Here is a 57671-nt window from a genome sequence, read left to right on the forward strand (position 1 = left end):
GTCGAGCTGCTGTGTCTGGAGGACCGCTCGCCCGCCGTGCGCGAGCGTCTGGCGCAGGTCTGCAGCGAAGGCGGCGTGATCGTCCAGGCCATCGGCTACCAGCCCTGCCTGCCGGCGCTGCGCCGCGCCAATGGCGAGCCGCTGCAGGTGCGCGAGAGCAAGGGCGGACTGGATTCGGACGCCGCCGGCTGCCTGCGCGATCTCAATGGCCGGCCGATCCCCGGCCTCTACAGCTTCGGCCTCGGCTCGGGCCTCGCGGCCAATCCGATGCTGGGCAGCGAGCGCTCCTTCGACAGCCGCATCTATGGCGTCTGGCAGTTCCACCATGACGCCAGCGGCCGGGTCATCGAGGCCCTGCAGGAGCACCTGGCCAGCCGCGCGACGTCAGCCGTGCAACCCATGGAAAGCGGCATCGACGACGCGCCTTTCGCGCTGTCGGCGCTGGGCTGAGCGGCGCGCACGCCGGCTGCGAGCTAACGGATTTTCCATCCAACAGAGGGATGCGACCGTGATCAATGTGACCAAGACCTACCTGGGCAACCTGGACAAGTTCAAGGCCTATGTGGAACAGATCTACGCCTCCGGCTGGATCACCAACCACGGCCCCTTCGTCACGGAGTTGGAAGAGCGCCTGCAGGATTACTTCGGCGTTCGCCATGTGATTCTCACCAACAACGGCACCATCGCCCTGCAGGTGGCCTATCGTGCCCTGGGCGTGACCGGCAGTGCCGTCACCACCCCCTTCAGCTTCGTTGCCACCAGCAGCACGCTGCAGTGGGAGAGCATCCGTCCGCGCTTCGCCGATATCGATGCGCGGACCTGGAACCTCGACCCTGCGCGCATCGAAGCCAGCCTTGCGCCGGATACCACCGCCATCGTCGCCACCCACGTGTTCGGTAATCCCTGTGCGGTGGAGGAGATTCAGGCGGTGGCCCAGCGCAACCGGTTGAAGGTGATCTACGACGGCGCCCACGCCTTCGGTTCGCGCTACCGCGACCGCTCGGTCCTGGCCTGGGGCGACGCGACCACCCTGAGCTTCCACGCCACCAAGCTGTTCCACACCATCGAGGGCGGCGCCATCGTCACCTCCGATGACGAGCTGGCGAAGCAGATTCGCCTGATGTGCAACTTCGGCATTGCCGGCGTCGACCAGATCGTCGGCCTGGGGATCAACGCCAAGCTCAACGAGTTCTCCGCGGCCATGGGCTTGTGCGTGCTCGACGAGATCGACGACATCCTCGCCCAGCGCGAGGAAATTGCCGCCCGCTACACCGCGTCGCTCAGTGGCTACTACGACCTGCAGGCCAGCGAGAGTTATGCCCGGCTGAACAACAGCTACTACCCCATCGGGCTGCGTGACGAAGCCCAGGTGCTGCGCGTGCGTACTGCGCTGAACGAGATCGGCGTCAACCCGCGGCGCTACTTCTACCCGTCGCTGGACACCCTCGATTACCTCGCCCCGCAGGTGCCGCAGGTGCAGTCCCGCGAACTGAGCCAGCGCATCCTCTGCCTGCCCCTGTACCCGGGCCTGCCGCAGGAAATCCAGCGCGCCGTGATCGAAGTGCTGCTGCTGGAAAGCGGCCGCGTCGCGGTCGCGGTGTAAGGGGACGATGATGCGCACCGCACGCTCGCTGTCGATGGTCCGCAACACGCTGCTCAACTATGCAGGGCAGGCGTACGCCATCGTCATCGGCATCCTGATTCAGCCGTTCTACCTCGGCCACCTGGGCGCCGAGGCCTACGGCCTGATCGGCTTCTTCGCGGTGTTGCAGACCTGGTTGCTGCTGCTCGATGTCGGCTTGTCGCCGGCGCTGGTGCGCCAGGTGGCCCACGGCCGTGGCGCCCGTGGTCGTAACGTGAGCGGCGAAGGTCAGGACCAGGCGCGCCTGCTGCGTTCGTTCGAGCTGATCCTGCTGCCGCTGACGGCCGCCAGCACCCTGGCCGTGTTCGGCGGCAGCGGCTGGATCGCCGGGCAGTGGCTGAACGTGCAGCAGTTGTCGCCGGAACTGGTGGCGCAGTGCATCAGCCTGATGGGGCTGCTGGTCGCCCTGCGTCTGTACGCCACGCTTTACCGCAGTGCACTGCAGGGCCAGGAACTGCACGCCTACATCAATGGCGTGAACGTGTTCATCACCACCCTGCGTTACTTCGGCGGCCTGCTGCTGGTGGCGCACATCAGCCAGGACCCGCTGGTGTTCTTCCAGTTCCAGGTTGCGGTATCGCTGATCGAGGCGCTGCTGCTGGGTGGCAAGGCCTACCTGTGGATGGACGTGCGCCTGCTGACCCGCTTCTGCTGGGAAACGGTGCGCCCGGTGCTGCCCTTCGCCCTGGGCATGTCGCTCACCTCCTGTCTGTGGATCGTGCTCACCCAGCTGGACAAGGTCCTGCTGTCGAACCTGCTGCCCCTGCAGCAGTACGGTTATTTCTCCCTGGTGGCGCTGATTTCCGGCGGCATTCTCAGCCTGGTCAACCCGCTGGCGCAGTCGCTGCTGCCGCGCATGACCATGCTGGTCGCCGAAGGACGCCACGACGACATGCAGCAGCTCTATCTCAAGGCGAACCGCTTCGTCTGTGTGCTGCTGTTCCCGATGGTCGCGGTGATCGCCGCTCATGGTCATGACCTGGTCCTGGCCTGGAGCGGCGATGCCGTGGCCGCCAGTTGGTGCCGGCCGATCCTCGTCTGGTACGTGCTGGGCGCAGGCCTGCTGGCAGTCGCCAGCTTCCAGTTCTACCTGCAGTACGCCCATGGCCAGCTGCGCATGCACGTCTGGTACAGCGTCGTTTCCACCCTGGTGAGCGTGCCGCTGGTGATCGCCAGCGCCTACCTGTACGGCGTCGTTGGCGTGGCGCTGTGCTGGTTCGGCCTGCGCCTGGTGTCGTTCCTGATCTGGCCGCTGATCGTGCACCGCACCTTCGCTCCGGAACTGCACGGCACCTGGCTGCGCGACACCCTGCAGATCGCCGCGCTCAGCGCCGCCGGCCTGCTGCTCAGCGAGCCCTTCTACGCGCTGCTGGCCCGCTCGGGTGAGCGCCTGTGGCTGCTGGCGGCGCTCGCCGCGTGCGGCCTGATCACCCTGTTCCTCGTTGGCGCGGGCTCTGCCCCGACTCTGCTGCGCCTGTTCAAACCGTCCCACAAGCCGAGTGTCTAGACATGGATATCCGCTCCGAGCTGCAGATCCTCTCCAACTGGCCGGAAGACCCGAAGCCTCTATTGAGCGTCGTTTGCCTGGCCTACAACCAGGTCAACTACATCGGCCGCACGCTGGACAGCTTCCTGGAGCAGGTCACCGACTTCCGCATCGAAGTGCTGGTCAACGATGACGCCTCCACCGACGGCACCAGCGAAGTGATCGCCGACTACGCGGCGCGCTATCCGCACATCATCAAGCCGATCTTCCACAAGGAAAACCAGTACTCCAAGGGCCTGTCCCACGGCCTGCCGGTGTTCCGCAAGGCGCGCGGCCGCTACATCGCCTACTGCGAGGGCGACGACTACTGGACCGACCCGCGCAAGCTGCAGATCCAGGTCGATTTCCTCGAGAAGAATCCCGACTACGTCATCACCTACCACGACGCCTACACCTTCAACGAGGACGGCGTGATCAAGCCGATGCAGCTCACCGGCAAGTTCCGCCGTGACGCCAGCCGCCTGGAGCTGCAGCAGGCGCGGGCGATCTCCACGCTGACCACGGTGTTCCGCAACGTGCTTACCGAGATGCCCGAGGAGCTGCTCACCACGCGCATGGTCGACCTCTGCTGGTGGTCGCTGCTGGGTGCCTACGGCAAGGGGCGCTTCATGGAGGAAATTCGTCCCGCCGCCTACCGCGTGCACAAGGGCGGGATCTTCTCCATGCAGGCCGACCGCGTGCAGCAGCACATGACCCTGCACACCTACTACTGCCTGTCGCGCTACTACCAGCGCCTGGGGAACCAGGAGCTCAACGAGTATTTCCTGATGCAGGTCTGCCGGATGTCCATGGCCGCCATTTCGCCCATGCGCAAGGTGCAGGCGTTCCTGATGTTGATCGGCAACCACGGCGTCAACCTGCTCAAGCGGCTGAACCCGATTCAGGCGCGCTGAGCCGCGCTACCTCAATGGAGGATGGAAGTCCATGAGTGTCATGCCCCGCTCGTCCCTGGAAACGCTCCAGGACACCCGCATCGATGTCGCCGGCCTGCTGCGCCTGCTGTTCGATCACAAGAAGATGATCCTCGCCGTCACTGGCCTGTTCGCCGTACTCGGGCTCTTCTATGCAGTGGTCGCCACGCCCATCTATGTCTCCGGCGCGATGATCCAGATCGAGCAGAAGAAGAACGGCCTCAACGGTACGCCCGAGGTGATCAATCGCCCCGACTCGGTGTCGATCGCCTCCACCGAGATCGAGCTGCTGAAATCCCGCGCGGTGCTCGGCAAGGCGGTCGAACTGCTGAAGCTGGACATCGTCGCCAAGCCCAAGCGCCTGCCGCTGATTGGTGACTACCTGGCGCGGCGCTACCAGCCGGAAGCCGGCCAGACCCTCGCTGCACCCTGGCTGGGCATGGGCGCCTACGGTTGGGGCGGCGAGCAGATCAAGGTGTTCTCCCTCGACGTGCCGGAGGAATACCTGGGTGAGCCGCTGACCCTGGTGGCCGACGGCGGCGACGCCTATCACCTGCTCAACGCCGATGGCCAGCTGCTGCTGCGCGGCGAGCTGAAGAAACCGGTGCTGGAGAAAGGCTTCAGCATCGAGGTGGACGAACTGGTGGCACGCCCCGGTACCGAGTTCATCGTGGCGAAGAACCGCCTGCTGACCACCACCCTGAACTACCAGAAGCTGCTCAAGGTGGCCGAGGCGGGCAAGGACTCGGGGATCATCTACATGACCCTGGAGGACCCGAACCCGCTGCAGGCTGACCGCATCCTCGACAAGATCAGCCAGCTCTATGTGCTGCAGAACGTCGAGCGCAGTTCCGCCGAAGCCTCCCAGCGCCTGCAGTTCCTGCGCTCGCAGCTGCCGGTGGTGCGCATGGACCTGGAAAAGGCCGAAGCCGCCTACAACGCCTACCAGACCACGGCTAAATCTGCCGACATCAGCGTCGAGACCCGTGGCGTGCTGGACCAGGTGGTGGGCATCGACAACCAGCTCTCCGAGCTCAAGCTCAAGCGCGCCGAGTACGACCGCCTGTACACCCCGACCCACCCGACCTACCAGGCCCTGCTCAAGCAGATGAGCAGCCTGGAAGACCGCAAGGCGCAACTGCAGAAACGCATCCAGACCCTGCCGGCGACCCAGCAGGAGCTGCTGCGCCTGTCCCGTGACATGCAGGTCACCCGGCAGACCTACACCACCCTGCTGAACAAGGCCCAGGAGCAGGACATCATCCGCGCCGGGACCATCGGCAACGTGCGGGTGATCGACACCGCCCAGGCCAACGTCGAGCAGCCGGCCAAGCCCATGCGCAAGGTCATCGTGTTGCTCGCCACCCTGCTCGGCTTCTGTGTCGCCCTGGGCATCCTGTTCCTGCGCCAGGCCTTCTACCGTGGCGTGGAGAATCCCGAGGCGATCGAACAGCTCGGCCTTTCCGTGCTCGCCGCGATTCCCTACTCGCGGCAGCAGGAGCGCCTGGAGAAGGAGCGCAAGGGCGACATCCTCGGCCATACGCCGAAACTGCTGGCCGCCTCCACCCCCGGCGACCTGGCCAACGAGGCCATCCGCAGCCTGCGCACCAACCTGCACTTCGCCCTGCTCGAAGCGCGCAACAACGTCGTGATGCTCACCAGCCCCGCGCCGGGAGCCGGCAAGTCGTTCGTCTCCAGCAACCTGGCCGCCATCGTCGCGCAATCGGGCCTGCGCACCCTGCTGATCGATGCCGACATGCGCAAGGGCTACCTGCACCGGGTGTTCGGCCTGACCCCGCGCCACGGCCTGTCCGACGCGCTGAGCGCGCACCGCCCATTGAGCGAGGTGATCCTGCCCACCGAGGTGCCGGAGCTGGACTTCATTTCCTGTGGCTTCGCCGCACCGAACCCGTCCGAGCTGCTGATGCACGACAACTTCGCCCAGCTGCTGCGCGATGCCTCGTCGATGTATGACCTGGTGATAGTCGACACCCCGCCGGTGCTGGCGGTGACCGATGCCGCGCTGGTCGGCCGGCTGTGCGGCATCTGCCTGCTGGTGACCCGCTTCGGCCAGAGCCCGGCCAGCGAGATCGACACCGCGCGCCGCCGCCTGGGGCAGAGCGGCATCCACCTGCAGGGCGCGATCCTCAATGGCGTGAAGCGCAAGGCCTCCACCGCAGCCTACGACTACGGTGCCTACGCCTATCGCTACGACGCCAAGGACTGAAGCCGCAGGCAGGGAAGGAGTACCGACATGGTCCATATCGTCAGCCTGATGCAGCCATACCTGTTCCCCTACCTGGGGTACTTCCAGCTGATCGCCGCGAGCAGTCTGTTCATTCTCGGCGACAGCCTGCAGTACACCCGACGCGGCTGGATCAACCGCAATCGGGTGCTGGTCGGCGGCAAGATCTGGCAGTTCAGTTTTCCCCTGGAACAGGGCTCGCAGACCCAGGCGATCAACGAACGACGCCTGAGTGACGAGATGCGGCTGACCAACCAGCGCTTGCTGCACACGATCCGCCATGCCTACCACCGTGCGCCGTGCTACGAGCAGGTGATGCCGCTGCTGGAGGAAATCCTCGAACACCCCGAGCGCAACCTGTCGCACTTCGCCGAGCACTCGATCCGCCGCATCTGCCAGTACATGGAGATCGACACGCCGATGACGCGTGTCTCCGAGTTGGACCTGGCCGACGACATCGGCCGCGACCAGCGCCTGATCGAAGCGGTGAAGCAGACCGGTGGCGACGTCTACCTCAATCCCGAAGGTGGCCGCCACCTGTACTCGCCGGACGTGTTCAACGCCCACGGCCTGGAGTTGCAGTTCCTGCGCATGGAGCCGGTGAGCTACCCGCAGTTCAGCCCGGATTTCGTCCCCAGCCTGTCGATCATCGACGTGCTGATGTTCAACCCGCCAGACGAACTGCAGCGCCTGCTGGGCCGCTACACCGTGGAGCGGCCCGCGCCCTCCTCGGACATCCTCGGAGAGTACGAATCATGAGCGCCGTCGCCATCTCCACTGCCGGGCAATACCGCTGGTACCTGATCCAGACCAAGCCGCACCAGGAGCTGCGCGCCGAGGAGAACCTCGGCCGCCAGGGCTTTTCCTGCTATCGCCCGGTGGTGGGGCAGGGCGGCCGGGCGCAGCCGCTGTTCCCCGGCTACCTGTTCATCCGCCTCGATCAGCAGCACGACAACTGGTTCCCGATCCGCTCCACCCGTGGCGTGGCGCGCCTCGTCAGCTTTGGCGCGCAGCCGCTGGCAGTGGCCGACGACCTGGTGGAAGGCATCCGCCAGCGCCTGGCCGCCATGCCGGAGCGCCGTGCCAGCGGCTTCCACGAAGGGCAGATGGTGCGCGTGAAGTGCGCAGGCGATTGCGAAGTGGATGCGATCTTCCTCTGCGAGGACGGCACCGAGCGCGGGTTGATCCTGCTCAACCTGCTGCAACGCGAACAACGCATCCGGGTCCCGCTCAGCCAGCTCTCGGCGGTCGTTGGCAACGACGGCTGGCGCGCCTGAGGCGCTCGACTCTCACAGGATCAACTGCAAGGAGGTGTGGCGAGATGAATGGATCGACCGTGCTGGTGACGCTGACCTATGGCGACCGTCTCGAGTACTTGGAAGAGCTGCTGGCCCGCGCCTTCCGCGAGAAGGACATCACCCGCGCCATCGTCGTCAGCAATGCCTCGGTGGCTGAACTGGACCAGTTGTTCATGCTCTGGCCCAACCGCGTGCAGGTGATCGAGCTGGACAGCAACACCGGCTCGGCCAATGGCTATGCCGTGGGCATCGAGGCCGCGCTGAAGAGCGGCTGCGACTTCATCTGGCTGATGGATGACGACAACGCGCCGACGCCGGGCTCGTTCCCGCTGCTCAAGCAGCGCCTGATCGATTGCGCGCTGCGCCATGGCACCGACAACACGGCCGTGCTGGGCTTCCGCCCGACCCACCAGGCCGACGTCGCTTCCGGAGTGCCGACCCGTTTCATCACGCCGCCGCGCTCCAGCTACTTCGGTTTCCATGTTCGCCAGCTGCCCTACAAACTCTGGCGCCGCACGCCCTGGGGCAAGCCGAAGCCGCGCCCGGCGCAGCCGCTGCTGGAGCTGCCGTTCGCCTACTACGGCGGCCTGCTCGGGCATGCCGATCTGTTCCGCCGCATCGGCCTGCCGCGCCGCGACCTGGTGCTCTACGCCGACGACACCGAATACACCTTCCGTATCGGCAACCTGGGTGGCCACCTCTACCTGGTGCCCGAGGCGGGCCTGGATGACCTGGAGAACTCCTGGAACATCAAGGCGCGCACCTCGAACATCTACGAGACCTACCTGCTGGGCAGCTCCGACCTGCGCGCCTACTACGCCGCGCGCAACCAGGCGTGGTTCGACAAGAACCTGTGGGTGACCTCGCCGCTGATGTACCGCTTCAACCGCTGGGTGTTCATCCGCCTGCTGCACTTCTTCGCCCGCCGCCACCAGCGCGAAAGCCGCCTGGCCCTGCTGCTGCAGGCGATCCGCGATGGCGAAGCCGGTGCGCTCGGCATGAACCGGGCCTACCCGCTATGAGACTGCTGCTGCTCAACACCCTCTACGCCCCGCACATCGGCGGCGGGGCGGAGGTCATGCTGCAGCACATGGCCGAGGGCCTGCGCGCACGCGGCCATGAGGTGCAGGTGCTCTGCACCGGGCCGGACGCCGGCCTGCAACGCGAGACGGTGAACGGCGTGCCGGTGCTGCGAGCCGGCCTGCGCAACCTTTACTGGCCCTTCGACGACAAGAGCCAAGGCGCGCTGAAACGCCTCGCGTGGCACGGGCTGGACCGCTACAACCGCGGCATGCGCAGTCTGCTGGCGAAGGTGCTCGAAGAGGTCGAGCCGGACGTGGTGATCTGCCACAACCTGTCGGGCTGGTCGATCTCCGCCTGGGATGCGATCCGTGCCGCCGGCCTGCCCATCGTGCAGGTCCTGCACGACCAGTACCTGACCTGCCCGCGTGGTGTGCGCTTCAACAAGGGCCGCCATTGCGAGCAGCAATGCGCCCCCTGTGCGTTGTTGCGGCGCTCCCATGCTGCGGCTTCGAGCGATGTCGACGCGGTGGTCGGTGTCAGTCGCTACCAGCTCAATACGCTGCTCGACGCCGGTTACTTCTCCGGCAGCCAGACCCACGTGGTCTACAACGGCTCGCCGATGGCAGAAGTGCCTGTCGCGCCGCCGGCTTCCGGGCGCCGCCCGTTGCGCTTCGGCTTCATCGGTGCGCTGACGCCGAACAAGGGCGTGGAGTGGTTGATCGAGCAGTTCCAGGCGCGCGGCGACGATGCCTCGCTGCTGATCGCCGGACGCGGCGACGCGGCCTACGTGAACCAGCTGAAGTCCGCCGCCGACCCCCAGCGCGTGCACTTCGTCGGCTACCGCAAGGCCTCCGAGTTCTTTGCCGAGATCGACGTCGCCGTGGTCCCCAGCCTGTCGCCGGAGTCCTTCGGCCTGGTGGCGCTGGAGGCCTGCGCGCATCACCTGCCGGTAATCGCCTCGCGCATGGGCGGGCTGGTGGAAGTCGTCCAGGACGAGATCAACGGCCTGCTCTGCTCGCCCGACCAGCCCGACTCGCTCGGTGATTCCATCCAGCGCCTGGCCCGGGACCCGGCGCTGCGCCAGCGCCTCGCCTCGCGAGCCCATGAATACGTGGCGCCGATGCTCAGCCTGGAGCGGATGCTCGACGAGTACGAAACCATCCTGCGCCACACCCTGCTTACCCGCGGAGTCCAGCATGGAACTGCAATCCCCGTATCCACGCTTTGAGCTCGACCGTCGTGTGACCTTCGACCGCTCGTTGCTGGCGCTCGGGGTGCTGGTGGCATTGCTGCTGGTGGAGACCTTCAACGGCGCGCTGCGCTTCTATACCGACCAGGCCGGACTGTCGGCGATCGTCTACCTGCCCAAGGTGGCCTGCATCATCGCCGTGGCCTGGGAGTTGATCACCCGCCCGCAGCAGCGCGGGCTGTGGCTGTTGCTGATCCTCGCCGCGGCTTCGCTGCTGCTCGGGCGGCTGCATGGCGCCGAGTTCAAGAGCGGCTTCTTCGCCGTTTTCATTTACGCGCCGCTGCTGTTCGGCCTGCTCTGCGGCCCCTACCTGGAAATGCATCGCAAGGCGGTAGGCTGGATCATCGCCTTCTGCCTGGTCGCCTCCCTCATCGGCATCGCGCTGGACCTGCTGATCAATGTGCCGTGGAAGGGCTACACATACTCCATGGGCGGCGTCGAGGTCAGCGCCAACCGCTCCTGGAGCGCCTACGGCCTGGATCGCATCGCCGGGTTCTCGCGGATGTCCTCCAGCCTGGCGATGATGCTGGCGGTGTTCAGCCTCTACCTGGGGTCGTTCCGCCTGCCGCTGTTGGCACGCGGTCTGCTCTACGCGGTGGCGCTGGTGGGCATCGTGCTCACCACCAACAAGTCCTCCGCCGGCGCCTTCTTCCTCGCCCTGATGGTGATGAGCATTGCCCGCCAGCGCCTGCTGTTTCTGTTCGCCGCGCTGCTGGTGGTGCTCGGCGCGCTGCTGCTGCCGCTGTACGGCCTGTATGCGCAGGTCGACCCCTACCTGGCCAGCGCCACTGGCGACAACCTGATGGGGTCGATGGTGGATCGCCTGGTCAACACCTGGCCGAACCTGATCAAGGTGATGGACTACAACGGCTGGATCTACACCGGCGCCGGGCTGGGCATGACCGGCAGCGCCTATGCCGCCTTCCCGATCTTCGGTGTCGAGCAACTGGCAGTGGCCGATAATTCGCTGCTCTACCTCTGGTGCCTGTTCGGCGTGGCCGGCGTCGCCCTCTACCTGCTCGGGGTGCCGATGCTGATGCGCCTGCAGCGCCAGCCCGGCCAGGAAGCCCGCGCGCTGCTGGGGATCGCCTATTGCATCCTGCTGATCGGCTGGACCAGCGACGTACTCGAATCGCCCATACCCAGCCTGTTCCTCGGCCTGGCCATCGGTCGCGCCCTGCGCCTGCCGGGTGAGGCCGCGCCGCAACCGGCGCCGCGCACCCTGCGCCTGCAGGGCGGCATGCTCAGCCTGCTGGCCTGCGCGCTGCTGATCGGCGGCCTGCTGCAATCGCCGCGCACCCTGGCCAACCAGGCGCCGGTGGAAAACCCCGGTGCAGCGGAATTCATCGTCGGCGCCAGCACCCACCAGAACATCCGCGCCGGCAACCGTGATGGCATCAATCGCCTCGGGCGCGAGGCCGGCATCACCTCGTTCCGCGACGACGCCTACTGGTCCAGCGTCGAGCGCGAGCGCGGCAAGCTGGCCATCGATGCCGCGTGGCGCGCACAGCTGCGCAGCACGCGCAGCCTGGGTATCAGCACGCTGCTGATCCTGGGCAACGAGAACCAGTTCTACGGCAATGCCAAGCCGCGCGACGACGCCTCCCGCGAGGGCTACCTGCGCTACGTGCGCTACGTGGTCCGCAGCTTCAAGGGGCAGGTCGCCTTCTACGAAGTGTGGAACGAGTGGGACTCGGAAAACGCCACCGACAAGGACTTCAGCGACGATTACCTGACCCTGGTGCGCGCCGCCGCCAAGGTGATCCGCGAGGAAGACCCGCAAGCCAAGGTGCTCGCTGGCGCCGTCACCCTCAAGGGCATCCGCCAGGGCTTCGCCGAACGCATCGCCGGTGGTGGCGTGCTCGATGTGGCCGATGGCATCTCACTGCACCCGTCGGTGTATTGCGAGGGCGAGATGTCCACGCCCGAGGCCTGGCTCAACTGGTTCCAGGGCGTCAACCAGAAGCTGGAAAACGCCGCCGGCAAGCCGGTACCGCTGTACTTCACCGAATTCAGCTGGCCGGCCCACGAAGGCGATTGCGGCATCAGCCGCGAACGCCAGGCCGCATACCTGGCCCGCGCCTATGTGCTGGTGCGCAGCCTGCCCAATGTGAAGGGCGCCTGGTGGTATGACCTGGTGGACGACGGCATCGACCGCACGGACATGGAACACAACTTCGGCCTGCTCACCGCCAGCGGCCAACCCAAGCCGGCCTACCACGCCATGGCCAGCGTCGCCGACATCATCGGCCGCTACCGCTTCGTCGGCCGCGTGCCCAACCAGGACCCGAACGTCTACCTGCTGCGCTTCGCCAAGGCCAGCGAGGAAATCCTGGTGGCCTGGACCCTGGGCCACGAACAGACCCTGAACATCACCAGCAAGCCCGGCAGCAGCGACACCCTCTGGCGCCTCGACACCGTGGAGGGCATCGCCCGCCGCGAGGGCCGGCCGGTGCCCTGGCAATGCCCCGCAGGCGGCGGCGATTGCCAGGCCAGCATCCGCATCGACGAGTCGCCCACCCTGGTGCGCAGCGCGTCGGCCCCGCAACTGTCGCTGCGCTGACGCCTCGCGGAGAACCCTTCATGATCGTGATCAACGCGCGTTTCCTCACCCAGCAGTTGAGCGGTGTGCAGCGCTTCGCCGAGCAGATATCGCTGTCGCTGGCACGCCTGCGCAGCGACCTGCACTTCGTGGCGCCGCCAGGGGAAATCCTCCGCCCGGAGATCGCCCGGCAACTGAACGTCGAGCAGGTCGGGCGCAACGGCGGGCACCTCTGGGAGCAGGTCGACCTGCCGCTATGGCTGGCGCGCCACGGCCGGCCGCTGCTGGTCTCGCTGTGCAGCACGGCGCCACTGGCGTACTCGCGGCAGGTGATGACGCACCACGACATTACCTACGTGCGCCACCCGGAAAGCTTTTCCTGGAAGTTCCGCGCCCTGTACCGCGTGATGATTCCCCTGCTGCTGCGCCGCTCGCTGGCGCAGGTCACGGTCAGCGAATTCTCCCGCCAGGAGATCGCCACGCACTATGGCGTCGACCCCAAGGGCATCCATGTGATCGCCAACGCGGTGTCCGCCGAGTTCTGTACCGGCCTGGAACCGGCGACGCCCGAGCGGCCCTATGTACTGGCGGTGTCCTCGCCGGCCACGCACAAGAACTTCCAGCGGCTGATCGAAGCCTTCCGCCTGCTGGGTGAGCTGGACGTGGAGTTGCGCATCGTCGGCGCTGCCAACCGCAGCTTCGTCGACGCGCAGCTGCAGCAGAGCGGGCAGGGCGATCGCGTGCGCTGGCTGGGACGGCTGGACGACGACCAACTGATTGAGCAGTACCGTCACGCGGCCGTCTTCGCCTTTCCGTCGCTGTATGAAGGTTTCGGCATTCCGCCGCTGGAGGCGCAGGCCTGCGGCTGCCCGGTAGTGGCGGCCAGCAGTGCCTCGATTCCCGAAGTGCTGGGCAACTCGGTGCTGTATTTCGACCCCCTCGACCCGCCCGGCATCGCTGCCGCCCTGCGCCGCGTGCTGCTCGACCACCAGCTGCGCGCCGACCTTTGCCGGCTGGGGCAGGAGAATGTCCTGCGCTACTCCTGGGACATCTCCGCCCTGCGCCTGTCGAGCTTGATCGACACCTTTCTGATGGAGCGCTCGGGCTACCCGGCGCGCTTCGACGCCAAACAGATCGCCAAGCAAGGAGGCAGATCATGAAGGGCATCATCCTCGCCGGCGGCTCCGGCACCCGCCTGCACCCGATCACCCTGGGCGTGTCCAAGCAGCTGCTGCCGATCTACGACAAGCCGATGGTGTACTACCCGCTCTCGGTACTGATGCTCGCCGGCATCGACGACATCCTGCTGATCTGCACGCCCACCGACCTGCCGAACTTCCGCGCCCTGCTGGGTGACGGCGAGCAGTTCGGCGTGCAGCTGCAGTACGCCGTGCAGCCTTCGCCGGATGGCCTGGCCCAGGCCTTCCTGATCGGCGCCGAGTTCATCGGCGATGACTCGGTATGCCTGGTGCTGGGCGACAACATCTTCTACGGCCAGGGCTTCACCGAAACCCTGCGTGAAGCGGCGGCGCGCACCCAGGGCGCCACCGTGTTCGGCTACCAGGTGGCGGACCCGGCGCGCTTCGGCGTGGTCGAGTTCGACGACCAGGGACGCGTGCTCTCCATCGAAGAGAAACCGCGCGTGCCGCGTTCGAACTACGCCGTCACCGGCCTGTATTTCTACGACAACCGTGTGGTGGAGATGGCCCGCCAGATTCGCCCTTCGGCCCGTGGCGAGCTGGAAATCACCGACATCAACAACCTCTACCTGGAGCGGGGCGAACTGCACGTGAGCCTGCTCGGTCGCGGGTTCGCCTGGCTGGACACCGGCACCCACGAATCGCTGATGGAAGCCGGCCATTTCGTGCAGACCATCGAGCAGCGCCAGGGACTGAAGGTGGCCTGCCTTGAGGAGATCGCCTTCCAGCAGGGCTGGCTCAGCGAAACGTACCTGGCCCTGCAGGCCGAGCGGCTGAGCAAGACCGGCTATGGCCGTTACCTGCAGCAGTTGCTGCTGGACAAGCGACAGTGAATTCGCACCCGGCGAACCCGAGGCGGGTTCGCCGGCCCTGCGCCCGTTAACGGACTGCGATAACGAAGCAGCGGCACAAGGAGCGATGCCGGACATCGCGAGGTCATCATGCCCAACAAGACAAAAGGAATTCTGCGTGCGCACCAGTCACTGATCTCGCTGGCGCACCGCCTGAGCGATATCCTGGTGATCGTGCTCAGCGGGGTGATTCTGCTCAGCGCCGGCAATGGCGTTCTGGACGCACAGATCTGGGTCTCGGTGCTGCTCTGCGTCATGCTGTTCCACTGGCTCGGCGAGCTGAACCAGCTCTACGGCTCCTGGCGGGGCGAGTCGCTGCTGCGCGAGTCGCTGAGTGTCACCCTGTACTGGTCGCTGGCGTTCTTCGCCGTGCTGCTGCTGGACATCTCGCTGCGCCACGTGGAGCTGGAGGAGCCGCGCCGGCTGGGGTGGTTCGCCGCCGCGCTGCTGATCATGTGCGGCTATCGCCTGGCCATCCGCATGTTGCTGCGCGTCGCCCGGCGCCATGGCTTCAACAGCCGCAACGTGGCCATCTACGGCACCGGAGAGGTCGGTGCTCGGCTCGCCGAAACCATCCTCAATGCCCCGTGGATGGGGCTGCGCCTGATCGGCTTCTACGACGACCGCCCGCAGCAGATGGAGCTGGGCGAGCGGGTGCCGGTAAAGGGGGATCGCCTGGCGCTGATCGAAGCCGCGCGCTCGGGGCAGATCGACAAGGTCTACCTGACCCTGCCCCTGTCCCGCGAGCCGCTGCTCAACGAGCTGATCCGCGAGCTGTCCGATACCACGGTGTCGGTGTACCTGATCCCCGACCTGTTCATGTTCGACCTGCTGCACGCGCGCAGCGAAAGCATCAACGGCCTGGCCACCATCAGCATCTTCGACACGCCCATGGATGGCCCCAACGCCGTGCTCAAGCGTATCGAGGACGTGGTGCTGGCCTCGCTGATCCTGCTGCTGATCGCCGTGCCCATGCTCTTCATCGCGGTGGCCGTGAAGCTCAGCTCGCGCGGCCCGGTGCTGTTCCGCCAGACCCGCTACGGCATGGATGGCCGGCCGATCCGCGTCTGGAAATTCCGCAGCATGACGGTGATGGAAGACGGCGCCGCCGTCACCCAGGCCTCGCGCAACGATTGCCGCATCACCCCGCTGGGCGCCTTCCTGCGGCGCACCTCGCTGGATGAACTGCCACAATTCTTCAACGTCTTGCTCGGCGACATGTCCGTGGTCGGCCCACGCCCCCACGCCGTGGCGCACAACGAGCAATACCGGCGTCAGGTCAGCCGCTACATGCTGCGTCACAAGGTCAAGCCGGGCATCACCGGCTGGGCCCAGGTGAACGGCTGGCGCGGCGAAACCGACACCCTGGAGAAGATGCAGAAACGCATCGAGTTCGATCTGGACTACATCGAGAACTGGTCCGTCTGGTGGGACCTGAAGATCGTCCTGCTGACCCTGTTCAAGGGTTTCGTACACCGCAACGCCTACTGAGTTTTCACACTCGTTTCAAGGAAGGATTGCCATGAAAAACCTGCTCGCTTTCAGCTTTGTAGTCGGCAGTCTGGCGCTACAAGGCTGCGTGTTCTCCCCCGGTCAGTACATGACGGATTCCGATGTCCAGCGCGAGGCGCAGAAGCAGGGGATGAACATTACCCTCGTGCCTATCACGCCACAGGTGCTGCAGCGCCAGGAGGCCTCGTTCGCCGCCAGGCCCGGTGTGCCCGCGGAGCTGCTGAACTACCGCCCGCCGCAACAGGACTACGTGATCGGCGGCGGCGACGTACTGCTGGTGACCGTCTGGGACCACCCGGAACTGACCAGCCCCGGCTCGACCCAACAGATGGAAGCCAACGGCCGCGTGGTCGGCGCCGACGGCAACATCTTCTTCCCCTACGCCGGCGTGGTGCGAGCCGAAGGGCAGACCCCGGCACAATTGCGTTCGAGCCTGGCTCGCCGGCTGGCGAACAAGGGCATCGTCGACCCGCAGGTGGATGTCACCGTGCTGCGCTATGCCAGCCAGCACGTGGTGTTCTCCGGCGCCTTCCAGAACGGCGGCCAGGTCGAGCTGAACAACACGCCCACGACTCTGGTGCAGGCGGTCAGCAAAGCGGGAGTGATTGCCGGCGAGGCGGACCTGTCCGGACTGACGCTCAAGCGTGACGGCCGCGAATACGTGATCGACGTCGACGCGCTGAACCGCTCCGGCTCGACGCTCAGCGGCATCTACCTGAAGAACGGCGACCAGGTTCACCTGCCCTACAACGACCGCAAGAAAGTCTATGTGGTCGGCGAGGTGGAACGCCCGCAGGTCGTGACCTACCGCACCACCGGCCTGTCACTGCTGGAAGTGCTGGGCAACGCAGGCGGCCTGGCCCCGGAAACCTCCGATGGTGACTCCGTGTACGTGATCCGCGGCAACCCGCAGCAGGCCGATGGCAAGGGGCAGGGTACCTTCCAGGCGCAGGTCTTCCACCTGGAAGCCAAGCGTCCGACCGCCTACGCCCTGGCCAAGGACTTCGCCATGCAGCCGCAGGACGTAGTGTTCATCGGCCCGGCCAACATCACTCGCTGGAACCGCTTCATCAGCCAGCTGCTGCCGTCGGCCTCGATCGTCGCCACCAGTGCGGCAGTGGGCAACTGACGCCCAGGCCTGATACCGGCGGGAATGCCAGGCTTCCGCCCACAGCAGTCGCGAATATTCCTACGGCTGTGGGCGGTTCTTTGGAATCGACTCTTCATCACCGACTGGCCATCATCGCCGCCATCCGGTGCCGAGCAGCACCACTCCTACTGGCGGAAGCGATTCCGCCGCTCTCCTTTGGGGTCTTCCCCTAGCACAAGGCCCCGAACCCGCCCGCGTTGCAGCGCCGGCGGGTTTTTTTTGCCTGGCGTTCCACCGTGTATGGATTCCTACGCCGGAGTTGCCTTTGGAGGTACCTCCAGCGATGAGCAGTCGAACGCCGCTGAGAGGCGTATCATATATTCCATAAAGAAATTACATATTAATAATTAATTCTTTTTGGATTTATGACGGTTCTTTTATCGTTGCCCTGCGCTGCCGCGAGCTGTTTCGGACAGAGCGGAAGAGGGTGGCGGTTTACCGCCAGCCAGAGTTGGTGGGATGGCGGTTTTCCGCTGATCCGGCCCTGGGGAGTGGCTCGACGAACGAGCCGGAGGCCGGAAAGACGGGAGTGTCGGACAGGGTAGGCCGGTTGGCCTGGGGATTGCCTTGTCAGGTGGCGAATGCCCAGCGCATCGCCACAACAACAAGACACGAGAATCGATCCATGCCCTTCCCATCTTCTGCCGTATCCCTGTCCGCCTGCCTGCGCTTCGCTCCCGCCTAGCGGGGCGTCGAAACAACCAACGAATCCTGCATGCCCGTCGTGCTCGTCACGCCGCGGCCGCTGCCTGCCATTCGGTCGGACTCCCGGGGGAGCCAGTCGTTGTTGCGAATGGCGTGTTTCCAAGATCAATAAAATGGGGAAATTCCAATGAAAAGCCGCACTCTCACGCAATCGGGCCTCGCGCTCGCCATCGCTGCCGCAGGCCTCGCGCAATCCGCCGTCGCCGCTGGGTTCATCGAAGACAGCAAGGCCAGCCTGACCCTGCGCAACTTCTACATCAACACCGACAACCGCAACGGCGACGTCACGGGGACCCAGCCGAACAAGTCTGAAGAGTGGGGCCAGGGCTTCCTGCTCAACTACGCCTCCGGTTTCACCGAGGGCACCGTGGGCTTTGGCATCGACGCGCTGGGCCTGCTGGGCGTGCGACTGGACAGCGGCAAGGGTACCCACTACAACCCGAGCAGCTCCGCCTATGCGGGCTCCGTGTTTCCTACCGACGGTGATGGCCGCGCCGTGGATGACTTCTCCCACCTGGGCGCCACCGGCAAGCTGAAGGTCTCCAGCACCGAGTTGCGCTACGGCACGCTGCTGCCCAAGCTGCCGGTGGTGACCTACAACGACGGTCGCCTGCTGCCGCAGACCTTTGAAGGTGGCCAGGTCACCTCCAACGAATTCAAGGACCTGACCCTCATCGGCGGCCAGCTGGAACATGCCAAGGGCCGTAACTCGAGCAACAACGAAGGCCTGTCGATTGCCGGCGCGAACAACGCCCAGACCGGCCAGTTCGTCAACAAGTTCTACTACGGCGGCGGCGACTACAAGGTCACCAAGGACCTGACGCTGCAGTACTACTACGGCAACCTGCAGGACTTCTACAAGCAGCACTTCCTGGGTCTGCAACACAACTGGGCGATCGGCCCGGGCGTGCTGAAGAGCGACCTGCGCTACTTCCACAGCAGCGACGATGGCAAGAACGGTCACGACAAGACCTATTACACCAACGGCTACTACGGCAACGGCGTGACCAAGGGCGAGGTCGACAACCGCGCCTGGAGCGGCCTGTTCACCTATACCGTCAGCGGCCACAGCTTCGGCGCGGGCTACCAGCAACTCAGCGGCGACAGCGACTTCCCGTTCATCAATAACGGCGATGGCGCTACCGCCTACCTGATCACCGACGTGCAGATCGGCAAGTTCCTGCGCGCCGGCGAGCGTACCTGGCAGGTTCGCTACGGCTACGATTTCGCTCAGGCCGGACTGCCGGGCCTGACCTTCCAGACCCTGTACCTGCATGGTGACAACATCGACACCCGTTACGGCGACAAAAGCGAGTGGGAGCGTGACATCTCCCTCGCCTACGTGATCCCGGACGGCACCTTCAAGGGCCTGGGCTTTACCTGGAAGAACGCCGCGCTGCGCAGCGGCCTGCCGGCGGACTCCCGCAGCGGTACTGCCGGCCAGCGCGACCAGGACGAAAACCGCCTGATCGTCAGCTACACCATCCCGCTGCTGTAATTCTCGCGGGATACGAAAAAGCCGCCGACCTCGCAAGAGGCCGGCGGCTTTTTCATGGGTGCGCACGAGGGCTCTTCGCAGGAGCGAGCTTGCTCGCGAACAAGTCCCGTCGCGAAGTCGTTCGCGCGCAAGCTCGTTCCTACAGAGGCATTCCTCTGCCAATGAAAAAGGCCGTCGTTCCGGTGGGAGCGACGGCCCTTTTCTTCAGCAAATCAGCTTCAGCGAATCAGCGCTTCTGCGGCGCCGGCTGCTGCTGGGTGATGCAGTGGATGTTGCCGCCGCCCAGGAGAATCTCGCGGCCCGGCACCATCACCACTTCGTGTTCGGGGAAGATGCGCTTCAAGGTGGCTTCGGCCTCTGCGTCCGCCGGATCGTCGAAGCGCGGCGCGATGATGCCGCCGTTGACGATCAGGAAGTTGACGTAGGAGCCGGCCAGGCGGATCGACGGATCGCGCGGCTGGGTGCCGATCACCAGGTCGATGCCTTCGCACTCGGCTTCGGTCGCGTGGATCGGGCCGGGGATGACCATCTTGTGCACGGTGAGCTGGCGGCCCTTGGCGTCGCGGGCGGTTTCCAGCACGCGCATGGCGGCCTGGCAGCGCTCGTAGTTCGGGTCGTTCTGATCGTCGGTCCAGGCCAGCAGGACTTCGGCGGGGCGCACGTAGCAGCAGAAGTTGTCGACGTGGCCGTCGGTCTCGTCGTTGAACAGGCCGTCCGGCAGCCAGATCACGCTGTCGATGGCCAGGTGCTCGCGCAGCACGGCCTCTATCTCTTCGCGGCTCATGTGCGGGTTGCGGTTGTGGTTGAGCAGGCATTCCTCGGTGGTGATCACCGTGCCTTCGCCGTCCACATGGATCGAGCCGCCTTCCAGCACGAAGCCTTCGGTGCGGTAGCCGTCGCAACGCTCGATGCCGAGGATCTTGCTCGCCACCTGGTCGTCGCGGTGCCACGGGAAGTACAGGCCGCCTTCCAGGCCGCCCCAGGCATTGAAGGTCCAGTCCACGCCGCGTACTTCGCCGTCGTTATTGGTGACGAAGGTCGGGCCGGTGTCGCGCACCCAGGCGTCGTCGTTGCTGATTTCCACCACGCGGATGTTGGCCGCGTCGGCCAGCTGGGCGCGGGCGTTTTCGTACTGGCCGGCGGAAACGCCGATGGTCACCGGCTCGAAGCGGGCGATGGCGCGGGCCACGGCGCTGAAGGCGGCCTGCGCCGGCTTGCCGCCCAGGCGCCAGTTGTCCGGCCGCTCGGGCCAGACCATCCAGGTCTGGGTGTGGGGTTCCCATTCCGCCGGCATGCGGAAGCCATCGGCGCGGGGAGTGCTGGTCAACGTAGTCATGGGGCGATCCTGGGGGCTGCTCAGTTGGGGACGTACGGCGCTATGCGCGTCGCCCCATCCTGCGCTTTGGGTTGTGTCATTCGAGAGTGCGTCACGAGCGGCCAGTATAGGTCGCCGCGGGCAGTTTCTGATTTTATATCCGATAAAAATCGATTTATGAAGTGAATTATTCTCAGGAAATGCCCGTATATCCGGATTTTAATCGGATATAAATCGATTTATTTAAGGGGTGAGGGGCGCTTCGGCAGGCAGGGCGGCAGGTACAGCGAGAGGTAGGCATCGATCACCCGCATGCCTTCTTCAGCCAGGCGTTCGGTAATCAGCCCGTGACGCTGCACGGAGAGGGCGTAAACGCGATCACCCAGTTCGATGGCGAGGCTGAATACCTCGATATCCTGCGGCAACGGTGGCAGCTCGAAATGCCGCTCGAACAGGGCGCGCATGGCCTGGCCGAGTTGCACGTCATGCTGGCTGTCGGCCTGGGTGACTTCGGCAAGGCCGTGGCTGGCGAGGATCAGCTGGCGTGCGGCGGCGTCTTCGGCGTACACGGCCAGGGTGCGTTGTTCGACCAGTCGTGCGAGGTCGCGCCAGTCGCGTAGGGCAGCGTGATCGACGGGCTGTTCCAGGCAGGCGCGGAAGGCGGCGTGGACGTCATTGGTCAGGCCTTGCAGCAACGCCGGGACGCTGGGGAAAAAGTGATAGACGGAAGAGGGAGGAATGTCCGCGCGTTCGGCCACCGCGTAGATCGATAGCCCCGCTGCGCCGCTTTCGGCCAGCAGGGCGCGGGCCGCGTCGAGGATCACGGCGATTCTTGCCTGGCTGCTGGCGCGAGGTTTGCGGGTGGGAGCGGGCATGGCTGTCTCCGGAGCTGGGCGGCTATTGGACGCCAGCTCCGGTGCGCTCGGCAAGTCAGCTGCCGCCGTCGCGCAGCTTGGCCCAGACTTCGGTGATCACCGGGGCGGTCTTCTCCGGCGCGGTTTCCAGGGCAAACAGGCGGCGCTTGGTTTCCTGGTCCGGGTACAGGCCCGGCTGGTCGCGCAGGGCGGCATCGAGGAACTGCGCGGAGTCCTTGTTGCCGTTGGGGTAGAGGGTGGCGGCGGTGATCTGCGCGGCGACCTTGGGTTGCATCAGGTAGTCGATGAACTTCAGGGCCAGGTCCGGATGCTCGGAGGCGCTGGGGATCACCAGGTTGTCGATGAACAGCACCGAGCCTTCCTGCGGCACCACGAAGCGCACCGGCTGGCCGGCGTTGGCGGCGCCCAGGGCATCGCCGACCCAGGCCATGGCGACGCACAGTTTGCCGGCGTTGAGGTCCTGGATGTAGCGCTCGCTGTCGATGTAGCGCAGGTTCGGGCGCAGCTGTGCGAGCACTTCGCCGGCACGGCGGATCTGCGACGGCGCGCTGCGGGCGAAGTTGCGGCCCTGGTAGTTCATCAGCACCGAGAAGGCCTCGTCCGGAGCGTCCAGCAGGCTCATGCCGCAGGCCTTCAGGCGCTGGCTCTGCTGCGGGTCGAACATCACGCTCCAGCTGTCGGGCAGCTTGCCGCCGTAGGCCTTCTCCGCTTCGGGTTCGTTGATTGCCAGGCCCACGGCACCCCACAGATAAGGGATGGCGTGCTGGTTGTTGGGGTCGACGGCGGCCAGCTTGCTCAGCAACTGGGTGTCGAGGTGGCTGCGGTTGGGCAGCTTGGAGAAATCCAATGCCTGGATGCGCTTGTCGCGGATCAGCGCCGGCAGGTCGTTGTGCGAGGGCACGGCGACGTCGATCTTCTCACCGCTCTCCAGGGCCTTCTTGACCTCTTCGGCGGTGCTGTAGGTCTTGTAGTCGACACGGATGCCGGTGTCCTTCTCGAAGTCCTTGAGCACTTCGGGAGCGATGTAGTCGTTCCAGTTGTAGACATGGATGACTTGCTCCGCCCAGGCAGACAGCGGACACAACAGCATCAGAATCAAGGCGTACAGGCGTGGCATTGGCGATCTCCCTGAATGAACCACGTAATCAGCGGATGCGGCATTCGCCGCTCGATAGCGCGACAGCAAAGACACGACAGACGCGATGGCGCCCGGGCGGGCGGATGGAGACATCGCGAGCAGGAAGGAACGACGGATGTGACTCGCCCTGGCGCCCCTCCTCGCCGTTGCGATGTCGCAGTTCCCCGGGTGTGCCAGAGGCACAAGGAAACGCCGGCACGAGGGCCGGCGTTTCGTTTACCACTTATACGGTGTGCAAGTACCAGTTGTACTCGAGATCGGAAATCGAATACTCGAACTCCTGCATCTCATGCTCCTTGCACGCGACGAAGATGTCGATGTACTCGGGGCTGATGTACTTGTTCATCACGTCGCTGTCGTCCAGCTCGCGCAGGGCATCGCGCAAGTTGTTCGGCAGGCTCTGTTCCAGCTGCTCGTAGGCGTTGCCTTCGATCGGCGCGCCCGGCTCGACCTTGTTGGTCAGGCCGTGGTGGACGCCAGCCAGTACAGCCGAGAGCAGCAGGTACGGGTTGGCGTCGGCACCGGCGACGCGGTGTTCCAGGCGCACCGCTTCCGGTGCTCCGGTCGGCACGCGCAGGGCGACGGTACGGTTGTCCAGGCCCCAGCTCGGCGCGTTCGGCACGAAGAAGGCCGAACCGAAACGGCGGTACGAGTTGACGTTCGGGCAGAGGAACGCCATCGACGCCGGCAGGGTCTCGAGCACACCGCCGATCGCGTGGCGCAATGCGGCGTTCTGCTCGGGATCCTCGCTGGTGAAGATGTTCTTGCCGTCCTTGTCGAGCAGCGAGACGTGGACGTGCAGACCGTTGCCAGCCTGACCCGGGTAGGGCTTGGCCATGAAGGTCGAGTCCATCTCGTGGTCGTAGGCGACGTTCTTGATCAGGCGCTTGAGCAGGACTGCGTAGTCGCAGGCCTTCAGAGCGTCGTCAACGTGGTGCATGTTGACTTCGAACTGGGCCGGTGCGCTTTCCTTGACGATGGCGTCGGCGGGGATGCCCTGGGCGCGGGCGCCGTCGATGATGTCCTGGAGGCAATCAGCGTATTCGTCGAGGTCGTCGATGGAGTAGACCTGGACCGATTGCGGGCGCTTGCCGGAGATCGGCGAGCGCGGCGGCTGCGGCCGGCCGTTCACGTTCTCCTGGTCGATCAGGTAGAACTCGAGCTCGAAGGCCGCGACGATGGTCAGGCCGATGTCGGTGAACTTCTGTACCACCTGACGCAGTACTTCACGCGGGTCGGCGAAGAACGGCGTGCGTTCTTCCATCTCGTGCATGGTCATCAGCAACTGCGCGGTCGGGCGCTTCTGCCAGGGCTCCATGGAGAGGGTATTGGGGATCGGGAAACAGACGCGGTCTGCGTCGCCAATGTCCAGGCCGAGGCCGGTGCTTTCCACGGTGGAGCCGGTGATGTCGAGAGCGAAGAGAGAGGCGGGGAGGTTGATGCCCTTCTCATAGACTTTGGGCAGGTTGGTGCGTTCGATGCGCTTGCCGCGGACCACACCATTCATGTCTGCAATAAGGAGGTCGACGAACTGGACCTCGGGGTGTTCCTTCAGGAACTCACTCGCTTCTTCGAGCGACACGGCACTCTGGGGTACCGACATGATGTCACACCTTTATTGTTAAAAATTTCAATCATTCGAAAGCTGAGGTGTGAGTCAATCCGAATTGGCAAGGGTTGTCAATGTCGCACCAAAGTGGGGCGCATCAGTCCTGATGGGCCGTTTTTGGGGCGTTTCGAGCCGCTTTTGATCCGCGGAGAGCCTTTGCTGGCGGGCTGTTCAGTGGGGCGTGTTTGATTTTTTACATGGCTATTGTGTAAAAAAATGAACAAGGCTAAGCTCGGCCTCAAGCCCATAACACTTACAAACACGGGTGTCCCATGTCTCGCCTGCCGTTAATCGGCGTGTCCGCCTGCCTCAAGCAGATCGGTTCCAAACCCTACCATGTTGCTGGCGACAAATACCTCAGAGCGCTGATCTCCGGGGCCTCGGGCATTCCTTTGATCATTCCCTCCCTGGGCGATGCCATCGACCAGGAAGACATGTTGGCCGCGTTCGACGGCCTGCTCTTCACAGGCTCGGCGTCGAACGTCGAACCCCATCATTATAGTGGCTCCGCCAGCGTTGCAGGCACCCCCCATGATCCCGAGCGCGACAGCACGACGCTGCCGCTGATTCGCCGCGCCGTCGCGGCCGGGATTCCGGTGCTGGGCATCTGCCGCGGCTTCCAGGAAATGAATGTCGCCTTCGGCGGTTCGTTGCACCAGAAGGTGCACGAAGTCGAGGGCTTCATGGACCACCGCGAACCTGCCGGTGAGCCGATCGAAATCCAATATGGTCTGCGGCATGTCGTCGACGTGCAGCCGGGCGGCGTTTTCGCCGGTATCGGGCTACCCTCGCAGTTCCAGGTCAATTCTATTCACGGCCAGGGCGTTGATCGTCTGGCGCCCGGCCTTCGTGTAGAAGCTCTGGCGCCTGACGGGTTGGTTGAAGCCTTCTCCGTCGAAGGTGCGGCCTTCGCCGTCGGGGTGCAGTGGCACCCGGAATGGCAGGTCGAAACGAACCCCAACTATCTCGCTATCTTCCAGGCATTCGGCAAAGCCTGCAGCAAGAGGGCGGGGAACCGCTGAGTCCGGCGTTGGGGCCGGGCTCTCAAACCCTGAGGTCTTTATGACTAGCAAGCTAGACCAGCTCAGTGGCTGGTTGAAGGAACGCAAGATCACTGAAGTGGAATGCATGATCGCCGACCTGACCGGGATCGCCCGGGGCAAGATCGCGCCGACTGCGAAATTCCTCAACGAGAAGGGCATGCGCCTGCCGGAGAGCGTTCTCCTGCAGACCGTGACCGGCGACTACGTCGAGGATGACATCTATTACGACCTGCTGGACCCGGCCGACATCGATATGGTCTGCCGCCCGGACGAGAATGCCGTGTTCCTCGTCCCCTGGGCCATTGAGCCGACCGCGATGGTCATCCACGATACCTACGACAAGCTGGGCAACCCCATCGAGCTGTCGCCGCGCAACGTCCTCAAGCGCGTCCTCCAGCTATACGCCGAAAAGGGCTGGAGGCCGATCGTGGCTCCGGAGATGGAGTTCTACCTGACCAAGCGCAGCGACGACCCCGACTACCCGCTGCAGGCTCCGGTGGGCCGTTCCGGCCGCCAGGAGACCGGTCGCCAGTCCTTCTCCATCGACGCGGCGAACGAATTCGACCCGCTGTTCGAGGACATGTACGACTGGTGCGAACTGCAGGGCCTGGATCTGGACACCCTGATCCATGAAGAAGGCACCGCGCAGATGGAGATCAACTTCCGTCACGGCGATGCCCTGGACCTGGCCGACCAGATCGTGGTGTTCAAGCGCACCATGCGCGAGGCCGCTCTCAAGCACAACGTGGCCGCGACCTTCATGGCCAAGCCGATGACCGGCGAGCCGGGCAGTGCCATGCACCTGCACCAGAGCATCGTCGACATCAAGACCGGCAAGAACATCTTCTCCAACGCCGACGGCAGCATGAGCGAGCTGTTCCTGCATCACATCGGCGGCCTGCAGAAGCTGATTCCCGAGGCGCTGCCGCTGTTCGCGCCGAACGTCAACTCGTTCCGCCGCTTCCTGCCCGACACCTCGGCGCCGGTGAACGTGGAATGGGGCGAAGAGAACCGCACCGTGGGCCTGCGCGTACCGGATTCCACCCCGGACAACCGGCGCGTGGAAAACCGCCTGGCCGGCGCCGATGCCAACCCCTACCTGGCCCTCGCCGCCAGCCTGCTGTGCGGCTACATCGGCATGGTCGAAGGCCTCAAACCCAGTGCGCAGGTCAAGGGCCGCGGCTATGAACGGCGTAACCTGCGCCTGCCGCTGACCATCGAGGCTGCACTGGAGTGCATGGAAGGTAGCAAGACCCTGGAGAAATACCTGGGTGACAAGTTCATTCGAGGCTATGTCGCGGTGAAGCGCGCCGAGCACGAGAACTTCAAGCGAGTAATCAGTTCCTGGGAGCGCGAGTTCCTCCTGCTTTCTGTCTGATCGGCGTGGGGTCCGGCGCGTGGCCGGGCCCCGTGTTTCTTAGAGAAGAGGTTTTATCAAGATGACTAACCAGACCAGCGCCAACACCCAACACTGGCAGGCGCTCAGCCGCGATCACCACCTGGCTCCGTTCACCGACTACAAGCAGCTGAACGAGAAGGGTGCGCGCATCATCACCAAGGCCGAAGGCGTGTACCTGTGGGACAGCGAGGGCAACAAGATCCTCGACGGCATGGCTGGCCTGTGGTGCGTGAACGTCGGTTACGGTCGCAAGGAACTTGCTGAAGCCGCCTACAAGCAGATGCAGGAACTGCCCTACTACAACCTGTTCTTCCAGACCGCACACCCGCCGGTACTGGAGCTGTCCAAGGCCATCGCCGACATCGCTCCCGAAGGCATGAACCACGTGTTCTTCACCGGCTCGGGTTCGGAGTCCAACGACACCGTGCTGCGCATGGTCCGCCACTACTGGTCGATCAAGGGTCAGCCGCAGAAGAAGGTGGTCATCGGCCGCTGGAACGGCTACCACGGCTCCACCGTCGCCGGCGTCAGCCTGGGCGGCATGAAGGCGCTGCACGAGCAGGGTGACCTGCCGATCCCGGGTATCGAGCACATCGCCCAGCCTTACTGGTTCGGCGAAGGCGGCGACATGGACCCGGAAGAGTTCGGCGTCTGGGCTGCCGAGCAGCTGGAGAAGAAGATTCTCGAAGTCGGCGAAGACAAGGTCGCCGCCTTCATCGCCGAGCCCCTGCAGGGCGCGGGTGGCGTGATCGTTCCGCCGAAAACCTACTGGCCGAAGATCCGCGAGATCCTCGCCAAGTACGACATCCTGTTCATCGCTGACGAAGTGATCTGTGGTTTCGGCCGTACCGGCGAATGGTTCGGCAGCCAGTACTTCGGCAACGCCCCGGACCTGATGCCGATCGCCAAGGGCCTGACCAGCGGTTACATCCCCATGGGCGGTGTGATCGTTCGCGACGAGATCGTCCATACCCTGAATGAGGGTGGCGAGTTCTACCACGGCTTCACTTACTCTGGTCACCCGGTAGCCGCTGCGGTGGCGCTGGAGAACATCCGCATCCTGCGCGAAGAGAAGATCGTCGAGCGAGTGAAGAGCGAAACGGCACCGTATTTGCAACAACGCTGGCAAGAGCTGGCCGACCATCCCCTGGTAGGCGAAGCCCGCGGGGTAGGCCTGGTGGCAGCACTGGAGCTGGTGAAGAACAAGAAGACCCGCGAGCGCTTCGAAGGCAAGGGTGTCGGGATGCTGTGCCGCGAGCACTGCTTCCGCAACGGTCTGATCATGCGCGCGGTGGGAGACACTATGATTATCTCGCCGCCGCTGGTGATCGAGAAATCGCAGATCGATGACCTGATCACCCTGGCGCGCAAGTGCCTCGATCAAACCGCCGCAGCCGTTCTGTCTTGAGTCTTTCACCAGACCTTTGACAGACTGCGCCTGTGCGTTGGCCAGGCTCACCGGGTGGTGACGGAAGGAGATGTCCACGCCACCCGGAACATCAAAAAAACAAACGGAGCTACCCGCATGTTCAAGACCTTCGGCAAATCCCTGCTCGCTGTAACGCTGGCAGGCGCTGTGGCTGGTATGGCGCAGGCTGATGACAAGGTGCTGCACGTCTACAACTGGTCGGACTACATCGCGCCGGACACGGTCGACAAGTTCACCAAGGAAACCGGTATCAAGGTCGTCTACGACGTCTACGACAGCAACGAAGTGCTGGAAGCCAAGCTGCTGGCCGGCAAGTCGGGCTACGACATCGTGGTGCCGTCCAACTCCTTCCTGGCCAAGCAGATCAAGGCGGGTGTGTATGTGCCGCTGGACAAGTCCAAGCTGCCGAACTGGAAGAACCTGAATCCGGACATCATGAAGACCCTGGAGATCAGCGACCCGGGCAACCAGTACGCGATCCCCTACATGTGGGGCACCATCGGCATCGGCTACAACCCGGACAAGGTCAAGGCCGCGCTGGGCGACAACGCCCCGGTGGACTCCTGGGACCTGGTGTTCAAGCCGGAAAACATTCAGAAGCTGAAGGCCTGCGGCGTGAGCTTCCTCGACTCGCCGACCGAAATGATCCCGGCAGCCCTGCACTACCTGGGCTACAAGCCCGATAGTCAGGACCCCAAAGAGCTCAAGGAAGCCGAGGCACTGTTCCTGAAGATTCGTCCGTACATCTCCTACTTCCACTCCTCCAAGTACATTTCCGATATCGCCAACGGCAACATCTGCGTGGCCATCGGTTACTCGGGTGACGTGTACCAGGCCAAGTCCCGCGCTGAAGAAGCCAAGAACAAGGTCACTGTGAAGTACAACATTCCGAAGGAAGGTGCTGGCGCGTTCTTCGACACCGTTGCCATTCCGAAGGATGCCGAGAACCAGGAAGCCGCGCTGAAGTGGATCAACTTCCTGCTCGAGCCGGCCGTCATGTCCGAGATCACCAACGTCGTGCAGTTCCCGAACGGCAACGCCGCGGCCACCCCGATGGTGAACGAGGCGATCCGCAACGACCCGGGCGTGTATCCGACTCCGGAAACCATGAAGAAGCTGTACGCCTTCCCGGATCTGCCGGCGAAGACCCAGCGTCTGATGACCCGCAGCTGGACCACCATCAAGTCCGGCAAGTAATCGGGTAGTCGCTGCCGCCTGACGCGGCAGCGGATGGTCCGGGACCGCGGCGGGGGAGTGCCCTTCCTCGCCGCTACCGGCAGCAACAAACAGCTTCCATCGGTGGAATGGCTGCGCAGGCCCTGGCGCTCTCGTGCTGATGAAGGGTTCGGCGCTATCCACGGACCGGCCGTCGAAACCCCGGCAGCAACCGACAGAAGTAGTAAAAAACAACGAGAGGACTCACGTGTGCGCATTCCCTTCCGCAGAACCCTGATCGCTGCAGTCTCCGTCCTCGGCCTGGCCTCGCAGGTGCAGGCGCAAGAGACCGTCCACATCTACAACTGGTCGGACTACATTGGTGAAACCACCCTCGCCGATTTCGAGAAGGAAACCGGTATCAAGCCGGTGTACGACGTCTTCGACTCCAACGAAACCCTGGAAGGCAAGCTCCTGGCCGGTCGCACCGGTTATGACGTGGTCGTGCCGTCCAACCACTTCCTCGGTCGCCAGATCAAGGCCGGTGCGTTCCAGAAGCTGGACAAGAGCCAGCTGCCGAACTGGTCGAACCTCGACCCGCACCTGATGAAACAGCTCGAGGCCAACGACCCGGGCAACGAGTACGGCGTGCCGTACCTGTGGGGCACCAACGGCATCGGCTACAACGTCGACAAGGTCAAGGCCGTGCTGGGTGTCGACAAGATCGATTCGTGGGCTGTGCTGTTCGAGCCCGAGAACATGAAGAAGCTCAGCCAGTGCGGCGTCGCCTTCCTCGATTCGGGCGACGAGATGATGCCGGCTGTGCTCAAGTACCTGGGGTTGGACCCCAATAGCACCAATCCGGACGACTACAAGAAGGTGGAAGAGAAGCTGATGGCGGTGCGCCCATACGTCACCTACTTCCATTCCTCCAAGTACATTTCCGACCTGGCCAACGGCAACATCTGCGTGGCGGCCGGTTTCTCCGGTGACGTATTCCAGGCCGCCAACCGCGCCAAGGAAGCCGGCAAGGGCGTGAACATCGCCTACGCCATTCCCAAGGAAGGCGCCAACCTCTGGTTCGACATCCTCGCCATTCCGAAGGATGCCTCCAACCCGAAGGCAGCCCATGCGTTCATCAACTACCTGCTCAAACCCGAAGTGATCGCCAAGGTCAGCGATTACGTCGGTTACGCCAACCCGAACCCCAAGGCTGGCGAATTCATGGATGAGTCCGTGCGCAACAATCCTGAGGTGTACCCATCCCAGGAGGTTCTCGACAAACTCTTCGTGCAGCATGAGCTGCCGCCGAAGACCCTGCGCCTCATGACCCGTTCCTGGACCAAGATCAAGTCAGGCAAGTAAGGCGGATTTCCCCCAATCCGTCCGCGCGGGCACGGAGCGTCGGAGAGCCCCTCGAAAGGTTTTCCGACGCACGTAAACTGCGCCAGCCCTGAGTAATACCAAGCATGCCCGGCCGCGGGGGCCGGGCCTCTATGATTTGGGAGTTGTGGTAATGGCAATAGCCTCCGGTGCCTACAAGAAAGCCTTGAGTGGCGACCAGAAACCGAAAGAGGTTCTGGTAAAAATCGACCGGGTCAGCAAGCAGTTCGACGAAACGCTGGCTGTGGACAGCGTGACCCTGGACATCAAGAAGGGCGAGATCTTCGCCCTGCTGGGTGGTTCGGGTTCGGGCAAGTCGACCCTGCTTCGCATGCTGGCTGGTTTCGAGCGTCCCACTGAAGGTCGCATCTTCCTCGATGGCCAGGACATTACCGACCTGCCGCCCTATGAGCGGCCGATCAACATGATGTTCCAGTCGTACGCCCTGTTCCCCCACATGAGCGTGGCGCAGAACATCGCTTTCGGCCTCAAGCAGGACGGCCTGCCCAAGGCAGAGATCGACAAGATCGTCGACGAGATGCTCAAGCTCGTACAGATGACCCAGTACGCCAAGCGCAAGCCGCACCAGCTCTCCGGTGGCCAGCGCCAGCGCGTGGCCCTGGCCCGTTCCCTGGCCAAGCGTCCGAAGCTGCTGCTGCTCGACGAGCCCATGGGCGCGCTGGACAAGAAGCTGCGTTCGCAAATGCAGCTGGAACTGGTGGAGATCATCGAGCGCGTAGGCGTGACCTGCGTGATGGTGACCCACGACCAGGAAGAGGCCATGACCATGGCCCAGCGCATCGCCATCATGCACCTGGGTTGCATCGAGCAGATCGGCAGCCCGATGGACATCTACGAGACGCCGGCCAGCCGCCTGATCTGTGAGTTTATCGGCAACGTCAACCTGTTCGACGGCGAGATCGTCGAAGACCTGCAGGACCACGCGGTGATCGCCTGCCCGCAGCTGGAAAACCCGATCTACATCGGCCACGGCATCAGCACCCGTGCCGAGAACAAGCGCATCACCTACGCGCTGCGCCCGGAAAAGGTCATGGTCAGCGCGCAGAAGCCCGCCGACCTTGAGCACGAAGGCTTCAACGTTGCCCAGGGCACCGTGCATGACATCGCCTACCTGGGCGGCCACTCGGTGTACTACATCAAGCTGGCTTCGGGCTTCATCGTCCAGGCCTTCATGGCCAACGCCGAGCGCCACGTGGCGCGTCCGACCTGGGACCAGCCGGTTTACATCAGCTGGTACGACGACAGCGGTGTGGTACTGCAATCATGAACATCAGCAAATCGCTCATGAAACGCCTGCCGAACGGCCGGCATGCCGTGATCGGTGTGCCGTTCTTCTGGCTGTTCCTGTTCTTCCTGCTGCCCTTCGCCATCGTGCTGAAGATCAGTCTGGCAGCCGCAGACGTGGCCATTCCGCCGTACACCGAAGTGTTCCAGTACGCCGACCAGACCCTCCAGGTCGTGATGAACCTGGGCAACTACCTGATGCTGACGGACGACCCGCTCTACATCGACGCCTACCTGGGCTCGCTGAAGATGGCGGCGATCAGCACATTCCTCTGCCTTGTGATCGGTTATCCGATGGCCTACGCTATCGCCCGCGCCAGCAAGGAAATGCAGACCGTCCTGCTGCTGCTGATCATGATGCCGACCTGGACGGCAATCCTGATCCGCGTGTACGCCTGGATGGGCATCCTGTCCAACAACGGCCTGCTCAACAGCTTCCTGATGTGGCTGGGTATCATCAACGAGCCGCTGACGATCCTGAACACCAACTTCGCGGTGTACATCGGCATCGTCTACTCGTATCTGCCCTTCATGGTCATGCCGCTCTACGCCAACCTGGTGAAGCACGACATGAGCCTGCTCGAAGCCGCGTCCGACCTCGGCGCGCGCAGCTTCACCAGCTTCTGGAAGATCACCGTGCCGCTGTCCAAGAACGGCATCATCGCCGGCTGCATGCTGGTGTTCATCCCGGCGGTGGGCGAGTTCGTGATTCCGGAACTGCTCGGCGGCCCCGAGACGCTGATGATCGGCAAGGTGCTGTGGCAGGAGTTCTTCAACAACCGTGACTGGCCGGTGGCGTCTGCCCTTGCCGTGGTGATGCTGGCCATCCTGATCATCCCCATCATTCTCTTTAACAAGAACCAGGCTAAAGAGCTGGAGGGCAAGGTATGAGTTTCTTCAAGGCAATCTGCCCATCATTCTCTTTAACAGACTCTTTACCCACGAGCCTGGCTAAAGAGCTGGAGGGCAAGGCATGAACAAGCGTTGGTCGTTCTCCAACATCATGCTGGTGTTGGGCCTGCTCTTCATCTACGTGCCGATGATCATCCTGGTCATCTACTCCTTCAACGGCTCCAAACTGGTGACCGTGTGGGGCGGCTGGTCGGTGAAGTGGTACGTCGGCCTGCTGGACAACCAGCAGCTCGTTGGCTCGGTGTTCCGCTCGCTGGAGATCGCCTGCTACACCGCGATCTCCTCGGTAGCCCTGGGTACCCTGGCCGCCTTCGTGCTGACCCGCATCCCGCGCTTCCGTGGCCGTACGCTGTTCGGCGGCATGGTCACCGCGCCGCTGGTCATGCCCGAGGTCATCACCGGTCTGTCGCTGCTGCTGCTGTTCGTCGCCATGGCCCAGCTGATCGGCTGGCCGCAGGAACGCGGCATCGTGACCATCTGGATCGCCCACACCAGCTTCTGCTCGTCCTACGTAGCGGTGGTGGTGTCGGCACGCCTGCGCGAACTGGACCTGTCCATCGAGGAAGCGGCCATGGACCTGGGCGCCAAGCCCTGGAAAGTGTTCATGCTGATCACCATCCCGATGATCGCCCCGTCGCTGGCGGCGGGCGGCATGATGTCCTTCGCCCTGTCGCTGGATGATCTGGTACTGGCCAGCTTCGTCTCCGGTCCTGGCTCCACCACCCTGCCGATGGAAGTGTTCTCCGCCGTGCGCCTGGGCGTGAAGCCGGAGATCAACGCCGTCGCCAGCCTGATCCTGCTGACCGTTTCGCTGTTCACCTTCTTCGCCTGGTACTTCACCCGTCAGGCCGAGGAACGTCGCAAGCGTGCGATCCAGGAAGCCATGGAGTCCAACGCGACCGACTGGCAGAAGGGTTCGACAGCCACCGCCTGACGCCGTCTTGTCGGCCGGTAGTATCCGGCGATTGTCGAACCACGGGCCACCTTCGGGTGGCCCGTGTTTTTTGCTCACACGTTATTCCGAAGTGCTTGGAAGACTTGGGTTTATCGGAAAAATCCGTGGGTAGGAAAGCGCAACTCCCAGCGGATTGCGATCTACGCTTTAAACGTTCGGTTGCGCTTTCCGGTCTCCCCCGAACCAGGACCGGGGCGCGCCGCCGGCAAACTTCCAGTGACGCCTTTTGGCACTCCGTGCGGGAGACGGCGCCCAATACAACACCCCGATCGTTATCCCTTGGGGAAATAACGCGCCAGGGAGCTTCGGCATCTCCCGCAACACTCTCTACATGCACCCATGAAAAACCCCGCAGGAGCGGGGTTTTTCATTTTCGGCAGGCAACTCAGCGACGGACGGGGATCAGCCGCAGAATGCCCTTGGTGTTGGCCTTTACCTCGTTGTCCTCGTAGTGCTGCGGCAGGTACTGGCCTTCGATGTAGGCTTCGGCCTGGTCGTCGTAGTGCTTGTCGAAGGGCACGCCGCTCTGGCCCACCGGGTTGATGCCCAGGCTGTGGGCCGGGTCGGCGAAGTCGATCAGGCGACGGGTGGACGGGCCGTAGACCACCTGCCAGGGTGCCGGGCCGACGCGGGCGGAGAGGTTGTTCGGTACCTCGTGGCCACCCGGCGCGGCGAATGGGCCGACATTGAAGAGGCGATCCAGCGGCTTCTGCTGGCCCAGCGGGTGGCCGTGGGTCAGGGTGTGCGCCTTACCCCACAGCCACTGTTTCGAGTCCTGGCCGAGGGTGGTGCGCAGATGCGCCAGGCTGTCTTTCCAGGCGGCCTTGACGATATCCGCGCGAGTTTCCTTCTGCGGCGTCTTGCGGTTGTCCCACCAGGGCGAGCTCTCGTCGGCGGCCAGGCGCGGCAGGGCCACGTCGAGCACGCGGGTGGACAGCAGGTTGTCGAAGAAGGCGTCGCCCATCTCGTCGCGCATGGCGCCGTCTGCCACCTGGTAGAGGAGCTGGTTGAACAGCGTGGCGGTCACGGAGTCCAGCGGATGGTCGCCCTGCCAGTTGGCCAGGCTCTCCACCAGCGCCTTCTCTTCGTCGCTTGCTGCGGCTTCACGCAGGATCGGCAGCAGCGGCTTGAGGAAGCGCGGGCCATAGCCGGTGGCGGTGTCCAGTTGCAGCGCCTGGCTGTTCTGCAGGTCCCATTTCACCGAATCGTCGGACAGGCGCTTGTTCAGTTGCTGACCGCGGTCGGGCAGGTTGTAGTAGCCCGGCACCGGGCGACCGTTGGCCGGTACCGGCTGGAAGTTGGCCGAGACGATGTAGCCGCGCGCCGGGTTTTCTTCCTGCGGGTTCTCGCTGAAGGGGTAGAAGCCGGTCTTGTCGGCCTGGCCGCTGGCGCCGTCGAGCAGGAAGTTCGGGTTGACCCCGTCCGGGCGTACCGGCAATTGCGCCGATGCCCACCAGCCGATGTCGCCGCGGGCGTTGGCCCATACCACGTTGAGGCCCGGCGACTGGATCTTCGAAGCCGCCGTGCGGGCCTTGGCCAGGGTATCGGCGCGGTTCAGCTCGTAGAAGCCATCGAGGATCGGGTTCTGGGTTTCCAGGAAGGCCCACCACATGGCCACCGGCGTCTTGCCCGAGGCAGTGCCCAGCGCGTCATTGACCAGCGGACCGTGGGGCGAGCTGCGCAGGGTGATCTTCACTGGCGCCTCGCCTTTCACGGCGATGCTCTGCTCCTCGCTCTTCAGGTCCACCCACTGGCCGTGGTACCAGACCTGGTTGGGGTTGTCCGGGTTGACCTTCTCGGCGACCAGGTCGACGTCGTCGTTCTGGAACATGGTCAGGCTCCAGCCGAACTGCAGGTTATGGCCCAGCGAGGCGAACGGGTTGAGCGCCTGGTAGTGGCCGTACAGCTCGAACCCCGGCGCGCTGGCCTGCATCTCGTACCACACTGCCGGCACGGCGAAGCGGATGTGTGGGTCACCCGCCAGCAGCGGCTTGCCGCTCTTGGTGCGGCTGCCGGACACGGCCCAGGCGTTGCTGCCTTCGAACTGCGGCAGGCCGGCCTTCTCCAGGGCCGCGTGGCTGAGCTGGGCGATGGCGCTCATGTCCTGCCAGTCGGCGGCGGCCAACGTGGACGGCGTGAGGACGCCGTTGGGGTGCCAGTCGAGGTCGAAGACTTTCAGGTAATCCGCGCCCAGTTGGTCGCGTACGTAGGTCAGCACCGGTTCGGTACGGAAGGCGGCGGCGAAGCTGTAGGCCATGTAGCCGGCGACGCTGACGGTGTCCTCGGGCGTGAAGGGGCGCTTGGGTATGCCGAGGATGTCGAACTCCACCGGGCGCGGGTGGCTGTCCTGGAACTGGTTGACGCCATCGAGGTAGGCGACCAGGGCCTTCCAGGCCGGGGAATTCTTGTCCTGTGTCTTCACATACTCCGCCGCGTGGTCGCGGATGCGCAGGCTACGGAACATGCGGTCGGTGTCCACCAGCTTGGGCCCGAGCACTTCGGCGAGCTCGCCGCGGGACAGGCGCCGCAGTATTTCCATCTGGAACAGCCGGTCCTGGGCATGCACGTAACCGATCGCCCGGTACATGTCCTCCTCGCTGCCGGCCTTGATGTGCGGCACGCCACGCTCGTCGTAGCGAACCGTGACTTCGCTGGCGAGGCCGGCCAGCGGCAGTTGTCCGTCGCGTACCGGCTGCTTGCCGTGCAGGTACCAGCCAGCGCCCGCCGCGGCAGCGGCGACAACGACAGCGAGGACAGTCAAAGTGCGTTTCATGGGGCAACTCCTTGTTGTTATGCGGCGATTCTGCAAAGGAAGTCGCATGGCGTTCATTGACCAAATGCCTCATGGCTGGAACTCTTCGGTCAATCCCAGGAGGAAGCATGTCCGCCCCAGAGCTGAATTTCCCGGCAGCGCCAGCCATGACTCAGTCCGCCACCCTGCGCCGCCAGTTGTACGAGGCGCTGTCCGTGCTGGGCTTCGATCCGACCGACATCTACCGCCAGGCCTTGCAGAAGGTCCGCCTGCCGCCGCCGGCGCAGAGTGGCCGGCTGGTACATGACGATGCCCCGCTATTCTGGACGACCCTCGACGACATCACCGGCGATCCCGACATCGGCCTGCACCTGGGCGAGGCGATGAGGCCGCGTCTGCTCGATGTGGTCGGCTACCTGCAGATGGCCAGCGGCGACCTGCGCGAGGCGCTGCAGAGCTTCCTGCGTTTCCAGCACATCCTCTCCGGTGGCTTCGCCGCACAGATGCATGAAGAGGGCGACCGGGTACGGCTGATCCTCGACCTCAACTACCTGGGCATCAGCAACCTGCGGCAGCAGATGGAGTGCCTCATGCTGCTGTTTCTCAAGCAGCTGGCGCTGATCACCGACGATGAGTTCCGCGTCCAGGCCGTGGAGTTCCGCCATCCCCAGCCACGCCGCCTGAGCGAGCACCGGCGGCTGTTCGGCCTGACGCCCAGCTTCGGCAAGCCCCATGACGCCTTGCTCTTCGACCGGGCCCTGCTGGCGAGGCCTTCGCGTACCGGCAACCCGGTGCTGCACCGCCTGCTCACCGAGCATGCGCGAGAACAGCTGGGCACGCTGGACGAGAACGACCTGCTCAATCGCCTGCGCTACCTGATCGGCATCCGCCTGGGGGAGGGGGAGTGCACCCTGCAAAGTTGTGCTCGCGAACTGGGCGTGCGCGCAGGGCTGCTGCAGCGCAACCTGGCGAGCCGGGCGCAGACGTTCAGGGAGGTGCGAGAGGAAGTGCGCCGGCAGCGTGCGGCGCAGTTGCTGGAGCAGGGCGTGGCGATTCGCGAGGTGGCGCGGGCCTGTGGGTTTGCCGAGGTGTCGCCGTTCTATCGTGCCTTCAGGCGCTGGTATTCGGTGCCGCCCGAGCGCTATCGCCAGCGCCTGCGAGGCGGCACCGAAGGCTGAGGGCTACTCGGCCAGCGGGATTTCGCGGCTGACTTCCAGCAGCGCCATCGCGTCCAGCTGGTCTTCGATCTGCAGGAAGCGCAGCGCGCGCTGCGGCGAGACTTCCTTGGCGATGCGCTTGAGGTACTTCTCCTTGAGGTCCTGCTTGTCGTCTTGCAGCTCCAGCACCTGCTTCTGCAGCTTGGCCGCGTCGTCGTTGCTCACCGAGCCGGTGTTATAGCTGTTGGCGTAGTCGATGATGATCGCCAGCGTCTGCTTGCTCAGCTTGTCCGCTTCGGTGCGGTAGCTGTTGTAGATCGGCCAGAACTTCTCGGTCTCCTGCGGGGTGAGCTTCATGTTGGCTTCGACGATGCGCTTGCGCTTGTAGTCGATGTCGGCGATGCGGTTGTTGATGGCCTGCTTGTGCTGCTCCATGACTTGGCTGCTGCTGGGGGTATCTTCGGCGTGGGCGGCCAGGGGCAGGACGAACCCGGTGGAGAGAGCGGCGCAGAAGGCGAGGGCGGAATGAAGACGCATGCGAAAAGCTCCTTGGTGACGATCAGCCCTTAATGGGCCGGCGAACCAAGTGTAGTCACGGATTGGCCATCGTCTTCGTTGATGCGGCTCAGTGCTTCGTTTCGTCCCACGGGCAATAGCAGCCCACGGCCAGGGTGTGGGTCGCGTTGACCTGGCGACCCTGCACCAGGGCATCGAGGATCGGCTCGATGAAGCTGTTGCCCGAGGTGCACACCGCGCCTTCGCTGTAGGGGCCGAAGTAGGCCAGCTTGCCTTGCGCGTCCCAGATGGCCACGGCGGGGCTCGCCGGCAACTGCTCGGCGCCGGGCAGGGAGTCCAGCGCGCGCATGGCGTTCAGCGTATCGGGCAGGTGGCCGCGGCTGCCGGGTTTCTGCACGGCGAAGAACTCCACGCCCTGCGGGCCGAAGCGCTGGATCAGCTCGCCCAGGTGCTGCTGGTTGCCGACGTTGCAGGGGCAGGCCGGGTCCCAGAAGTGCACCAGGCGGATCTTTCCGGGACCGGCCAGCTGCGCGGGCAGCATCAGGTGGTCGCCGGAGAACAACTGCGGCTGATGGCTGAATGGGCGGATGAAGCGGTTCTCGTACCACCAGTAGGTGGCGAGCAGCGCGCCCAGGCAGAGCGCGGCAATCAGCCAGGTGAGCAGCGACTTTTGGCGTGAGGACATGGCAGCGACCAGTGACAGAGTCGGTAAGATAGCCGACAAGCTTGCCACGGGGGCGGGCGCGGCAGAATATCCCGCTGCTCCGCGCGCTCCTTCCGTTACCCGCCTGCCAGAAGCGAAACGCCCATGCCTGAAGCCTTCCAGCCCGATCTGCTGCGCACCCTGCTGCGACCTCTGACCGCAGAGGCGAACGAAGTCGGCATCGCGCTGTATCAGCATTTCTACGGCCTGGACCTGCATGGGCGCCACCCGGGACTGCAGAGCCGCCTGGGCACCTTCGAGGCCGGGGGCTACCAGATCGCCGCGCAGTACTGGCGGCCGGTGCTGGCGCGCGGGACGGTGGTGCTGCTGCATGGCTATTACGACCACATGGGGCTGTACCGCCATGTGATCGACTGGGCGCTGGGCATGGGCTTCGCGGTGCTGGCCTGCGACCTGCCGGGCCACGGCCTGTCCGGTGGTCCGGCTGCCAGCATTGGCGACTTCGCCGAGTACCAGATAGTGCTGGGCGCACTGCTCAACCAGGCCCAGGCGCTGGACCTGCCGCAACCCTGGCACCTCTGTGGGCAGAGCACCGGCGGGGCGATATTGCTGGATTACCTGCTCACCGGCGCGCCGCGTCCGGAACTCGGGCGGACCATCCTGCTGGCGCCACTGGTGCGGCCCCGGGCCTGGGGCTGGTCGAAATTCAGCTATCAGTTGCTGCGACCGTTCGTGGACTCGATTCCGCGACGGTTCAGCGAGAACTCCAGCGACGCCGAATTCCTCGCCTTCCTGCGTGATCGCGATCCGCTGCAGCCGAAGATCCTGCCGACGGCCTGGGTGGGCGCACTGGCGCGCTGGATTCCGCGTATCGAGGCCGCCGGCCATGGCGCGCAGAGCCTGCTGGTGGTGCAGGGTGACGCCGACGAGACGGTGGACTGGCGCTACAACCTGAAGGTGCTGGAAGACAAGTTCGAGAAGATCGAATGCCTGCTGCTGACCGGCGCGCGTCACCACCTGGCGAACGAGAGCGAGACGCTGCGCAGACGTTACTTCGATTTTCTCAGTGAGCGGATGGCATAGCCGGGGGGACGCGGGGCGTGGAAGTCGCTGTAGTCGAGGGTGTGTCCTTCACTCCATGCGCCATGATCCTCAGGCGCCACCCTCTGTACAGCGGGCGCCATTCTAGGGGGAGCGCTTCTCGGAGTGGTCCGCTAGGACGGTAAGGTTATTCCTATCATTGCCCGCTGGAGGAAACGCTTAATCCGGCCTTAAGGGCGGCCAGTGCGGCGCGGTAATATTCGCGCCCGGCTGGCGACTCGCTGAAATCGGCGAACTGGCCCAGCTCGGCATCGCTCAGACCGCGATAGACGTATAGCAGGGTGTTGTCGAGATCGGCGCCAATCTGCCCCATCAGCTTCTGCCGCTGGCCTTCGAGCATGCCCTGGGTAGTGCCGCCGCCGAGCAGGCCGGGGAGCATCTGGCTGAGGCTGTCGGCGGCCACGCTGGCCAGCGCCAGGCTCACTTCGGCACCGGCTTCGCGGGCCGGCAGCACCTGGCTCAGGCGGTGGGCGATCTGCTTGCGCGCATCGCTGGCCTGCTGGCGCGGCAGGCCGTTGGCGTACTTCTGCAACTGGTCGCTGCGAGTGGCCAGGGTCTCGGCGCCGGCGACCTTGCGGCCCAGTGGGGATTCGAAGAAGTTCACCGCCGCGGAGCTGTCCGGTAGGTTCTGGCGCAGGCCGTTGAGGGCGCGCTGGTCGATGTCGGCGGGGGCGAAGCGCTGGTTGCTGTTGTCCACCAGCGTCTGGTACAGCGCCGGCGGCAGATTGCCCTGGTAACGCTTCTGCGCGGCGTGCAGGGCGTCATTGAAGTGCGCTCGCTGTTCCGGCCAGCCGGCGGCCTGGTACAGGCGCTGGTAGTTGTCGGCCAGGGCAGGCATGCCCAGTACAAGAAGGGTGAGGGCCAGCAGTACGCGCATTGCAACTCCTTTTGGGCGGCAGGGTTCGCTCGCCGGGGGCTATTGTCGGCAAGGCTTGCCCCGCTTGTCGAGACACTGGCGCCGGACGTTACAATACGCGATGCATTTCGACGCCCCTTCTCCATTCATGCAAGGCCCCCTCCTGCAAAACATCGTTGACGACCTCGCCGAGAAGGGCTGGTCGCAGCAGGACGCCTTCCTTCCCGATGCCCTGATCGCTGAGCTGGCGACGGAATGCCGTGCCCGTGACGCAGCCGGCAAGCTGGCCGCTGCGGCCATCGGCCGGGGCGATGGGCAGGCCGTGCGCGAAGGTATTCGCGGCGACCGCATCCAGTGGCTCGAGCCCGGCCAGTCCAAGGCCTGCGACCTTTACCTGGGGGCGCTGGACGAGTTGCGCCGGCAGATCAATCGCTCCCTGTACCTGGGGTTGGAAGACTTCGAAGGGCACTTCGCGCTCTACCCGCCGGGCGCCTTTTATCAGAAGCATCTCGATCGCTTCCGCGACGACGATCGTCGCACCGTCTCGGCGGTGTTCTACCTGAATCGGGATTGGTTGGTGGAGCAGGGCGGCGAACTACGCATGTACTTCCCCGACGAACGGACGCTGGACCTGCCGCCACTGGCCGGCCGGCTGGTGGTGTTCCTCTCCGGCGAATTCCCCCATGAGGTGCTGCCGGCCAGTCACGAGCGCCTCTCGCTCACCGGCTGGTTCCGCCGCCGCGGTGACGCTCCGCTCTGAGGCGTCCGTGTGGGGTCAGTGCCCCCAGATCTTCAGTGTGCCGCTGATGTCCTGGATATCGCGCACTTCGATGGTTCCCAGCCGTCCACCGCCCACGTAAAGATCGCCGGTCACCCGCATCCGGATGGTCTGCGACGGCAGGCCGCTCGCATTCAGCTGCTGGTTGATGGTGGTGAGATCCGGCAGGGTCAGTGCCAGTTGCTGCTGGCCGCCAGCGCCCTGCACCACATCCACCTGCAGGGTCGGTTGCTCGATGCCGAAGATCGGCAGGCTCAGGCCCAGTTGGGCGGGGCCGTAGGGCAGGTTGCCACCGCGGCCGTCCGGGCAGTCGCCGGCATTCACGCAACCGTTGTCGATGAACACGTTGCGCAGCGAGACGCTGCCGCCGTCGTCCTTCCAGGCCACGCTGTCCATGTGCGCCAGCACGTCGGTGCGGATGCTGATGCCGTCCTGGCCGGTGACGGCGCCCAAGTGTTCGTTGTCCAGCGCCTGGAGCTCGGCGAAAGCCAAGGGCAGGTAGGACAGCGCAGCGAAGGTGGCGGTGCAGAGCAAGAAGCGAGGCATGAGGGAGGCTCCATGGCGATTGGCCGATGCGCGAGTCTGGGCGGCTGCCTGCGGGGCAGCCAGTGCCGGGCGGCTGTTCCCGTCGAAGGTTGTGTTTCAGCACAGTGCCGACGGCCGGCGAGCCGCTCAAGAACCCGACTTTCGGCGGGGCGGAAACCTGTTGCGACACACGGTCCGATGAAAGTTGCGTTACCCGGCGTGACCGCCAAACGGCGAGCGGCTAGTCTGTCCCCTTCCAAAAGGGAGTGATTCGCCCATGCAGAAGGTTCTCGTCAGCCGCTGCCTGCTTGGCCATCGCGTCCGTTACGACGGCGGTGCGCACGGGCCGTTCGACCTGCTATCGCGCTGGCTGGACCAGGGGCGGGTGGTGGCGCTGTGCCCGGAAGTCGCCGGCGGCCTGCCGACGCCCCGCGCTCCGGCGGAGATCCCCGGCGGCCAGGGCATGGCCGTTCTGGAACGTGTTCGGCCGGTGGTGACAGTGGACGGCGAGGACGTCAGCGACGCCTTCCTGCTCGGCGCCGAGGAAGCCATGGCACTGGTGCGTCGCCACGATATCCGACTGGCGGTGCTCAAGGCGCGCAGCCCCTCCTGCGGCAACCGCGAGAACTACGACGGCAGCTTCAGCGGGCGGAAGGTCGTTGGCGAAGGTGTGACCGCCGCTGCGCTCAAGCGCATGGGCGTTCTGGTGTTCAGCGAGGAAGAGCTGGATGCCGCCGCCGTCTGCCTGGCCGGGCTGGAAGCCGGAGGCTAGAGCACTCTGCGTCACTCGAAGATGCACTATTTTGCTTGAGCCTCGCGCCGCGGCGCCTATGCTTGTGCGTTCCATGCGTGAGGCAAGGCCGGCCTGAGCGGGTCCTTCGCCTTTCGATTTCCATGTAGAAGGAGAAGAACATGAGAACCCTGCTGCCTTGCCTGGGCCTTGCCGCGCTGCTCGCCGGCACCTCTGCCGTTGCCGCCGATATCCCGCGTACCCCGGCTCCGGAAGGCGCGAAGGTGTACTTCATCGAGCCGGTCGACGGTGCCACGGTGGACAAGACCTTCACCGTCAAATTCGGCCTCAAGGGCATGGGCGTCGCGCCGGCGGGCGTGGACTCGCCAGCCACCGGCCACCACCACCTGCTGATCGACCTCAAGGAGCAGCCGGTGATGAACCTGCCGCTGCCGATGACCGACCAGATCAAGCACTTCGGCAAGGGCCAGACCGAGACCCAGGTGACGCTGCCGCCGGGCAAGCACACCCTGCAACTGCTGGTAGGCGACAAGAACCACGTGCCGTTCGACCCGCCGGTGGAGTCGCAGCAGATCACCGTCAATGTGAAGTGATCTTTCTCCAGGCATGAAAAAAGGAGGCCGAAGCCTCCTTTTTTCTGACCGGGCTGCGCTTAGAACAGCACGCGGCTGCGGATGGTGCCGTTGACGTGCTGCAGCTTCTCCAGCGCCAGGTCCGAGTATTCGGCGTCGACGTCGATCACCACGTAGCCGACCTTGTCGTTGGTCTGCAGGTACTGGCCGGAGATGTTGATGCCGTTGTCGGCGAACACCTTGTTGATCTCGCTCATCACACCCGGGATGTTCTCGTGGATGTGCAGCAGGCGGTGCTTGCCCGGGTGCGACGGCAGGGCGACTTCCGGGAAGTTGACGGAAGATACCGAGGTACCGTTGTCGCTGTACTTGACCAGCTTCTCGGCCACTTCCAGGCCGATGTTGGCCTGGGCTTCGGCGGTGGAGCCGCCGATGTGCGGGGTCAGGATCACGCGATCCAGGCCGCGCAGCGGGCTTTCGAACTCGTCGTCGTTGGACTTGGGTTCGACCGGGAACACGTCGATGGCGGCGCCGATCAGGTGCTCGTCCTTGATCGCGGCGGCCAGGTGGTCCAGCTCGACCACGGTGCCGCGGGCGGCGTTGATCAGGATGCCGCCTTTCTTGATAGCGCGGATTTCCTTCTCACCGATCATCCACTGGGTGGACGGCAGTTCCGGCACGTGCAGCGAGACGATGTCGGACATGCCGAGCAGCTCGTGCAGGTTGCCGACCTGCTGGGCGTTACCCAGCGGCAGCTTGGTCACGACGTCGTAGAAGTACACCTGCATCCCTAAGGCTTCGGCCAGGACCGAGAGCTGGGTGCCGATCGAGCCGTAGCCGACGATGCCCAGTTTCTTGCCGCGGATCTCGAAGGAGTTGGCGGCGGACTTGATCCAGCCGCCACGGTGGCAGGAGGCGTTCTTTTCCGGGATGCCGCGCAGCAGCAGGATGGCTTCGGCCAGCACCAGTTCGGCGACCGAGCGGGTGTTGGAGTAGGGCGCGTTGAACACGGCGATGCCGCGCTCGCGGGCTGCGTTCAGGTCGACCTGGTTGGTGCCGATGCAGAAGCAGCCAACGGCGATCAGCTTCTTGGCAGCGTCGAAGACTTCTTCGGTCAGCTGGGTGCGGGAGCGGATACCGATGAAGTGGGCATCGGCAATCTTTTCCTTCAGCTCGTCACCGGACAGTGCGGTCTTGAGGTACTCGATGTTGGAGTAGCCGGCCGCCTTGAGGGTGTCGACGGCGTTCTGGTGCACGCCTTCAAGGAGAAGGAATTTGATCTTGCTCTTGTCGAGAGAAGTCTTGCTCATCTGCTTTGAACCTGTAGTCCCGGGATGTGGCGAGAAATTGAACAGCTCAGGCCGGACCGGCCGGTGCCAAGCTTGGCGCCAGGTGGCGATCTGCGTGGGGTGCGTATGCTAGCATGTTCTCCCTTTTCCTTGCCCGGTTGCGACCTGAGCTGTTCTCAGGACGACCATGAACCATTTGAGAGTTCCTCCAATGACCCGCGACGCCCTGATCGAATCGCTCAAGCCCCTGCTGGATGCCGGGAAGCTGCTGACAGACGCCGATTCCCTCGACACCTATGGCAAGGACTGGACCAAGCATTTCGCCCCGGCACCCCTGGCGATCGCCTTCCCCAAGAGCACCGAGCAGGTCCAGGCCATCGTCCGCTGGGCCAACGAGCACAAGGTCGCGCTGGTTCCCTCGGGTGGCCGTACCGGGCTCTCCGCCGCTGCCGTCGCCGCCAATGGCGAAGTGGTCGTGGCCTTCGACTACATGAACAAGATCGTCGAATTCAACGAATTCGACCGCACCGCGGTCTGCCAGCCGGGCGTGATCACCAAGCAGCTGCAGACCTTCGCCGAAGAACACGGCCTCTATTACCCGGTGGATTTCGCATCGTCCGGTTCCAGCCAGATCGGCGGCAACATCGGCACCAATGCCGGCGGGATCAAGGTCATTCGCTACGGCATGACCCGCAACTGGGTGGCCGGCATGAAGGTCGTCACCGGCAAGGGCGACCTGCTGGAGCTGAACAAGGACCTGATCAAGAACGCCACTGGCTACGACCTGCGCCAGCTGTTCATCGGCGCCGAAGGCACCCTGGGCTTCGTGGTCGAGGCCACCATGCGCCTGGAGCGCCAGCCGAAGAACCTCACCGCGATGGTCCTCGGCACCCCGGACTTCGATTCGATCATGCCGGTGCTGCATGCCTTCCAGAGTAAGCTGGACCTGACCGCCTTCGAGTTCTTCTCCGACAAGGCCCTGGCCAAGATCATGGCCCGTGGCGACGTACCGCCGGCCTTCGAGACCGATTGCCCGTTCTACGCGCTGCTGGAATTCGAAGCGACCACCGAGGAAGTGGCCAACGAGGCGCTGGCGACTTTCGAACATTGTGTAGAGCAGGGCTGGGTGCTGGACGGCGTGATGAGCCAGAGCGAGCAGCAGTTGCAGAATCTGTGGAAGCTGCGCGAGTACATCTCCGAGACCATCTCCCACTGGACGCCGTACAAGAACGACATCTCGGTCACCGTGAGCAAGGTCCCGGCCTTCCTCAAGGACATCGATACCATCGTCGAAGCCAACTACCCCGACTTCGAAGTGGTGTGGTTCGGCCACATCGGCGACGGCAACCTGCACCTGAACATCCTCAAGCCCGAGAACCTGAGCAAGGACGAGTTCTTCGCCAAGTGCGCGACCGTCAACAAGTGGGTGTTCGAGACCGTGCAGAAGTACAACGGCTCGATCTCCGCCGAGCACGGCGTGGGCATGACCAAGCGCGATTACCTGGGTTACTCTCGCTCCGAGGCTGAAATCGGCTACATGAAGGCGGTCAAGGCGGTGTTCGACCCGAACGGGATCATGAACCCCGGCAAGATCTTCGCCGAATAAGCTGCGGTATCCAGAAGGGCCGGTTCTCTGGGATAGAGGGGCCGGCCCTTCGCACGTCAGCGTCACGGGAAGTGGCGCGTACGCCGGCAGGATGCGGGCAACTGTGCGGGATCACGAGCCCCGCGCGGATCATCTCTTCCATCCGTTGCAGGAGTCGGTCATGAGTTACCAGCATCAGTACGTCGATGGCACCCCGATCCATTTCACCCTGGGCAAGGTGGTGTGCGTCGGCCGCAATTACGCGGAGCACGCCAAGGAGCTGAACAACCCGGTGCCGACCGAGCCGCTGCTATTCATCAAGCCCGGTTCCTGCACGGTTTCCCAGGCTGGCGGTTTCTCCATTCCCGAGGACCGCGGCTCGGTGCATTACGAGGCGGAAATCGCCGTGCTGATCGGCAAGCCGCTGTCGCGCAAGCCGAGTGCCGAGGAAGTGCTGGACGCCATTTCCGGCTACGCCCCGGCCCTGGACCTGACCCTGCGCGACGTGCAGGCCAAGCTGAAGGAAAAGGGCCTGCCGTGGGAACTGGCCAAGTCCTTCGACGGCGCCTTCGTGCTGGCGCCCTTCGTCAGCGCCGACCACTTCCCGGACCCGACGGACATCGGCATCCGCCTGACCATCGACGGCGAAGTCCGCCAGGACGGCAACAGCCGCGACATGCTCAACCCCATCGTGCCGCTGATCCAGCACATCTGCGGCCATTTCTCGCTGCAGCCGGGCGACGTGGTGTCCACCGGCACGCCGGTCGGTGTCGGCCCGCTCAAGAGCGGCAGTGACGTGGTGCTGGAACTTCCCGGCGCCAGCCGATTCGAAAGCCGCGTGCTTTAACTCCGTTGTCCCGCCGAAGGCCGCCGATTGTGCGGCCTTCGCTTGTTGCGGGATGCCTTGCCCGTGCTGATCAACAAGAGTCGCCATGACCATGTCCGTCCTTCGTCCTCGCTGGCTGTTGCTGGCCTTGCTGTTCATCCTGATTGTGCTCGGCTACCTGACATCCCGCTTCCACTGGGATGACCGTGCGCGTCTCTGGTTGCGCGAGCAGGACACCAGCACTCAGGCGCGCTCGGAAAGCATCTGGTTGCCCGGTTACCGGGCGGTCATCCAGGCCAAACCTCTCAAGGGCGGCATCGAGGGGCAGGAGACCTCCGACCTGGCCTACAACCCGGTGACCCGCACCCTGTTCACCGTGACCGGCAAGAAGCCGCTGCTGGCCGAACTGTCGCTCACCGGGGATGTGCTGCGGGTGATTCCGTTGCTGGGCATGTCGAACCCGGAAGGCGTGGCGGTGCTGGAAAACGGCAATATCGCCGTGACCGACGAGCGCCAGAATTCCCTGACCATCTTCCATGTCGACCCGCAGACCCGCGAGCTGAGCACCGCAAAGTTGTCCAGCTTCGATCTCGGCCCGCGCGGCAAGAAGAACAAGGGCATCGAGGGTATCGCCTGGGACCCACGGCAGCATCGCCTGGTGCTGGGCCAGGAACGTGACCCGCTGGCGCTGTTCAGCCTCGCCAGCGACGGCGGGGCCAGCTTGAACGGTGCGCTCCAGCCCCTGCCCAGTGATCTGCTGATGACCAACGTCTCGGCGCTGAGCATCGACCCGCGCACCGGCCATACCCTGGTGCTGTCGGCGGAGTCGCACCTGCTGCTGGAGCTTGACGAGAAGGGCGAGCCGATCAGCTTCATCAGCCTGCTCGGGGGACTAAACGGCCTGGATGATCGGATCCCGCGTGCCGAGGGCGTCGCCATCGACGAGCAGGGCACCATCTACATGGTCAGCGAGCCTGACCTCTTCTACGTGTTCAAGCGCGAGGCGCAGTCCGGCGAGGGGAACTGATTTAGATCGGAGCAATGCGGGCGTTTGCGGTCTTAAGCTTGGATTAAGTCCCGATTCAGGATGGTTTCAGCCGTCGGCACTAGGCTGAGCCCATCGAAAACGCCCAAGGAGGCACTTCCATGAAACTGACTCACCTCCCGCTGATCGCCGCCGCTGGCCTGTTCTCCACCGTCACCTTCGCCGCTGGCGGTTACACCGGCCCGGGCAGCGATGCCCAGCCCGCCGCCGCCGCTGCCGGCCCGATCACCACGGTGAAGCAGGCCCAGGCCGCCGCCGATGACACCAAGGTCGTGCTCGAAGGCACCATCACCAAGCGCATCAGCAGCGAGCACTACGAGTTCAAGGACGCCACCGGCAGCATCCAGGTCGAGATCGACCACGACGATTGGCCAGCGGGTACTTCGGTCTCCGAGAACACCAAGGTGCGCCTGACGGGTGAGGTTGACCACCACAAGCAGAAGCCCACCGATATCGATGTGGATCGCGTGGAAATCCTCCAGTAATCCGCTCTCGATAAAAAAGCCGCGCCGGGAACCCCATCCCCGGCGCGGCTTTTTTGCTTTCGAGTGCGTCAGCCGATGCTTTCGAAGCCTTGCAATACGTTGATCGCATTGATACCGATCTCTTCCACCGCATAACCCCCTTCCATGACGAACAGGGTCGGCAGGCCGAGCTTGCCGATTGCCTCGCCCATGCGCAGGTAGTCCGGGCTGTCCAGCTTGAACTGGGAGATCGGGTCTTCCTTGTAGGTGTCCACGCCCAGCGACACGATCAGCACGTCCGGCTTGTACGCCGAGATCTGCCGGATCGCCGCCTGCAATGCCAGGCTCCAGACCGACCAGTCACTGCCCGAGGCCAGCGGATAGTTGAAGTTGAAGCCTTCGCCAACGCCTTGGCCCTTCTCGTCGGCGTACCCGAGGAAGTACGGATACTCGAAACGCGGGTCGCCGTGGATCGAGGTGAAGAGCACGTCGGCGCGGTCGTAGAAGATGTCCTGGGTGCCGTTACCGTGGTGGTAGTCGACGTCGAGGATGGCCACGCGGTTCGCGCCCTGGTCGAGGATCGACTGGGCAGCGATGGCGGCGTTGTTGAAGAAGCAGTATCCGCCCATGAAGTCCGCTGAGGCGTGGTGGCCCGGCGGACGGCAGAGCGAGAACACCGAGCGCGCGCCCTTGGCCAGTTCGGCCTGGCCGGTCATGGCCACGTTCACCGAGCTGAGCACCGCCTGCCAGGTGCCGGCGGTGATCGGTGCGCCCGCGTCCAGGCTGTAGTAGCCCAGGCGGCCGTCGATGCTGTCCGGCTCCTTCTGCCGCAGGCGGCGGGTCGGCCAGCAGATCGGCAGCATGTCGTGGGTGCGGCCGGTGGCCAGCCAGTCACGCCAGGCGTGTTGCAGGAACCGCACGAAGCCTTCGCTGTGCACCCTCAGGATGGGTTCCAGGCCGAAGTCGCGTGGGGCCTGGATGTCGCCCAGTTTCACCGCCTTGGCCCGGTCCAGCACCATGTCGGCGCGGCTGGGCTTTTCGAAGCAGGGGGTGAACTGGCCGCCGATCAGCTCGTGCTGACCGTGGTGCAAGCGATGGTCGTCGGTGTAGATCGTCAACATCACGCGCTCCTGAGGGCGCACAAGGCGCCCGGTTAGGTTCCGGTTATCTCGGCCTGTCTACGATCTGTTGCGCGTCGGCATAACTGCGTTGAAATCGGTCTCGGGATGCTCATTTACTGCGTGTAAATTCCGCTCCCTCCACCGATTTCGCCTTGTTCTGCTCTAGCTCGCGAGATCGTCAACGGGCTTTCAGGCGTTTTCCTCGAAATTCACACTCGGTGCCTTGCGGCGGAAGCCGCCGGTATGCACCGCCAGGTAGGCGAAGCCGACGGCGAACCAGCTCAGGCCCACGATCAGGGTCATCTGCGAGAGGCTGGTCCACAGCCACAGGGTCAGGCACAGGCCGATGAACGGGATGGCGCCGTACAGCAGGACGTTCTTCGCGCCGCGACGGCGCTCCACGCCCAGGTAGGTGCGGATCACCGCTAGGTTGACCACGGAGAAGGCCACCAGCGCACCGAAGCTGATCATCGAGGCGAGGGTGGTCAGGTCCAGCACGATGGCCAGCAACGAGATCGCCGAGACCACCAGGATCGCCACCACCGGGGTCTGGAAGCGCGCGTGCAAGGTGCCGAACAGGCTGCGCGGCAGGATGCCGTCGCGGCCCATGGTGAAGATGATGCGCGATACCGAGGCCTGGGATGCCAGCGCCGAGCCGATGCAACCGGCGATATAGGCGGAGGTGAAGAAGTTGCCGAGGAACTGGCCGCCGGCCTTGAGCATCACTTCGTTGGCCGCCGAGTCGGCGTTCTGGAACACGCTGCCGGGGAACACCAGCTGGCTGATGATCGCCAGCAGGGTGAACATCAGGCCGGCGATGACGGTGGTGATGATGATCGCGCGGGGAATGTCGCGGCGGGCGTCGCGGGTTTCCTCGGCCATGGTCGAGACCGCGTCGAAGCCCAGGAACGACAGGCACAACACCGCGGCGCCGGCCATCAGCGGGGCGAAGCCGGGCTGGGTGCCGTCACCGACGAAGGGCAGGCTGAAGTCGATCGCCGCGCCGCCGGCCAGTGTCTTGATCGACATGATCACGAACACCACGATGAACACCAGTTGCGCGCCGACAATGACGTTGCTCATGCCGGCCACCTGGCTGATGCCGACCACGTTGAGCACGGTCACCAGGGCGATGGAGGCGACCACGAACACCCAGGCCGGGATTTCCGGGAAGGCGATGTTCATGAACAGGCCGATGAGCAGGTAGTTGATCATCGGCAGGAACAGGTAGTCGAGCAGCAGCGACCAGCCGGACAGGAAGCCGACTACCGGGCCGAAGCTCAGGCTGGTGTAGGAATACGCAGAACCCGAGATCGGGTACTTGCGCACCATGAAACTGTAGGAAGCGGCGGTGAACAGCATCGCCAGCAGGGTGATCAGGTAGGCGCTGGCAGTGCGGCCGCCGGTCATCTCGGTGACCACGCCGTAGGTGGTGAACATGGTCAGTGGGACCATGTAGACCAGGCCGAAGAAGACCAGGGCGGGCAGGCCCAGGACGCGTTTCAGGCGGGCGTCGGCGTTGGCCGGGGTGCCCTGTTGGGTGTGAGCTGTGCTGGCGCTGTGTTGGCTGGCCATGGGGGAGTCCTCGCGATTGTTGTTGTCTTGCGGGCGGGCGGCGTTCGGTGGCCGTCCTGACGTCATCGGTTTACGGCTCAGCCGCAGCGATGACGACGCGCGAGGAATGAGGGTGTGTGCTGCAGGGTGACGCAAAAGCTGGTCATGGGCGTTCTCGGGGCATTTGTTCTTGTGGATAACGCGCTCGCGTTCCCTCGGGAAATCCCTGCGCCATCTGCGATGGTGTAGGGGCTGGCCGCCTTTCCAGCCGCTCCCTGCGCGAGCCGCCCGACTCTAGCAACCAGGGGTGCCGGGCAGAACTCTGCAAAGGGTCAAAAAGGGATCGAAATGGCCAAAATGGCTGTCAGAATCACCCGACGCGCACCGCCGCGCCGGGTGACCTGTGGGTCATTTCTTCAGTTTGGTCCAGACCTTGGAACGCAGTTGCAGCGCCTTGGGCGAACAGAGCTTGAAGGGCTTCAGGCGATCCAGCTTGTCCGCCGGGGTGTTGATCGCCGGGTCGTCGAACAGCTCCTTGTCCATGAACTTGTCCGAGCCTTCGATCGCGTTGTTGTACTTGGCGAAGTTGGAGGCCAGGGCGATGTTCTCGGGCTGCATCATCCAGTTCAGGAAGGCGTGGGCCTCCTTGATGTTGGTGGCGTCCTTGGGAATGGTCAGGTTGTCGATGAACAGGCGCACGCCTTCCTTGGGATAGACGTAGACCAGGCTGGCGCGCTGGGCGTGGGCGCGGTGGAAGGCGCCGTTCCATTGCTGGTGCATGGAAACCTCGCCGGCGGCCATGCGCTCGATGGTGCCGTCGCTGTTGTACATGGCCAGCATGGGTTTCTGCTTGAGCAGCAGGTCCTGGATCTTCGCCGCCTCTTTCGGGTCCTCGGTGCATTCGTCGACGCCCAGGTAGTAGGACGCGGGGGCATAGAGCTCCTCGATGGAGTTGAGCGCCACCACCTTGCCTTTCAGCTCCGCCGGCGGCTCGAAGAACGGCTTCCAGCTTTCATCCAGCTTGCCGCCCGGCACCTTGGCGCTGTCGTAGCTGTAGCCGGTGGTGCCCCACAGGTAGGGCACGGAGTAGTCGTGGCCCGGGTCGTAGGTCAGGGTCTTGAACTTGTCCTTGAGGTTGGCCAGGTTCGGCAGCTGCGACTTGTCGAGCTTCTGCAGCAGGCCTTCCTTGACGAAGATCTCGATGAAGCTGTCCGACGGTACGACCACGTCGTAGGCGCCGCCGCCGGCCTTCAGCTTGGCCAGCAGGGTTTCGTTGCTGTCGTAGGAATCCAGGGTGGCGTGGATGCCGGTGTCCTTCTCGAACTTCTTCAACAGTTCCGGCGGGAAGTAGTCGGACCAGTTGGCGAAGTGCAGGGTGCCGTCGGCATGGGCGCTGCCGGCCAGCAGCAGGCTGGCGGCGACGAGCGTGCGGGCGATGGGGGTACGGCGGAATTTCATCGGTGAAGCTCCTTGCAATGTTGTTTTGATTGGCGGCAGGAGGTCAGCGGCGACGCTGGCCGACGTAGTACGACAACGCAACGAACGCGATGGAAATCAACAGTATTATTGAAGATATGGCGTTGATCTTCGGGGAAATCCCCATTCGGATGGAGCTGAAGATATACACCGGCAGGGTAGTGGCACCGGCACCGGCGACGAAGTAGGTGATGACGAAGTCGTCCATCGAGATGATGAACGCCAGCATCGCCCCGGACACGATCCCCGGCGTCAGCAGCGGGAAGGTCACCTTCCAGAAGGTCTTCCACGGCGAGGCATAGAGGTCCGCCGCCGCTTCCGCCAGCCGTGGGTCCATGCCTTCGAGACGGGCGCGGATCGGCAGGTAGGCGAAGGGAATACAGAACACGATGTGCGCCAGCAGGATGGTGAACAGCGACAGCTTCAGGCCGATGAAGGCGAAGAACATCAGCGTCGCCACGGCGGTGACGATCTCCGGCACCAGCAGCGGCAGGCCCAGTACGCCGCTCATCAGCGTCTGCCCGCGGAATGTGCGACCGCGCATGCCTAGCGCGGCGAGCGTGGCCAGGGTGGTGGCGACGACGGTGGCCAGGGTGGCGACGATCAGCGAGTTCTTCGCTGCGCGGAGGATTTCCGGATCGTCCGCCACCACGGCGTACCATTTCAGGCTGAAACTTTCCCACAGCGTGGCCGACTGGCCGCTGTTGAAGCTCAGCACCACCAGCACGAAGATCGGGATATAGAGGAAGGCGAAGAACAGCCAGGCGGCGGGCCGGACCCCGGTGAACTTCCACAGCGGGTTGGCCGACTTCATGGATGACCTCCCGACGCGCCCTGTTTGAACCGCATGCTGTAGATCAGCATCGCCAGCAGCACGAAGGCGAGCAGGGCGAAGGACAGCGCCGCGCCGAACGGCCAGTTGTGCGCCGTGCCGAACTGCAATTGGATCAGGTTGCCGATCATCAGCGACTTACCGCCCCCCAGCAGCTCGGGAATGATGTAGCTGCCCAGCGAGGGAATGAACACCAGGATGCAGCCGGCGACGATGCCGGGCATGGCCAGCGGAATGATGATCCGCTTCAGCGCCTTCCAGCGGTTGGCGCCCAGGTCGAAGGCCGCTTCCACCAGGCGCCAGTCCATCTTCTCCAGGCTGGTGTAGATGGGCAGGACCATGAACGGCAGGTAGGTGTAGAGCAGGCCGATGATCACCGCGTTGTCGGTGTAGAGAATGCCCAGCGATGCGTCGGAGAAGCCCAGCCCGTGCAGCCCTTCGTCGATCAGACCGCCGTTGCGCAGGAGCAGCATCCAGGCGTAGACCCGCACCAACAGGTTGGTCCAGAACGGCACGGTGACCAGGAACAGCAGCAGGTTGCGCCGGCGTTCGTCCTGCAGCGCCAGGTACAGCGCGGTGGGGAAGCCGATGAGCACGCAGCCCAGGGTGGTCAGGATCGACAGCCAGAACGAGCGCTGGAAGATGCCCAGGTAGTCGGCGTTGAACGACAGGCTGTCGTCCAGGTCGCGCTCCCAGAGGAAATTGATGTAGGCCTCGACGGTGTGCTGGCCCCATTTGACGCCGCCATAGTCCCCCGGTGCCTGGACCGACACGGCGAACATGATGCCCAGCGGCAGGACCAGGAACACCACCAGCATGATCATCGCCGGGCTGGTCAGGGCCAGGCGCTTGAACAGTGATTGGCGTTCCGCTTGCGCGCGTAGTGTTGTACTCATTCGGCCAGCACCCGGATGGCGGTGGCGGGAACACGGACCCGCACCCGCGCGCCGGGCGCGTGGGTGGAAAGAGCGCCGTCGCGGTTCTGCTGACGTACGCGGAAGCCGCCCTGACCGGCGACATTGAGGTGGTACACGGTGTCGGTGCCGACGTAGACGATGTTCTCGACTACGCCTTCGAGCTGACCGTCCTGCGCCAGCTCGGTGCGCTCCGGGCGGATCGCCAGGGTCACCTTGCCGGGCAGGGTGGTGGCGGCCGGCAGCGTCTGGCCGTCGGCCAGGCGTACGCTATCGCCGCTGGATTCGCCTTCGAGGAAATTGGTCTCGCCGATGAAGTCGGCCACCAGGCGGTTGACCGGTGCCTCGTAGATCTCGGTGGGCGTGCCGATCTGCATGACCTTGCCGCGGCTCATTACCGCGATGCGGTCGGACATAGTCAGCGCTTCTTCCTGGTCGTGGGTGACGAAGATGAAGGTGATGCCGGTCTCGTGCTGCAGGCGCTTGAGCTCGATCTGCATTTCCTTGCGCAGCTTCAAGTCGAGTGCCGAGAGGGATTCGTCGAGCAGCAGCACCTTGGGCCTGCTGGCCAGTGCGCGGGCCAGGGCGATGCGCTGTTGCTGGCCGCCGGAGAGCTGGTCGGCGCGGCGCTTGCCGACGTCGGGCAGGCGCACCAGGTCGAGCATCTTCTGCACGGTGGCGTCGATGTCGCTGCGTTGCTTGCCCTGCATTTCCAGGCCGAAGGCGATGTTCTCCGCCACGGTCATGTGCGGGAACAGCGCATAGCTCTGGAAGACGGTATTGACCGGGCGCTTGAAGGGCGGAAGGCCTTCCATCGCGTCGCCATAGAGGCGAATGCTGCCGGAGGAGGGTTGTTCGAAGCCGGCGATCAGTCGCAGCAAGGTGGTCTTGCCGCAGCCCGACGGGCCGAGGAGGGTGAAGAATTCGTTGGCGCGGATTTCCAGTGACACGTCGTCCAGGGCCTTGAGGCCTTGTCCGGGTGTACCGAACTCCATGCATATCCGCTCGATGGTGATCGCGCTGGTCATGCTCGTACCATGCAGTTAAGCAGTTGTTATTTTTGAGGTTTTACGGTTTCTAGGGCCGTTTCACCTAGCTGCGGATTGATAATGACCAAGCGCCGGGATGCGCAGAACGATAGATCAGGCCAATAAGGGATAAATCAGGCCAAGTTGAAAATGGCGCCTGGAACGCTGGATTTCGGGCGTCAGCGGTGTGTCGTCTGCTGGGCTTTTTGTAGGAGCGAGCTTGCTCGCGAACCGATCGGCTCCGGCGCGTGGACTGGCTTTGCCCTCTCCCTAACCCTCTCCCTTCAGGGAGAGGGTTAGGGAGAGGGGGCGCCGGTCTGCACCTAGCCCCGATACAGGCTCGGACTCGCCCCACTCCAGCGCTGGAAGGCATGCCGGAAGCTGGCCGTCTCGCTATAACCTAACTGCTCGGCGATCAGGTAGATCGGCAGGTCGGTGTCCTTGAGGAGTTGCCGCGCACGGTCGAAGCGCACTTCATCGAGCACCTGTTGATAACTGGTGTTCTGCTGCTGCAGGTGGCGGCGCAGGGTACGGGTGGAGCGGTGCAGGTGGCGCGCCACGGTGTCCAGGCTGGCGGTGTCCTGCAGGTGGCTGGCCAGGTGCTCGCGCAACTGGTCGATCATGTCGCCGCGGCTGCTGAGCGTGGCGCTCATGCGCAGGCATTGCTGCACGCCGTTGTGGCAGCTGACCGGGTCGGCCAGTGGCAGCGGGCGATCCAGCAGGCCGGGGCTGAAGCACAGCGCGCTGGTTGGCGCGCCGAAATCCACCGGGCAGCCGAGGCGCTCGGTGTAGGTCTCCGCGTGCAGCGGCGGACGGTAGGCGAGCAGCAGCCGGCGCGGGCGCACCGATTCGCCGAGCAGGTCGCGGATCACCGTCAGCAGCGAGGTCAGGCACAGTTCGGTGTTGAACACCGTCAGCTCCGGCGCGTAGCGGTAGCCGTCGGCAGTCAGGTGCACCTCATCGCCCTGCGGCGTCAGCGCCAGGCGGAAGTAGGTACCCAGCAACTCGGGAAAGGACAGCGCCAGTTGCAGCGCATCGCGCAGGGTACGGCTGGCAAGCATGCTGTAACCCAGGATTCCGTAAGCCGAGACATGCATGCGCAGGCCCAGGTAGAGGCCCAGCGCTGGGTCGTGGTGGCAGTTGAGGGCGTTGGCGAAGACCCGCAGCTCCTGGGCGTGGGTGATCAGCTTTTCCGGTGTCAGCAGGTCCGCTTCGCCAATGCCGCTGCCTTCCAGCAGCTTCGGGCGCGGCACGCCCGCGTGGTGCAGCACCTCGGTCGCCAGCACCACGGTGTGCAGGGTCGCCTGCTGGCGTTGTTCGGGGAGCAGATGCTGGGCCATCGATACGCCTCTTGTAGCCTCTTGCAAAAGAAACACAGGACAGACTTGCGCTAACCTGACTCTAGCCTGCCCGCAAGCTCTGGTGGCCTTTAAGTTTGGCTTCAGGCGCTGCTGCCAATCTGCCATGCCAACCCCACCCAGAGTCCTCCATGCGTCGTTTGCTCAAGCCCCGTCGTCTGTTCCTGCTGCTGGCGCTGCTTGCCTTGGCCATGCTGCTCGCGCTGGGCCAGAGCTTCCGCGTCTACGAGCGCGCCTGGTTCAAGTTCAACGAGTGGCGCCATGCTGCGCTGTGGCAGGACAAATCCATTTGGCTGCCCGACTACCGTGTCGTGCTGGAGGCGCAGCCGATCAAGGGGCTGGAGGAAAATGTCTCGGCGCTGACCTACGACCCGGATCGGCAGACCCTCTTCACCGTCACCAACAAGCAGAACGAGCTCGTCGAGCTGTCGCTCGAAGGCGAGGTGCTGCGCAGGATCGAGCTGCACGGTTTCGGCGATACCGAGGCGATCGAATACATCAGTCGCAACGTCTATGTGATCACCGACGAAACCCACCAGCGCCTGATCCGTGTTGAGCTGCGCGACGACACCAGGGAGTTGCGCATCGAAGACGCCCAGCAACTCGCCCTGGCCCTCG

At 64.3% G+C, this 57671-nt stretch carries 50 protein-coding genes (2 of these 50 running past the window's edge); 33 read left to right on the top strand and 17 right to left on the bottom strand.

Annotation, left to right across the window (positions count from 1 at the left end; genetic code table 11):
• The 15 genes from PNI01S_RS19030 to PNI01S_RS19100 all read left to right on the top strand — a co-directional run.
• Positions 1-450, top strand: partial view of a hypothetical protein gene (locus tag PNI01S_RS19030; RefSeq protein WP_084358804.1) — the 3' end only. The gene continues 960 nt to the left of window position 1, outside the view; the window shows 450 of its 1410 coding nt (coding positions 961-1410); the start codon falls outside the window, past its left edge; the stop codon is at positions 448-450.
• 58 nt (positions 451-508) lie between these two features.
• Complete coding sequence (locus PNI01S_RS19035) at positions 509-1603, top strand: DegT/DnrJ/EryC1/StrS family aminotransferase (protein WP_024762125.1); 1095 nt, start codon at positions 509-511, stop codon at positions 1601-1603.
• Between the two features lie 10 nt (positions 1604-1613).
• Complete coding sequence (locus tag PNI01S_RS19040; protein ID WP_084358838.1) at positions 1614-3149, top strand: lipopolysaccharide biosynthesis protein; 1536 nt, start codon at positions 1614-1616, stop codon at positions 3147-3149.
• 2 nt (positions 3150-3151) lie between these two features.
• Positions 3152-4081, top strand: a complete 930-nt coding sequence (locus PNI01S_RS19045; protein ID WP_024762127.1) for a glycosyltransferase family 2 protein — start codon at positions 3152-3154, stop codon at positions 4079-4081.
• 31 nt (positions 4082-4112) lie between these two features.
• A complete protein-coding gene (locus PNI01S_RS19050; RefSeq protein WP_037011021.1) occupies positions 4113-6326 on the top strand; it encodes a polysaccharide biosynthesis tyrosine autokinase in 2214 nt (737 codons plus the stop codon).
• 27 nt (positions 6327-6353) lie between these two features.
• Positions 6354-7103 (top strand): WbqC family protein, encoded by a 750-nt coding sequence (locus PNI01S_RS19055; RefSeq protein WP_024762129.1) that lies wholly within the window; start codon positions 6354-6356, stop codon positions 7101-7103.
• Entirely contained in the window at positions 7100-7621 is a 522-nt protein-coding gene (gene rfaH / locus PNI01S_RS19060) for a transcription/translation regulatory transformer protein RfaH (protein ID WP_089285854.1), read from the top strand. The genes PNI01S_RS19055 and rfaH overlap by 4 nt, the downstream gene beginning before the upstream one ends.
• 44 nt (positions 7622-7665) lie before the next feature.
• Positions 7666-8664, top strand: coding sequence for a glycosyltransferase (locus tag PNI01S_RS19065; RefSeq protein WP_065085322.1), 999 nt, complete (start codon positions 7666-7668; stop codon positions 8662-8664).
• Positions 8661-9893: a glycosyltransferase family 4 protein gene (locus PNI01S_RS19070; protein ID WP_084358805.1), complete on the top strand. Its 1233-nt coding sequence runs from the start codon at positions 8661-8663 to the stop codon at positions 9891-9893. Before PNI01S_RS19065 ends, PNI01S_RS19070 begins: the two co-directional genes overlap by 4 nt.
• Positions 9862-12477: a GH39 family glycosyl hydrolase gene (locus PNI01S_RS19075; RefSeq protein WP_084358806.1), complete on the top strand. Its 2616-nt coding sequence runs from the start codon at positions 9862-9864 to the stop codon at positions 12475-12477. The genes PNI01S_RS19070 and PNI01S_RS19075 overlap by 32 nt, the downstream gene beginning before the upstream one ends.
• 20 nt (positions 12478-12497) lie before the next feature.
• Complete coding sequence (locus tag PNI01S_RS19080; protein ID WP_037011014.1) at positions 12498-13616, top strand: glycosyltransferase family 4 protein; 1119 nt, start codon at positions 12498-12500, stop codon at positions 13614-13616.
• Entirely contained in the window at positions 13613-14488 is an 876-nt protein-coding gene (gene rfbA, locus PNI01S_RS19085) for a glucose-1-phosphate thymidylyltransferase RfbA (RefSeq protein WP_024762134.1), read from the top strand. The genes PNI01S_RS19080 and rfbA overlap by 4 nt, the downstream gene beginning before the upstream one ends.
• Positions 14489-14596: 108 nt before the next feature.
• On the top strand, positions 14597-15997 hold the full coding sequence (locus PNI01S_RS19090) for an undecaprenyl-phosphate glucose phosphotransferase (RefSeq protein ID WP_024762135.1): 1401 nt from the start codon (positions 14597-14599) through the stop codon (positions 15995-15997).
• Between the two features lie 31 nt (positions 15998-16028).
• The gene (locus PNI01S_RS19095; RefSeq protein WP_024762136.1) at positions 16029-17147 is read left to right on the top strand and encodes a polysaccharide biosynthesis/export family protein; all 1119 of its coding nucleotides are present in this window, start codon (positions 16029-16031) and stop codon (positions 17145-17147) included.
• Between the two features lie 853 nt (positions 17148-18000).
• Positions 18001-19371 carry an OprD family porin gene (locus PNI01S_RS19100; protein WP_038803553.1) on the top strand — a complete coding sequence of 457 codons (1371 nt, stop codon included), beginning with the start codon at positions 18001-18003 and terminating at the stop codon, positions 19369-19371.
• Between the two features lie 226 nt (positions 19372-19597).
• Here the strand turns inward: PNI01S_RS19100 and aguA are convergent, their stop codons facing one another.
• The 4 genes from aguA to PNI01S_RS19120 form a co-directional block, all read right to left on the bottom strand.
• Positions 19598-20707 carry an agmatine deiminase gene (gene aguA, locus PNI01S_RS19105; RefSeq protein ID WP_024762137.1) on the bottom strand — a complete coding sequence of 370 codons (1110 nt, stop codon included), beginning with the start codon at positions 20705-20707 and terminating at the stop codon, positions 19598-19600.
• A 218-nt stretch (positions 20708-20925) separates the two neighbouring features.
• Positions 20926-21561 (bottom strand): TetR/AcrR family transcriptional regulator, encoded by a 636-nt coding sequence (locus PNI01S_RS19110; protein ID WP_038803552.1) that lies wholly within the window; start codon positions 21559-21561, stop codon positions 20926-20928.
• A 55-nt stretch (positions 21562-21616) separates the two neighbouring features.
• On the bottom strand, positions 21617-22678 hold the full coding sequence (locus PNI01S_RS19115) for a polyamine ABC transporter substrate-binding protein (RefSeq protein WP_024762138.1): 1062 nt from the start codon (positions 22676-22678) through the stop codon (positions 21617-21619).
• Positions 22679-22922: 244 nt separating this feature from the next.
• On the bottom strand, positions 22923-24302 hold the full coding sequence (locus PNI01S_RS19120) for a glutamine synthetase family protein (RefSeq protein ID WP_024762139.1): 1380 nt from the start codon (positions 24300-24302) through the stop codon (positions 22923-22925).
• Between the two features lie 278 nt (positions 24303-24580).
• On the opposite strand from PNI01S_RS19120, the gene PNI01S_RS19125 reads away from it, so the two are divergent.
• From PNI01S_RS19125 to PNI01S_RS19160, 8 genes are all read left to right on the top strand, one after another.
• A complete protein-coding gene (locus PNI01S_RS19125) occupies positions 24581-25330 on the top strand; it encodes a gamma-glutamyl-gamma-aminobutyrate hydrolase family protein (RefSeq protein WP_024762140.1) in 750 nt (249 codons plus the stop codon).
• A 40-nt stretch (positions 25331-25370) separates the two neighbouring features.
• Complete coding sequence (locus tag PNI01S_RS19130; protein WP_024762141.1) at positions 25371-26729, top strand: glutamine synthetase family protein; 1359 nt, start codon at positions 25371-25373, stop codon at positions 26727-26729.
• A 61-nt stretch (positions 26730-26790) separates the two neighbouring features.
• Positions 26791-28158 carry an aspartate aminotransferase family protein gene (locus PNI01S_RS19135; protein ID WP_024762142.1) on the top strand — a complete coding sequence of 456 codons (1368 nt, stop codon included), beginning with the start codon at positions 26791-26793 and terminating at the stop codon, positions 28156-28158.
• A 117-nt stretch (positions 28159-28275) separates the two neighbouring features.
• A complete protein-coding gene (locus PNI01S_RS19140; RefSeq protein WP_038803551.1) occupies positions 28276-29376 on the top strand; it encodes a polyamine ABC transporter substrate-binding protein in 1101 nt (366 codons plus the stop codon).
• 228 nt (positions 29377-29604) lie between these two features.
• On the top strand, positions 29605-30699 hold the full coding sequence (locus tag PNI01S_RS19145; RefSeq protein ID WP_024762143.1) for a polyamine ABC transporter substrate-binding protein: 1095 nt from the start codon (positions 29605-29607) through the stop codon (positions 30697-30699).
• A gap of 151 nt (positions 30700-30850) precedes the next feature.
• Positions 30851-32005, top strand: a complete 1155-nt coding sequence (locus PNI01S_RS19150) for an ABC transporter ATP-binding protein (RefSeq protein WP_024762144.1) — start codon at positions 30851-30853, stop codon at positions 32003-32005.
• 26 nt (positions 32006-32031) lie between these two features.
• Positions 32032-32913 carry an ABC transporter permease subunit gene (locus tag PNI01S_RS19155; protein WP_089285861.1) on the top strand — a complete coding sequence of 294 codons (882 nt, stop codon included), beginning with the start codon at positions 32032-32034 and terminating at the stop codon, positions 32911-32913.
• Between the two features lie 82 nt (positions 32914-32995).
• Positions 32996-33868 (top strand): ABC transporter permease subunit, encoded by an 873-nt coding sequence (locus PNI01S_RS19160; protein WP_024762146.1) that lies wholly within the window; start codon positions 32996-32998, stop codon positions 33866-33868.
• Positions 33869-34274: 406 nt separating this feature from the next.
• Here the strand turns inward: PNI01S_RS19160 and PNI01S_RS19165 are convergent, their stop codons facing one another.
• Entirely contained in the window at positions 34275-36662 is a 2388-nt protein-coding gene (locus PNI01S_RS19165; protein ID WP_084358807.1) for a penicillin acylase family protein, read from the bottom strand.
• 107 nt (positions 36663-36769) lie between these two features.
• On the opposite strand from PNI01S_RS19165, the gene PNI01S_RS19170 reads away from it, so the two are divergent.
• Positions 36770-37819: an AraC family transcriptional regulator gene (locus PNI01S_RS19170; protein WP_024762148.1), complete on the top strand. Its 1050-nt coding sequence runs from the start codon at positions 36770-36772 to the stop codon at positions 37817-37819.
• 3 nt (positions 37820-37822) lie between these two features.
• On the opposite strand, the gene PNI01S_RS19175 is transcribed toward PNI01S_RS19170, so the two are convergent.
• Entirely contained in the window at positions 37823-38335 is a 513-nt protein-coding gene (locus tag PNI01S_RS19175) for a transcriptional regulator (RefSeq protein ID WP_084358808.1), read from the bottom strand.
• Between the two features lie 88 nt (positions 38336-38423).
• Entirely contained in the window at positions 38424-38999 is a 576-nt protein-coding gene (locus PNI01S_RS19180; RefSeq protein ID WP_084358809.1) for a DUF6436 domain-containing protein, read from the bottom strand.
• Positions 39000-39122: 123 nt separating this feature from the next.
• On the opposite strand from PNI01S_RS19180, the gene bipL reads away from it, so the two are divergent.
• Entirely contained in the window at positions 39123-40061 is a 939-nt protein-coding gene (bipL, locus tag PNI01S_RS19185) for a phospholipase BipL (RefSeq protein WP_084358810.1), read from the top strand.
• Between the two features lie 154 nt (positions 40062-40215).
• Here the strand turns inward: bipL and PNI01S_RS19190 are convergent, their stop codons facing one another.
• Positions 40216-40956, bottom strand: a complete 741-nt coding sequence (locus tag PNI01S_RS19190) for a hypothetical protein (protein WP_024762152.1) — start codon at positions 40954-40956, stop codon at positions 40216-40218.
• A gap of 127 nt (positions 40957-41083) precedes the next feature.
• Between PNI01S_RS19190 and PNI01S_RS19195 the strand changes: the two genes are divergently transcribed.
• A complete protein-coding gene (locus PNI01S_RS19195; protein WP_420902321.1) occupies positions 41084-41695 on the top strand; it encodes a 2OG-Fe(II) oxygenase in 612 nt (203 codons plus the stop codon).
• A gap of 15 nt (positions 41696-41710) precedes the next feature.
• On the opposite strand, the gene PNI01S_RS19200 is transcribed toward PNI01S_RS19195, so the two are convergent.
• Positions 41711-42259 (bottom strand): DUF6160 family protein, encoded by a 549-nt coding sequence (locus PNI01S_RS19200; protein WP_024762154.1) that lies wholly within the window; start codon positions 42257-42259, stop codon positions 41711-41713.
• A 256-nt stretch (positions 42260-42515) separates the two neighbouring features.
• Between PNI01S_RS19200 and PNI01S_RS19205 the strand changes: the two genes are divergently transcribed.
• Together PNI01S_RS19205 and PNI01S_RS19210 are read left to right on the top strand one after the other, a co-directional pair.
• On the top strand, positions 42516-43010 hold the full coding sequence (locus tag PNI01S_RS19205) for a 2-thiouracil desulfurase family protein (protein ID WP_037015473.1): 495 nt from the start codon (positions 42516-42518) through the stop codon (positions 43008-43010).
• A 140-nt stretch (positions 43011-43150) separates the two neighbouring features.
• Positions 43151-43582, top strand: a complete 432-nt coding sequence (locus PNI01S_RS19210) for a DUF4399 domain-containing protein (protein ID WP_024762155.1) — start codon at positions 43151-43153, stop codon at positions 43580-43582.
• Between the two features lie 59 nt (positions 43583-43641).
• On the opposite strand, the gene serA is transcribed toward PNI01S_RS19210, so the two are convergent.
• Positions 43642-44871, bottom strand: coding sequence for a phosphoglycerate dehydrogenase (serA, locus tag PNI01S_RS19215; protein WP_024762156.1), 1230 nt, complete (start codon positions 44869-44871; stop codon positions 43642-43644).
• 190 nt (positions 44872-45061) lie between these two features.
• On the opposite strand from serA, the gene PNI01S_RS19220 reads away from it, so the two are divergent.
• The 4 genes from PNI01S_RS19220 (at position 45062) to PNI01S_RS19235 (ending at position 48791) form a co-directional block, all read left to right on the top strand.
• Positions 45062-46456, top strand: coding sequence for a D-2-hydroxyglutarate dehydrogenase (locus PNI01S_RS19220; RefSeq protein ID WP_024762157.1), 1395 nt, complete (start codon positions 45062-45064; stop codon positions 46454-46456).
• Positions 46457-46616: 160 nt separating this feature from the next.
• Positions 46617-47282 (top strand): fumarylacetoacetate hydrolase family protein, encoded by a 666-nt coding sequence (locus PNI01S_RS19225; protein ID WP_024762158.1) that lies wholly within the window; start codon positions 46617-46619, stop codon positions 47280-47282.
• Positions 47283-47367: 85 nt separating this feature from the next.
• Complete coding sequence (locus PNI01S_RS19230) at positions 47368-48288, top strand: SdiA-regulated domain-containing protein (protein ID WP_024762159.1); 921 nt, start codon at positions 47368-47370, stop codon at positions 48286-48288.
• Between the two features lie 119 nt (positions 48289-48407).
• Positions 48408-48791, top strand: coding sequence for a NirD/YgiW/YdeI family stress tolerance protein (locus tag PNI01S_RS19235; protein WP_024762160.1), 384 nt, complete (start codon positions 48408-48410; stop codon positions 48789-48791).
• 68 nt (positions 48792-48859) lie between these two features.
• Here the strand turns inward: PNI01S_RS19235 and PNI01S_RS19240 are convergent, their stop codons facing one another.
• From PNI01S_RS19240 to PNI01S_RS19270, 7 genes are all read right to left on the bottom strand, one after another.
• Positions 48860-49891 (bottom strand): histone deacetylase family protein, encoded by a 1032-nt coding sequence (locus PNI01S_RS19240; protein ID WP_017520827.1) that lies wholly within the window; start codon positions 49889-49891, stop codon positions 48860-48862.
• A 189-nt stretch (positions 49892-50080) separates the two neighbouring features.
• Entirely contained in the window at positions 50081-51466 is a 1386-nt protein-coding gene (locus PNI01S_RS19245; RefSeq protein ID WP_038803550.1) for an APC family permease, read from the bottom strand.
• A gap of 387 nt (positions 51467-51853) precedes the next feature.
• Positions 51854-52903, bottom strand: a complete 1050-nt coding sequence (locus PNI01S_RS19250) for an ABC transporter substrate-binding protein (RefSeq protein ID WP_024762162.1) — start codon at positions 52901-52903, stop codon at positions 51854-51856.
• Positions 52904-52946: 43 nt separating this feature from the next.
• The gene (locus tag PNI01S_RS19255; RefSeq protein WP_065086552.1) at positions 52947-53735 is read right to left on the bottom strand and encodes an ABC transporter permease; all 789 of its coding nucleotides are present in this window, start codon (positions 53733-53735) and stop codon (positions 52947-52949) included.
• On the bottom strand, positions 53732-54649 hold the full coding sequence (locus tag PNI01S_RS19260) for an ABC transporter permease (RefSeq protein WP_024762163.1): 918 nt from the start codon (positions 54647-54649) through the stop codon (positions 53732-53734). Before PNI01S_RS19260 ends, PNI01S_RS19255 begins: the two co-directional genes overlap by 4 nt.
• Positions 54646-55695, bottom strand: a complete 1050-nt coding sequence (locus PNI01S_RS19265; RefSeq protein ID WP_065086551.1) for an ABC transporter ATP-binding protein — start codon at positions 55693-55695, stop codon at positions 54646-54648. Before PNI01S_RS19265 ends, PNI01S_RS19260 begins: the two co-directional genes overlap by 4 nt.
• Positions 55696-56018: 323 nt before the next feature.
• Positions 56019-57035 (bottom strand): AraC family transcriptional regulator, encoded by a 1017-nt coding sequence (locus PNI01S_RS19270; RefSeq protein WP_065086550.1) that lies wholly within the window; start codon positions 57033-57035, stop codon positions 56019-56021.
• Positions 57036-57184: 149 nt separating this feature from the next.
• On the opposite strand from PNI01S_RS19270, the gene PNI01S_RS19275 reads away from it, so the two are divergent.
• Positions 57185-57671, top strand: partial view of an SdiA-regulated domain-containing protein gene (locus PNI01S_RS19275; protein ID WP_065086549.1) — the 5' portion only. Its footprint extends 437 nt past the window's final position; only the first 487 of its 924 coding nucleotides appear in the window; it begins with the start codon at positions 57185-57187; its stop codon lies beyond the right edge, outside the window.

This window comes from Pseudomonas nitroreducens NBRC 12694 (assembly GCF_002091755.1).
In the GTDB taxonomy this organism is placed as follows: domain Bacteria; phylum Pseudomonadota; class Gammaproteobacteria; order Pseudomonadales; family Pseudomonadaceae; genus Pseudomonas; species Pseudomonas nitroreducens.

Excerpts from the sequence above, each read along its gene's own strand:
- PNI01S_RS19040 (WP_084358838.1), top strand. The coding sequence starts at position 1,614 with ATGCGCACCGCACGCTCGCTGTCGATGGTCCGCAACACGCTGCTCAAC.
- PNI01S_RS19045 (WP_024762127.1), top strand. The coding sequence starts at position 3,152 with ATGGATATCCGCTCCGAGCTGCAGATCCTCTCCAACTGGCCGGAAGAC.
- PNI01S_RS19050 (WP_037011021.1), top strand. The coding sequence starts at position 4,113 with ATGAGTGTCATGCCCCGCTCGTCCCTGGAAACGCTCCAGGACACCCGC.
- PNI01S_RS19055 (WP_024762129.1), top strand. The coding sequence starts at position 6,354 with ATGGTCCATATCGTCAGCCTGATGCAGCCATACCTGTTCCCCTACCTG.
- rfaH (WP_089285854.1), top strand. The coding sequence starts at position 7,100 with ATGAGCGCCGTCGCCATCTCCACTGCCGGGCAATACCGCTGGTACCTG.
- PNI01S_RS19065 (WP_065085322.1), top strand. The coding sequence starts at position 7,666 with ATGAATGGATCGACCGTGCTGGTGACGCTGACCTATGGCGACCGTCTC.
- PNI01S_RS19070 (WP_084358805.1), top strand. The coding sequence starts at position 8,661 with ATGAGACTGCTGCTGCTCAACACCCTCTACGCCCCGCACATCGGCGGC.
- PNI01S_RS19075 (WP_084358806.1), top strand. The coding sequence starts at position 9,862 with ATGGAACTGCAATCCCCGTATCCACGCTTTGAGCTCGACCGTCGTGTG.
- PNI01S_RS19080 (WP_037011014.1), top strand. The coding sequence starts at position 12,498 with ATGATCGTGATCAACGCGCGTTTCCTCACCCAGCAGTTGAGCGGTGTG.
- rfbA (WP_024762134.1), top strand. The coding sequence starts at position 13,613 with ATGAAGGGCATCATCCTCGCCGGCGGCTCCGGCACCCGCCTGCACCCG.
- PNI01S_RS19090 (WP_024762135.1), top strand. The coding sequence starts at position 14,597 with ATGCCCAACAAGACAAAAGGAATTCTGCGTGCGCACCAGTCACTGATC.
- PNI01S_RS19095 (WP_024762136.1), top strand. The coding sequence starts at position 16,029 with ATGAAAAACCTGCTCGCTTTCAGCTTTGTAGTCGGCAGTCTGGCGCTA.
- PNI01S_RS19100 (WP_038803553.1), top strand. The coding sequence starts at position 18,001 with ATGAAAAGCCGCACTCTCACGCAATCGGGCCTCGCGCTCGCCATCGCT.
- aguA (WP_024762137.1), bottom strand. The coding sequence starts at position 20,707 with ATGACTACGTTGACCAGCACTCCCCGCGCCGATGGCTTCCGCATGCCG.
- PNI01S_RS19110 (WP_038803552.1), bottom strand. The coding sequence starts at position 21,561 with ATGCCCGCTCCCACCCGCAAACCTCGCGCCAGCAGCCAGGCAAGAATC.
- PNI01S_RS19115 (WP_024762138.1), bottom strand. The coding sequence starts at position 22,678 with ATGCCACGCCTGTACGCCTTGATTCTGATGCTGTTGTGTCCGCTGTCT.
- PNI01S_RS19120 (WP_024762139.1), bottom strand. The coding sequence starts at position 24,302 with ATGTCGGTACCCCAGAGTGCCGTGTCGCTCGAAGAAGCGAGTGAGTTC.
- PNI01S_RS19125 (WP_024762140.1), top strand. The coding sequence starts at position 24,581 with ATGTCTCGCCTGCCGTTAATCGGCGTGTCCGCCTGCCTCAAGCAGATC.
- PNI01S_RS19130 (WP_024762141.1), top strand. The coding sequence starts at position 25,371 with ATGACTAGCAAGCTAGACCAGCTCAGTGGCTGGTTGAAGGAACGCAAG.
- PNI01S_RS19135 (WP_024762142.1), top strand. The coding sequence starts at position 26,791 with ATGACTAACCAGACCAGCGCCAACACCCAACACTGGCAGGCGCTCAGC.
- PNI01S_RS19140 (WP_038803551.1), top strand. The coding sequence starts at position 28,276 with ATGTTCAAGACCTTCGGCAAATCCCTGCTCGCTGTAACGCTGGCAGGC.
- PNI01S_RS19150 (WP_024762144.1), top strand. The coding sequence starts at position 30,851 with ATGGCAATAGCCTCCGGTGCCTACAAGAAAGCCTTGAGTGGCGACCAG.
- PNI01S_RS19160 (WP_024762146.1), top strand. The coding sequence starts at position 32,996 with ATGAACAAGCGTTGGTCGTTCTCCAACATCATGCTGGTGTTGGGCCTG.
- PNI01S_RS19165 (WP_084358807.1), bottom strand. The coding sequence starts at position 36,662 with ATGAAACGCACTTTGACTGTCCTCGCTGTCGTTGTCGCCGCTGCCGCG.
- PNI01S_RS19170 (WP_024762148.1), top strand. The coding sequence starts at position 36,770 with ATGTCCGCCCCAGAGCTGAATTTCCCGGCAGCGCCAGCCATGACTCAG.
- PNI01S_RS19175 (WP_084358808.1), bottom strand. The coding sequence starts at position 38,335 with ATGCGTCTTCATTCCGCCCTCGCCTTCTGCGCCGCTCTCTCCACCGGG.
- PNI01S_RS19180 (WP_084358809.1), bottom strand. The coding sequence starts at position 38,999 with ATGTCCTCACGCCAAAAGTCGCTGCTCACCTGGCTGATTGCCGCGCTC.
- bipL (WP_084358810.1), top strand. The coding sequence starts at position 39,123 with ATGCCTGAAGCCTTCCAGCCCGATCTGCTGCGCACCCTGCTGCGACCT.
- PNI01S_RS19190 (WP_024762152.1), bottom strand. The coding sequence starts at position 40,956 with ATGCGCGTACTGCTGGCCCTCACCCTTCTTGTACTGGGCATGCCTGCC.
- PNI01S_RS19195 (WP_420902321.1), top strand. The coding sequence starts at position 41,084 with ATGCAAGGCCCCCTCCTGCAAAACATCGTTGACGACCTCGCCGAGAAG.
- PNI01S_RS19200 (WP_024762154.1), bottom strand. The coding sequence starts at position 42,259 with ATGCCTCGCTTCTTGCTCTGCACCGCCACCTTCGCTGCGCTGTCCTAC.
- PNI01S_RS19205 (WP_037015473.1), top strand. The coding sequence starts at position 42,516 with ATGCAGAAGGTTCTCGTCAGCCGCTGCCTGCTTGGCCATCGCGTCCGT.
- PNI01S_RS19210 (WP_024762155.1), top strand. The coding sequence starts at position 43,151 with ATGAGAACCCTGCTGCCTTGCCTGGGCCTTGCCGCGCTGCTCGCCGGC.
- serA (WP_024762156.1), bottom strand. The coding sequence starts at position 44,871 with ATGAGCAAGACTTCTCTCGACAAGAGCAAGATCAAATTCCTTCTCCTT.
- PNI01S_RS19220 (WP_024762157.1), top strand. The coding sequence starts at position 45,062 with ATGACCCGCGACGCCCTGATCGAATCGCTCAAGCCCCTGCTGGATGCC.
- PNI01S_RS19225 (WP_024762158.1), top strand. The coding sequence starts at position 46,617 with ATGAGTTACCAGCATCAGTACGTCGATGGCACCCCGATCCATTTCACC.
- PNI01S_RS19230 (WP_024762159.1), top strand. The coding sequence starts at position 47,368 with ATGACCATGTCCGTCCTTCGTCCTCGCTGGCTGTTGCTGGCCTTGCTG.
- PNI01S_RS19235 (WP_024762160.1), top strand. The coding sequence starts at position 48,408 with ATGAAACTGACTCACCTCCCGCTGATCGCCGCCGCTGGCCTGTTCTCC.
- PNI01S_RS19240 (WP_017520827.1), bottom strand. The coding sequence starts at position 49,891 with ATGTTGACGATCTACACCGACGACCATCGCTTGCACCACGGTCAGCAC.
- PNI01S_RS19245 (WP_038803550.1), bottom strand. The coding sequence starts at position 51,466 with ATGGCCAGCCAACACAGCGCCAGCACAGCTCACACCCAACAGGGCACC.
- PNI01S_RS19250 (WP_024762162.1), bottom strand. The coding sequence starts at position 52,903 with ATGAAATTCCGCCGTACCCCCATCGCCCGCACGCTCGTCGCCGCCAGC.
- PNI01S_RS19255 (WP_065086552.1), bottom strand. The coding sequence starts at position 53,735 with ATGAAGTCGGCCAACCCGCTGTGGAAGTTCACCGGGGTCCGGCCCGCC.
- PNI01S_RS19260 (WP_024762163.1), bottom strand. The coding sequence starts at position 54,649 with ATGAGTACAACACTACGCGCGCAAGCGGAACGCCAATCACTGTTCAAG.
- PNI01S_RS19265 (WP_065086551.1), bottom strand. The coding sequence starts at position 55,695 with ATGACCAGCGCGATCACCATCGAGCGGATATGCATGGAGTTCGGTACA.
- PNI01S_RS19270 (WP_065086550.1), bottom strand. The coding sequence starts at position 57,035 with ATGGCCCAGCATCTGCTCCCCGAACAACGCCAGCAGGCGACCCTGCAC.